Annotated in this window: 62 protein-coding genes and 1 tRNA gene (1 of these 63 cut by a window edge); 24 read left to right on the forward strand and 39 right to left on the reverse strand. The window is 61.1% G+C overall.

Annotated elements, in window-relative coordinates:
• Positions 1–182: 182 nt before the first annotated feature.
• The 12 genes from PAN31117_RS15145 to PAN31117_RS27815 all read right to left on the reverse strand — a co-directional run bounded on the left by PAN31117_RS15145 (position 183) and on the right by PAN31117_RS27815 (position 8,531).
• Positions 183–707 (reverse strand): glycoside hydrolase family 24 protein, encoded by a 525-nt coding sequence (locus PAN31117_RS15145; RefSeq protein WP_150738906.1) that lies wholly within the window; start codon positions 705–707, stop codon positions 183–185.
• A gap of 148 nt (positions 708–855) precedes the next feature.
• The gene (locus PAN31117_RS15150) at positions 856–1,293 is read right to left on the reverse strand and encodes a Mor transcription activator family protein (RefSeq protein WP_150738907.1); all 438 of its coding nucleotides are present in this window, start codon (positions 1,291–1,293) and stop codon (positions 856–858) included.
• Complete coding sequence (locus PAN31117_RS15155; protein ID WP_246185670.1) at positions 1,274–1,705, reverse strand: gp16 family protein; 432 nt, start codon at positions 1,703–1,705, stop codon at positions 1,274–1,276. The genes PAN31117_RS15150 and PAN31117_RS15155 overlap by 20 nt, the downstream gene beginning before the upstream one ends.
• A 70-nt stretch (positions 1,706–1,775) precedes the next feature.
• Positions 1,776–2,246: a hypothetical protein gene (locus PAN31117_RS15160; protein ID WP_150738908.1), complete on the reverse strand. Its 471-nt coding sequence runs from the start codon at positions 2,244–2,246 to the stop codon at positions 1,776–1,778.
• A gap of 16 nt (positions 2,247–2,262) precedes the next feature.
• Entirely contained in the window at positions 2,263–2,877 is a 615-nt protein-coding gene (locus PAN31117_RS15165) for a DUF3164 family protein (RefSeq protein WP_150738909.1), read from the reverse strand.
• Between the two features lie 25 nt (positions 2,878–2,902).
• On the reverse strand, positions 2,903–3,499 hold the full coding sequence (locus PAN31117_RS15170) for a hypothetical protein (RefSeq protein ID WP_150738910.1): 597 nt from the start codon (positions 3,497–3,499) through the stop codon (positions 2,903–2,905).
• Positions 3,496–3,918, reverse strand: a complete 423-nt coding sequence (locus tag PAN31117_RS15175; RefSeq protein WP_150738911.1) for a hypothetical protein — start codon at positions 3,916–3,918, stop codon at positions 3,496–3,498. Before PAN31117_RS15175 ends, PAN31117_RS15170 begins: the two co-directional genes overlap by 4 nt.
• A gap of 57 nt (positions 3,919–3,975) precedes the next feature.
• On the reverse strand, positions 3,976–4,284 hold the full coding sequence (locus PAN31117_RS15180) for an HI_1482 family protein (RefSeq protein ID WP_150738912.1): 309 nt from the start codon (positions 4,282–4,284) through the stop codon (positions 3,976–3,978).
• 355 nt (positions 4,285–4,639) lie between these two features.
• Positions 4,640–5,269 carry a hypothetical protein gene (locus PAN31117_RS15185; RefSeq protein WP_150738913.1) on the reverse strand — a complete coding sequence of 210 codons (630 nt, stop codon included), beginning with the start codon at positions 5,267–5,269 and terminating at the stop codon, positions 4,640–4,642.
• A 28-nt stretch (positions 5,270–5,297) separates the two neighbouring features.
• On the reverse strand, positions 5,298–6,050 hold the full coding sequence (locus PAN31117_RS15190; protein ID WP_150738914.1) for an AAA family ATPase: 753 nt from the start codon (positions 6,048–6,050) through the stop codon (positions 5,298–5,300).
• Between the two features lie 28 nt (positions 6,051–6,078).
• On the reverse strand, positions 6,079–8,220 hold the full coding sequence (locus PAN31117_RS15195; RefSeq protein WP_150738915.1) for a Mu transposase C-terminal domain-containing protein: 2,142 nt from the start codon (positions 8,218–8,220) through the stop codon (positions 6,079–6,081).
• A complete protein-coding gene (locus tag PAN31117_RS27815; protein WP_150738916.1) occupies positions 8,217–8,531 on the reverse strand; it encodes a helix-turn-helix domain-containing protein in 315 nt (104 codons plus the stop codon). The genes PAN31117_RS15195 and PAN31117_RS27815 overlap by 4 nt, the downstream gene beginning before the upstream one ends.
• A gap of 251 nt (positions 8,532–8,782) precedes the next feature.
• Here PAN31117_RS27815 and PAN31117_RS15205 point away from each other — a divergent pair, with 251 nt between their 5' ends.
• Together PAN31117_RS15205 and PAN31117_RS15210 are read left to right on the forward strand one after the other, a co-directional pair.
• The gene (locus PAN31117_RS15205) at positions 8,783–9,187 is read left to right on the forward strand and encodes a DNA-binding protein (RefSeq protein WP_150738917.1); all 405 of its coding nucleotides are present in this window, start codon (positions 8,783–8,785) and stop codon (positions 9,185–9,187) included.
• A 34-nt stretch (positions 9,188–9,221) separates the two neighbouring features.
• The gene (locus PAN31117_RS15210; protein ID WP_150738918.1) at positions 9,222–9,623 is read left to right on the forward strand and encodes a hypothetical protein; all 402 of its coding nucleotides are present in this window, start codon (positions 9,222–9,224) and stop codon (positions 9,621–9,623) included.
• A 764-nt stretch (positions 9,624–10,387) separates the two neighbouring features.
• Here PAN31117_RS15210 and PAN31117_RS15215 read toward each other — a convergent pair.
• Entirely contained in the window at positions 10,388–11,962 is a 1,575-nt protein-coding gene (locus PAN31117_RS15215) for a hypothetical protein (protein WP_150738919.1), read from the reverse strand.
• A 257-nt stretch (positions 11,963–12,219) separates the two neighbouring features.
• Positions 12,220–13,134 carry a helix-turn-helix domain-containing protein gene (locus PAN31117_RS15220; RefSeq protein WP_046293556.1) on the reverse strand — a complete coding sequence of 305 codons (915 nt, stop codon included), beginning with the start codon at positions 13,132–13,134 and terminating at the stop codon, positions 12,220–12,222.
• A gap of 390 nt (positions 13,135–13,524) precedes the next feature.
• Here PAN31117_RS15220 and PAN31117_RS15225 point away from each other — a divergent pair, with 390 nt between their 5' ends.
• From PAN31117_RS15225 to PAN31117_RS15250, 6 genes are all read left to right on the forward strand, one after another.
• Complete coding sequence (locus PAN31117_RS15225) at positions 13,525–14,622, forward strand: porin (protein ID WP_370855761.1); 1,098 nt, start codon at positions 13,525–13,527, stop codon at positions 14,620–14,622.
• Positions 14,623–14,762: 140 nt separating this feature from the next.
• A complete protein-coding gene (locus PAN31117_RS15230) occupies positions 14,763–15,086 on the forward strand; it encodes a hypothetical protein (RefSeq protein ID WP_150738920.1) in 324 nt (107 codons plus the stop codon).
• A 103-nt stretch (positions 15,087–15,189) separates the two neighbouring features.
• Positions 15,190–16,458, forward strand: coding sequence for an MFS transporter (locus PAN31117_RS15235; protein ID WP_150738921.1), 1,269 nt, complete (start codon positions 15,190–15,192; stop codon positions 16,456–16,458).
• A 53-nt stretch (positions 16,459–16,511) separates the two neighbouring features.
• Positions 16,512–17,459: a dihydroorotate dehydrogenase electron transfer subunit gene (locus PAN31117_RS15240; RefSeq protein ID WP_150738922.1), complete on the forward strand. Its 948-nt coding sequence runs from the start codon at positions 16,512–16,514 to the stop codon at positions 17,457–17,459.
• The gene (locus tag PAN31117_RS15245; RefSeq protein ID WP_150738923.1) at positions 17,452–18,402 is read left to right on the forward strand and encodes a dihydroorotate dehydrogenase; all 951 of its coding nucleotides are present in this window, start codon (positions 17,452–17,454) and stop codon (positions 18,400–18,402) included. The genes PAN31117_RS15240 and PAN31117_RS15245 overlap by 8 nt, the downstream gene beginning before the upstream one ends.
• 76 nt (positions 18,403–18,478) lie before the next feature.
• Complete coding sequence (locus PAN31117_RS15250; protein WP_150738924.1) at positions 18,479–19,732, forward strand: hydantoinase/carbamoylase family amidase; 1,254 nt, start codon at positions 18,479–18,481, stop codon at positions 19,730–19,732.
• A 75-nt stretch (positions 19,733–19,807) separates the two neighbouring features.
• On the opposite strand, the gene PAN31117_RS15255 is transcribed toward PAN31117_RS15250, so the two are convergent.
• From PAN31117_RS15255 to PAN31117_RS27160, 10 genes are all read right to left on the reverse strand, one after another.
• Complete coding sequence (locus PAN31117_RS15255) at positions 19,808–21,268, reverse strand: M20 family metallopeptidase (RefSeq protein ID WP_150738925.1); 1,461 nt, start codon at positions 21,266–21,268, stop codon at positions 19,808–19,810.
• Between the two features lie 189 nt (positions 21,269–21,457).
• Positions 21,458–21,814, reverse strand: coding sequence for a hypothetical protein (locus PAN31117_RS15260; RefSeq protein WP_150738926.1), 357 nt, complete (start codon positions 21,812–21,814; stop codon positions 21,458–21,460).
• The gene (locus tag PAN31117_RS27150) at positions 21,814–21,981 is read right to left on the reverse strand and encodes a hypothetical protein (protein WP_157112269.1); all 168 of its coding nucleotides are present in this window, start codon (positions 21,979–21,981) and stop codon (positions 21,814–21,816) included. Before PAN31117_RS27150 ends, PAN31117_RS15260 begins: the two co-directional genes overlap by 1 nt.
• A 1,267-nt stretch (positions 21,982–23,248) precedes the next feature.
• A complete protein-coding gene (locus PAN31117_RS15265) occupies positions 23,249–23,530 on the reverse strand; it encodes a hypothetical protein (RefSeq protein WP_174990971.1) in 282 nt (93 codons plus the stop codon).
• Positions 23,531–23,624: 94 nt separating this feature from the next.
• Positions 23,625–24,569 carry a DNA/RNA non-specific endonuclease gene (locus tag PAN31117_RS15270; RefSeq protein ID WP_246189104.1) on the reverse strand — a complete coding sequence of 315 codons (945 nt, stop codon included), beginning with the start codon at positions 24,567–24,569 and terminating at the stop codon, positions 23,625–23,627.
• A 51-nt stretch (positions 24,570–24,620) separates the two neighbouring features.
• Positions 24,621–24,779: a hypothetical protein gene (locus tag PAN31117_RS27155; RefSeq protein ID WP_174990972.1), complete on the reverse strand. Its 159-nt coding sequence runs from the start codon at positions 24,777–24,779 to the stop codon at positions 24,621–24,623.
• A 116-nt stretch (positions 24,780–24,895) separates the two neighbouring features.
• Positions 24,896–25,540, reverse strand: a complete 645-nt coding sequence (locus tag PAN31117_RS15275; RefSeq protein ID WP_150738927.1) for an FMN-binding negative transcriptional regulator — start codon at positions 25,538–25,540, stop codon at positions 24,896–24,898.
• A gap of 178 nt (positions 25,541–25,718) precedes the next feature.
• Positions 25,719–26,246 carry a DUF2501 domain-containing protein gene (locus tag PAN31117_RS15280; RefSeq protein WP_246189105.1) on the reverse strand — a complete coding sequence of 176 codons (528 nt, stop codon included), beginning with the start codon at positions 26,244–26,246 and terminating at the stop codon, positions 25,719–25,721.
• 88 nt (positions 26,247–26,334) lie between these two features.
• Positions 26,335–27,957 (reverse strand): restriction endonuclease, encoded by a 1,623-nt coding sequence (locus tag PAN31117_RS15285; RefSeq protein ID WP_174990973.1) that lies wholly within the window; start codon positions 27,955–27,957, stop codon positions 26,335–26,337.
• 236 nt (positions 27,958–28,193) lie between these two features.
• On the reverse strand, positions 28,194–28,370 hold the full coding sequence (locus tag PAN31117_RS27160; protein WP_174990974.1) for a hypothetical protein: 177 nt from the start codon (positions 28,368–28,370) through the stop codon (positions 28,194–28,196).
• A gap of 80 nt (positions 28,371–28,450) precedes the next feature.
• On the opposite strand from PAN31117_RS27160, the gene PAN31117_RS15290 reads away from it, so the two are divergent.
• The 5 genes from PAN31117_RS15290 (at position 28,451) to PAN31117_RS15310 (ending at position 32,151) form a co-directional block, all read left to right on the forward strand.
• On the forward strand, positions 28,451–29,131 hold the full coding sequence (locus PAN31117_RS15290) for a phosphatase PAP2 family protein (protein WP_150738929.1): 681 nt from the start codon (positions 28,451–28,453) through the stop codon (positions 29,129–29,131).
• 110 nt (positions 29,132–29,241) lie between these two features.
• On the forward strand, positions 29,242–30,003 hold the full coding sequence (locus PAN31117_RS15295) for a sulfite exporter TauE/SafE family protein (RefSeq protein WP_150738930.1): 762 nt from the start codon (positions 29,242–29,244) through the stop codon (positions 30,001–30,003).
• A gap of 141 nt (positions 30,004–30,144) precedes the next feature.
• On the forward strand, positions 30,145–30,807 hold the full coding sequence (locus tag PAN31117_RS15300; RefSeq protein ID WP_150738931.1) for a phosphoribosyltransferase: 663 nt from the start codon (positions 30,145–30,147) through the stop codon (positions 30,805–30,807).
• 221 nt (positions 30,808–31,028) lie between these two features.
• The gene (locus PAN31117_RS15305; protein WP_150738932.1) at positions 31,029–31,559 is read left to right on the forward strand and encodes a glycine cleavage system transcriptional repressor; all 531 of its coding nucleotides are present in this window, start codon (positions 31,029–31,031) and stop codon (positions 31,557–31,559) included.
• Positions 31,528–32,151, forward strand: a complete 624-nt coding sequence (locus PAN31117_RS15310) for an SRPBCC family protein (protein WP_150738933.1) — start codon at positions 31,528–31,530, stop codon at positions 32,149–32,151. Before PAN31117_RS15305 ends, PAN31117_RS15310 begins: the two co-directional genes overlap by 32 nt.
• A gap of 28 nt (positions 32,152–32,179) precedes the next feature.
• Here PAN31117_RS15310 and PAN31117_RS15315 read toward each other — a convergent pair whose 3' ends face one another.
• The gene (locus PAN31117_RS15315; protein ID WP_150738934.1) at positions 32,180–32,938 is read right to left on the reverse strand and encodes an IclR family transcriptional regulator; all 759 of its coding nucleotides are present in this window, start codon (positions 32,936–32,938) and stop codon (positions 32,180–32,182) included.
• 344 nt (positions 32,939–33,282) lie between these two features.
• Positions 33,283–34,209, reverse strand: coding sequence for an NAD(P)-dependent oxidoreductase (locus PAN31117_RS15320; RefSeq protein ID WP_281349183.1), 927 nt, complete (start codon positions 34,207–34,209; stop codon positions 33,283–33,285).
• 300 nt (positions 34,210–34,509) lie between these two features.
• On the opposite strand from PAN31117_RS15320, the gene ybgC reads away from it, so the two are divergent.
• The 9 genes from ybgC (at position 34,510) to PAN31117_RS15365 (ending at position 41,495) form a co-directional block, all read left to right on the forward strand.
• The gene (gene ybgC, locus PAN31117_RS15325) at positions 34,510–34,992 is read left to right on the forward strand and encodes a tol-pal system-associated acyl-CoA thioesterase (protein ID WP_150738935.1); all 483 of its coding nucleotides are present in this window, start codon (positions 34,510–34,512) and stop codon (positions 34,990–34,992) included.
• Positions 34,993–35,030: 38 nt separating this feature from the next.
• Positions 35,031–35,705, forward strand: a complete 675-nt coding sequence (gene tolQ / locus PAN31117_RS15330; protein ID WP_039399508.1) for a protein TolQ — start codon at positions 35,031–35,033, stop codon at positions 35,703–35,705.
• A 21-nt stretch (positions 35,706–35,726) separates the two neighbouring features.
• The gene (gene tolR / locus PAN31117_RS15335) at positions 35,727–36,161 is read left to right on the forward strand and encodes a protein TolR (protein WP_046291400.1); all 435 of its coding nucleotides are present in this window, start codon (positions 35,727–35,729) and stop codon (positions 36,159–36,161) included.
• Positions 36,158–37,195 (forward strand): cell envelope integrity protein TolA, encoded by a 1,038-nt coding sequence (gene tolA, locus PAN31117_RS15340; RefSeq protein ID WP_150738936.1) that lies wholly within the window; start codon positions 36,158–36,160, stop codon positions 37,193–37,195. Before tolR ends, tolA begins: the two co-directional genes overlap by 4 nt.
• A gap of 101 nt (positions 37,196–37,296) precedes the next feature.
• Positions 37,297–38,589 carry a Tol-Pal system beta propeller repeat protein TolB gene (gene tolB, locus PAN31117_RS15345; RefSeq protein ID WP_039399511.1) on the forward strand — a complete coding sequence of 431 codons (1,293 nt, stop codon included), beginning with the start codon at positions 37,297–37,299 and terminating at the stop codon, positions 38,587–38,589.
• 30 nt (positions 38,590–38,619) lie between these two features.
• Positions 38,620–39,120 carry an OmpA family protein gene (locus tag PAN31117_RS15350; RefSeq protein WP_039399513.1) on the forward strand — a complete coding sequence of 167 codons (501 nt, stop codon included), beginning with the start codon at positions 38,620–38,622 and terminating at the stop codon, positions 39,118–39,120.
• A 10-nt stretch (positions 39,121–39,130) separates the two neighbouring features.
• Positions 39,131–39,874: a tol-pal system protein YbgF gene (gene ybgF / locus PAN31117_RS15355; protein WP_246184598.1), complete on the forward strand. Its 744-nt coding sequence runs from the start codon at positions 39,131–39,133 to the stop codon at positions 39,872–39,874.
• A gap of 323 nt (positions 39,875–40,197) precedes the next feature.
• Positions 40,198–41,313 carry a YeeE/YedE family protein gene (locus PAN31117_RS15360; RefSeq protein WP_150738937.1) on the forward strand — a complete coding sequence of 372 codons (1,116 nt, stop codon included), beginning with the start codon at positions 40,198–40,200 and terminating at the stop codon, positions 41,311–41,313.
• A gap of 106 nt (positions 41,314–41,419) precedes the next feature.
• Positions 41,420–41,495: transfer RNA gene (locus PAN31117_RS15365), tRNA-Lys, on the forward strand.
• Positions 41,496–41,579: 84 nt separating this feature from the next.
• Here the strand turns inward: PAN31117_RS15365 and PAN31117_RS15370 are convergent.
• Positions 41,580–42,206, reverse strand: a complete 627-nt coding sequence (locus PAN31117_RS15370) for an SOS response-associated peptidase (RefSeq protein ID WP_150738938.1) — start codon at positions 42,204–42,206, stop codon at positions 41,580–41,582.
• A gap of 55 nt (positions 42,207–42,261) precedes the next feature.
• Between PAN31117_RS15370 and PAN31117_RS15375 the strand changes: the two genes are divergently transcribed.
• Together PAN31117_RS15375 and PAN31117_RS15380 are read left to right on the forward strand one after the other, a co-directional pair.
• Positions 42,262–43,200, forward strand: coding sequence for an FRG domain-containing protein (locus PAN31117_RS15375; RefSeq protein ID WP_150738939.1), 939 nt, complete (start codon positions 42,262–42,264; stop codon positions 43,198–43,200).
• Between the two features lie 78 nt (positions 43,201–43,278).
• The gene (locus tag PAN31117_RS15380) at positions 43,279–43,578 is read left to right on the forward strand and encodes a hypothetical protein (RefSeq protein WP_150738940.1); all 300 of its coding nucleotides are present in this window, start codon (positions 43,279–43,281) and stop codon (positions 43,576–43,578) included.
• Between the two features lie 185 nt (positions 43,579–43,763).
• Here the strand turns inward: PAN31117_RS15380 and PAN31117_RS15385 are convergent, their stop codons facing one another.
• The 12 genes from PAN31117_RS15385 to PAN31117_RS15440 all read right to left on the reverse strand — a co-directional run.
• A complete protein-coding gene (locus PAN31117_RS15385; protein WP_246189106.1) occupies positions 43,764–44,096 on the reverse strand; it encodes a hypothetical protein in 333 nt (110 codons plus the stop codon).
• Positions 44,097–44,131: 35 nt separating this feature from the next.
• A complete protein-coding gene (locus PAN31117_RS15390; RefSeq protein WP_150738942.1) occupies positions 44,132–44,608 on the reverse strand; it encodes a glycoside hydrolase family 24 protein in 477 nt (158 codons plus the stop codon).
• Positions 44,595–44,876, reverse strand: coding sequence for a holin (locus PAN31117_RS15395; RefSeq protein ID WP_246189107.1), 282 nt, complete (start codon positions 44,874–44,876; stop codon positions 44,595–44,597). The genes PAN31117_RS15390 and PAN31117_RS15395 overlap by 14 nt, the downstream gene beginning before the upstream one ends.
• Positions 44,873–45,214 carry a holin gene (locus tag PAN31117_RS15400; RefSeq protein ID WP_150574533.1) on the reverse strand — a complete coding sequence of 114 codons (342 nt, stop codon included), beginning with the start codon at positions 45,212–45,214 and terminating at the stop codon, positions 44,873–44,875. Before PAN31117_RS15400 ends, PAN31117_RS15395 begins: the two co-directional genes overlap by 4 nt.
• Positions 45,215–45,405: 191 nt before the next feature.
• The gene (locus tag PAN31117_RS15405) at positions 45,406–46,158 is read right to left on the reverse strand and encodes a hypothetical protein (RefSeq protein WP_150738943.1); all 753 of its coding nucleotides are present in this window, start codon (positions 46,156–46,158) and stop codon (positions 45,406–45,408) included.
• A 272-nt stretch (positions 46,159–46,430) separates the two neighbouring features.
• Positions 46,431–49,586, reverse strand: coding sequence for a TipJ family phage tail tip protein (locus PAN31117_RS15410; protein ID WP_150738944.1), 3,156 nt, complete (start codon positions 49,584–49,586; stop codon positions 46,431–46,433).
• 58 nt (positions 49,587–49,644) lie between these two features.
• Positions 49,645–50,238, reverse strand: coding sequence for a tail assembly protein (locus PAN31117_RS15415; protein ID WP_370855762.1), 594 nt, complete (start codon positions 50,236–50,238; stop codon positions 49,645–49,647).
• 535 nt (positions 50,239–50,773) lie between these two features.
• The gene (locus PAN31117_RS15420) at positions 50,774–51,487 is read right to left on the reverse strand and encodes a C40 family peptidase (RefSeq protein WP_150738946.1); all 714 of its coding nucleotides are present in this window, start codon (positions 51,485–51,487) and stop codon (positions 50,774–50,776) included.
• Positions 51,487–52,191 (reverse strand): phage minor tail protein L, encoded by a 705-nt coding sequence (locus PAN31117_RS15425; protein ID WP_150738947.1) that lies wholly within the window; start codon positions 52,189–52,191, stop codon positions 51,487–51,489. Before PAN31117_RS15425 ends, PAN31117_RS15420 begins: the two co-directional genes overlap by 1 nt.
• Positions 52,188–52,388, reverse strand: coding sequence for a hypothetical protein (locus PAN31117_RS15430; RefSeq protein WP_150738948.1), 201 nt, complete (start codon positions 52,386–52,388; stop codon positions 52,188–52,190). Before PAN31117_RS15430 ends, PAN31117_RS15425 begins: the two co-directional genes overlap by 4 nt.
• A 1,028-nt stretch (positions 52,389–53,416) precedes the next feature.
• Positions 53,417–53,755, reverse strand: a complete 339-nt coding sequence (locus tag PAN31117_RS15435) for a phage tail protein (RefSeq protein WP_150739120.1) — start codon at positions 53,753–53,755, stop codon at positions 53,417–53,419.
• On the reverse strand, positions 53,755–55,291 hold the 3' portion of the coding sequence (locus tag PAN31117_RS15440) for a phage tail tape measure protein (protein WP_150738949.1). 581 nt of this gene lie beyond the right edge of the window; 1,537 of the gene's 2,118 nt are visible here — the last part of the coding sequence; its start codon lies beyond the right edge, outside the window; it ends in the stop codon at positions 53,755–53,757. Before PAN31117_RS15440 ends, PAN31117_RS15435 begins: the two co-directional genes overlap by 1 nt.

Consider the following 55,291-nt stretch of genomic DNA (forward strand, 5'->3'; position numbering starts at 1 on the left):
GCGGAATAGCCACCAACGCAGCCGAGGTAGATCAGCCACGTGTAGATCGTGAGTTGATGGGTAAAGCCCTGGTAGAGAAAGACGGCCGTCGCAGCGGCTGATGCGATGCTCGGCCATAGTTGCAGGTGGCTCAATCGGCCGTTCGCGTCGGTGATCAGTTCGCGCAGGTTCATTGCCGCCCCTCAGCCGACCGCGATCTGACCGCCGCACGCCTTGTAGATCTCGGCAAGTGACGCGAGGCTGTTCTGGTGCTGGCCGTAGCTATTTCCCGGCAACGACGCCCATATATTCGAGCAGGCGGCAATCGCCATTGCGAATTGCCCGTGCTGGATCATCTCCAGCGCACCCTGCTCCCGGATCTGCTGAAGCGCGATCATGTCCTGCGATAGCGGGCTGAAGTCGGGAAGGTCCAGTTCCTTGGCGTAAGGCGCGAACCAGCGATGCAGCAATTGATAGCGGCCAGCGGCCGTCGAATCCAGCTCGTGATTGAGCACGTTCGGATGCGTGTCATACGAAGGGAAGGTGAGGAGCGACGGAGCGAACTCGCCGCCGCAGCTCTTGCGCATGGGGCCGTGCGAGCCGACCAGGACGTTGTAGCCATCGTCGCTATTGGCGAGCGTCCATGCGTCGATCTCGCTGCGAGCTACGGTATCGAGCAGCGCGATAACGTTCGCGCCGCCCGCCACCTCCGGTGAAATTCGTGCCATCGAGTTACTCCTGTCCGTGTCATGTAGTGACATGCAACATCACGAAGTAACTTTACGTTTGTGGTAGCGCTTGTGCGGGCTGGCGGATGTCACCACCAATGAAAAAGCCCCGCACAGTGGCGGGGCCGAAAGGTATTACAGGAGAGAGTCAGAACAACGTGCCCTGATCGTCAATCGGTACGTCGTCTGTCATTTTCAAGATACGCCACACGTGACGGTCGGCGATATGGTATTTCTTCGCCAGTTTCGCCACGCTCCCACGTGAGCCGTATTCCCGCGCCAGTTTGTCAAACTCACTACGAATGGCACGACCACGCAACTCACGCATCGCCCGCTCGCACTTCGGCACATACAGATTGTTCCCGCCGAAGTACTTTGAGATGTTGGTCGCGGCGCGATACCCTACGATCTCCGATAACGCTTCGAAACTTGCCTCGCCGTCCCGCCGCGTTGTCAGATAAACCGGCACCGGGAAGGTGGTGCCGCCCAGTTGCTCCACGAGACGCGTCGCCTTGGAAATGCCAATCACCCGAACCAACAATTGAGCCACCTCGGGAAGAAGGTGTTCAACGTCGCCGAAGTTCATTGCGCCTCCTATCCGCATCCTTCTGCAACGCGGCGATAAGCATGGTCAGTTCTTCGCCCTGGCAAAACTCGATGGCGTCCACCTTGCAGATGCGCTTTACCATCCCTTTCGTGATGTAGCTCCAAGATCGTCCGGCGTCCGCGAGCAGAGCTTCAATCTTTCGCAACTTCGGCTCGTAGATTGTGGCGACCTTGGGGCGACGGCCGAGCGACTCTTTTGGCACAAAGCCGGAGCGTTTCATGTGACGCAGCACTCGCTCGGCCGTCGCCGGAGTCAAGTCCTTGGCTGACCTGACTCCCGCCGCCTCAAAAAGCATTGCACGGTACGTGTCGTCGTCCATGCCGAGTTTCTGCCGGGCAACATGGATCAGGGTCAGCAACTTGCCCGATATCACTTTTTCCTCCAGAACCAACGGAGCAAGTCACGGCGGCAAATCCAGCCGAACGAGACCAGCCCGAAGATGATCACGTACATGTCGGCCGTCATGGCGTCACCTCCGAAGCAGGAGGTGCGCCGCCTCCAAGATTCACGCTAACCGTCGTGCGCTGACTTGGCGTGACCACCTGGACGCTTTCGCAGACCTTGCAAAGGTGATTGATTGCGGAGCGTCCATTCGGCCAGTCGGGCATGAAGTACGTCACCGTGTCGCTGTAGAACGGATCCTTCTTCACGTAGCGCTTGCCGCAAGCCTTCTCCGCTGCGCGCCGGGTCTTCGCCGAACAGACCTTGCGGACTGACCTGCGCAGGAATTTCTGCTCCGGCAACGGCGTTTCGTTCCATGCCCACCGGTACGAATACTCGCCGTTCACATAGGTGATGACGCGATAGACCAGGCGCTTCCACGGCCGCACTGAAAGCGTGACCTTGAAGCCGTCGCACATCAGGTCGACACGCCCATACGGCAAGGCCAGCTCTTCCTCCAGCTCGGCCCGCTGCTCTTTGCTCAAACTCATGGCAATCTCCGATGGGTTAGATAGCAGCGATGTCCAGGCTGATCGCCTTGTACTCTTTCGTGGACTCGTCGCGCTCGTAGATCCGGACATACGGCTTTGTGCCCGTCACACGAATGCTATCGACAATGGCGCGCATCGCTGTAGCCCACTTGGGGTCGTCAATGTTCAGACGCCGCAACCCGAGGACGCGGCCGGTATTCACGTTGCCTTCTTTGTCGACTTGGAATGCCTCGTTGATGATTGCCTTGACCTTGCCATCGCTATCCTTCGTCCATTCGCGCAAGCACTCGTCAATGAGTTCCTTGGCCGCTTGCAACTGCTCGCCGAACTGGATGCGTTCCGCGATTTGACGAACGACCTTGTATCGTCCATCGAACGTCATCAGCGTGACGTTTCCCTTGGCTCCTCCGGACTTCACGCCGTACTGCTCGAAGCTCGCTGCTACAAACGCCTCGATATCAGTAAAGGCGCGCAGCTTGTATTCCATCAGTTCCGCCTGCACGCGCAGCGCTTCTTTCACCAAAGCGCGCACCGTTTGGTCGCGCAATTCGTCAATTGGCTTGACCATCCCCTTGGGGATAAGCCGACCGTGCGCGTCACACGCAAATCCATCGGGAATTTCTTGTTCCATTTGATATCTCCTGAATTCGGATCGTTTAGTGGCGCGGGCTGCTACGGACGTATGTCTCGACAAAGTTCGCGACAGCTTCGAGCACACCAGCCTGGTCACCCTCAAGGTGAGCCGTGACGAACGGCCACACGCCGTTGCCAAGGCTCTTCAGCGAGGCTTCAAGCCGCTCGGAGCGCAATGCCTGCTCGATGCCAGCCCGGTGGGCGTCGTCAAGCTTGAGTTGCAGCACTGCCACGTCGCCAAGTTGCCAAGGGTCTTCGAAACCGGACTTGTATTCCGGCATCGGCTCGCCGGAAGTCTTGGCGCGGGCCGATTTCTCCCAATGCTCGATGTGGCAAAAGTCCGAGAAGTCATTCATTTCCTCGAACGCCTCACGCAGCTCAGGCAAGGCGTTTAGTTGATGCTGAAGCAGTGCCGCCACCCCGCGAAAGTCCCCGCGCAGATGTTGCCGATAGACATGGTTGGCGAACAACGTCAGCAACTGATATTTGCCGTACACCGTGGACAGTTGAGTCGAATGCGCGAGCAGCTCACCGTTGACGCGGCTCAACTCAGCGCGTAGCTCGTCTGCGCTACGGAGCGAAATGGGATTGACGATGGTCGGGCGTTGCTGTGCGTTCATTGCGCTGCTCCAGTGATGAGGTCGATGTTGATGGCGTCGAGGAAACCAACGAGCGACGCGCGCTCGCCGGATGTCAGGAAGATCTCCTTGTTCTTCTTCGTGATACACAAGCGCCCGTCCGTGTAGAAACCGCACGAGAAGTCACCGTCGTCAGACGTTGACTGCGCGACGGCCTTCCGCGGGCGACCACGCGCTGGCGCGCCAACCGGCAGGAACTCGCGGATGAGGGACTGGGACGGGTGATAGAAAACAACCGATCCACGCCCCTGGGGGTCTTTGATCACCTTGCCGTTGGTGATCGACGGGAGAAGCAGGTCACTGATATCTTCAATGCTCAAATTGCATCCGTCCGCTACCTGAGCAGCCGACGATCCGGGGTGCTCTACGATGTATTTCAGGATGGTTTCCGTGTGCGTCATTTCGTAGTCCTAATAAAATGTTGCGTATTTCCGCTGAAAAAATGTGATTGACTCTGGTTAGGCGATCTCCTCCCTTTCAGTCCAGATGACGCGAACGTCATTCAGGCGAAACTGGCCCTTTCGGGTTCGGACGCCATCGACAACGGACTCGACGTAATACACGGCCGTGCCGTCCATGACCTTTGCGATGCACTCGCTGGTCGGCTCCAGTTGCACGGTTGGCGGCATGTGCTTCGAATGCTCAAAACCTAGGGGAACCAAGCCCTTCGCCTCCAGCTCACCGATGGTGCGCAGAATGAGCGCGGGACTGGACGTAAGGCTCGCAACCGCTTCGCCAGGGAGGTTGGCGGGAAATTGTGTGTTCATCGTCTACTCCTTTGCACCTGCGGTTTGCCTTGAGCGATTAGAGGCTCCTTTTGCGGGGCAATTGACACAGACCCGACACGCTCGCCACTGCGGCATCTCAAACGGCTTGTTCATCGGCATTCGTCGCATCGCGATTTCGTGGCAGTCATCCAGCGACAATACCTTTCCCGTATGCGGACACTCGACAGCGCACAGGCTTGTCAAGACTCGCGCCTGCATCCTGTCCGTCTTGCCCGGGTACTTGCCGCTAAGTAGTAGACTCACTGACGTCCGCGACACCTTCAGTCGCTTCGCGATCTCCGTGGCCGACTCCTTTTCGACGGCGGCGCGAAGCCGCTCCAACCAATTCGGAATCTCAGCAAACATCACTTCCAGCCTCCTTGCTCCAGACAACGCGCTTCAGATTCTGGTCGTAGACGCTGCGTCGCTTCTGCACCATCGGTGGAAGTGGCCCGGTGTATTTCCCAGGCATGAGGCGATACCTTGCCGCCTTCGCGCCTGCCGCCCGGATGCCGCGCCGCGCATCGACCTCTATCCTCACGTATCCGGCCAGCACAAGAAATCTGACGAAATTCTGCGCGGTCATGGCGGCGATTTGGACGTCCTCTGTCGAGGCAGCCAGGGCCAACTCCGCCACGGAGAAACTTCCCAGAATTCGCATGGTTCGCCACAGGTTCTCGCAGTACGTCGGCGGAAGGACGTTGCCGCGCAGGTCGATACGGGGAGCCTCGATGCCTGCATCCTTCTTTAGGCGGTACCGCCCTGCATTCGTCACGCGTGCGCGCTGGCCGGTGACTTCGATATAGCCTGCCGTCTGCAATGACCGAAGGTACTTGCGGGTCGTCTCCGTCGACACGCGGCTGCACGTTGCAACTGCTCGTGCTGTGAATTCGGCTCGGTTCTCTCGTATCGCCTCCCAGATCCGTTGACGTTGAACGTTGCCTCCGACGGCATCACCTTCCGCTTCAATAGGCTTCATAGCCATGTTTTTCCTCCTAGAACAGTTGACGCGCTCACACTCGACGCTTCGGTGCTTCGCCGGTGTAGAACTCCCTGTCGCCCCACGATGCCAGGGTCATCGTTTCGGCCCCAAGCTGGAGCCCGCTCTCCTGGATGTTCTCCAGATTCGTACAGATCCGGCGGACGGAACCGTGGGCCACGTCAACCAACCGCCGGAGCAAGTCCTCCCCAACAGCAACCTTGGGGCAGTAAATTCTTGCGAGCTTCCGCGCGTCCTCAATGGATCCGGGTTGTGCGGGCACCCACGCCAGCACCCGGCCGTGCATGCGCTCCCATCGCTTGAGCTTGCTGGGCAGGCCTTCCTCGCCAATCATCAGAATCGGCATTTGGCTGCTTTCATAGATGTCTCGCACCAGCTCGACAAGATTGCGACTCACCATGTGGTCGAACTCATCAACGATCAGCGGGCGTCCGCTCGCTGCCAGCTCCTCCGACACGACGTCGACCATGTCGGGCACCGTCAGCCTTCCCTCATGCTGGATGCCCATCTCGTGCATTACAGATTTTAGGAAGTGAGTTTTCGTAGTGGATGACTTCGCCGCCACGTATCTGGCGCGCCGCTTGTTCGCCACATAGGCAGCCGCAAAGCTCTTTCCGAAACCCGAAGGGCCGTACAGGCACACAAGCGCCGGAAGACTATCGCTACGGGTCAGTGCACGCTCGAGCGCCATGTCGCACAGTGCGATGTTCTGCGTTTGCGCAATGCGGTTGACTGTCGGTTTGTCGGTCGTTGCAATTTCTGTCATGATTCACCTGTGTTTAGTTGGGTAGTTCTTAGAGGCTGGCGAGTTGCCCCTCGCCAGCCTCGTCATCGTGGCGCTTCTGCACCGCAAATTCTTTGCTCTGCTGATATCTCTCGTAAAAGCGGGCATCCTCCTCGGTAAGTACGACACCGTCTCTGCGTTGGTTTCTCAGATCGATCCAGCGCGCATATCTCTGCTCTGGCGTGTTCCATTGCTCTTGGGCCGTCTCGTCAGGCACGCTATCCACCAACACCTGCACCGCCGGTTTGATCGGAACGATTTCCGCATCAACGATGTGCGCATCCAGATCCCCGCGACTTATCCGCCCCAAACCCGGAATGTTCAGCACGTCGCCTGATTCCGCAGTCAAAGCGCGACGTCCCACGTATTCGGCTTCCACCTCCTCTCGTTTCTGATCCAATCGCTTGATACGAGCGTCCCGGCGCTTCTCGCGAGCCTGTTCGATGACAGACATCGGGAAATATGGAGCCTCGTTGGCACCAGCGTCGGCTGAGCAGATGTAGCGACCATCTGTGTGGTGAATCCACACTCGGTGAGCGTCATGCACGTCGTAAGCCACGTGCACCAGGTCTCCGTTGAATTCGGTGAGTGCCTGGCTGAAGTAGCGATTATTGAAGAGCACAACCTCACCGCGCTGCACCACGCGCTCGATGCGCGGGCGGAAGACTCGATTCACTTCATCCGCCCCCAATTGCATCGGCTCCCACCCCTTGTCGCGGAATCCTGCGAGAACGTCCGCTGGCGACATGTGCCTGCGGCGGCCGCTCTCGGGGTCAGTGAATTTCGGCAGTGATCGGTGTGGGCGCTTGTTGTACTCATCGACTTGGTCGGCACAGAACAAGACGAAATTGTCCCAACCAATGAGAGGCATGACTCCCCCCTTTCGCACCGCAGCACGCGTAATCTTGAAATGCGCCAGCCGGTGCTCACGATCTACGCTCGACCCAACATAGCTGTGCAGTAACTTGGCAGCCTCGACCCAAATTGAGCGATGCGAGCGTTCGATTACGCCCTTCGCCTGGGAGTTATAGGGAAGCGAATGCTTCACCTGGAACCCAAGCAAACCTTGAAGCCCGGTGCCTTCTTTCTTCAGCAGATGGTTGTTGTATCCAGATCCGTTGTCGACGTAGAAGATGCTGGGAAGTCCATGACGCACAGCGGCGTCACTAATCGCTTCCAATACGACAAGGCTGGATTCGGACAGGCCAATCGAGAAGCCCACGATCATGCGCGTTGCGATGTCAATGATCGCCGTGATCTCCGGGCGGAACGGACGACCGTGCAATGGATGCTGAACTTCCGCATCAAAAGTGTGACCGTCCGCGCTCCATACGTCATTTGGCAACAAATCAGCGAAGGTGCGACGCACGAACGGGCGCAGGTTCTTCAGCTCTCGTGGCCCCATCCGACCAATCTCGCGAGAGACCTTGCCGAGTTTCCCGAGGAATCGGCGTACTTGGTGGATCGTGGGCAACTCCCAATCGCAGCCCGCGTGGTATGCCTGGGCAAAATTGCGGTATGCCATTTCGACCGAAGGTTTCTGCGGAAGCTGATAGAACTCGCAAAAGGGCTTGGCCCATACCGGCGGATCGTAGTCGACTTCATTGAACTTCGGCACTAGATCGCCAGCCTTGCCCTGCGCCAGCCAGCGCTTGAGCGTACGAACACTGGGGAGGCCGTTCCCCTTGCGACCACGGCTATCACGGGCGGCCCGGAGCATCATGACGACGTGATCATCGAGCGCCCCTGAAGCCGCCTGATCCAGAAGAGTCTCCATGGCAGACTGCCGCGACATGCCACACTGCAACATCAAGCGATCAAGCGTGGTCAGGATTCCCTTACGGGCATCTGCCGTCAGGCGTTGCGCATCGGTCTCGATAAGATCCGACCGCTTCCCCTCTCTGGATCGTGGATCGACGGGAACCAGGACGACACTTGCCAACTGATTGGCGGCACGCTGGCGAATCTGAGACATTAGCGCGGCCGGAGGAACGTATTCCTTACGTGTCCCGCCGATGCCCGTCGATGCTCGAACGGGCCAGCCCTCCCGATCCGCTTTGGCTGCAATCCCCACCTTTGTAGAAGGAAGACCATCCAACCCCATTGAGACGAGCTCGGCGCATGAGTAATGCGACTTCACAGCGCCGGTCATTTCCGATCACCCCCGTTCGCTTTGCACTTTTTTCGACTAAATCGTGCGGCACCGATATACTTATGAGCGTAACGCGGCCTAATTCGCTGCCCCTCCGGGGTCCAGCGATCAGGCCACAAGACGTAAAGCGGTACTTGGATGAATGCGCTGATGGCCTTCTCCCCTGAGGCAACAGGTCGCACGCAAGCATTTCGGACGTTTGAAGGTGGTATTCCGAACATCTTGGCGAGTTTTGTCATATTGATCCCCTTCTTGCGGATCGCAGCCTTGATGTCCTCTTTGTGCCATCCGTCATCGTGGCAAGTACCCATAACTGCTCCAAAAATTGGACTGGCGAAAGCGCCGTTTTTTTGGGATCAACAAATCCCAAACGTCATTTCTAACGAATCGTAAGTGCAAAGAAGTGCAAAGTCAACCTCATTTTCTACTTTGCACTTAACAGCACAAACGCTCGCGGAGAAATTGACAAGCAACTACATGATTTAATTATAAAAATGGCGAATTCAACCTTATCCCCGGAGTGCAAAGTCAAACTTAGCGCTTCGCAAAAGGCAAGTGCAAGGTGAAACGTCTTCTGTCAGCACGCGAAATCGTAGCCATGAAATTGCCGGACTTGCCGACGACAAAAATCGGCATAGCCGCGCGGGCGGAGCGCGAGGGGTGGTATTCAGAGGAGAAGACGGGTTTGGGCGGCACGCGACGCGTCTTTCGAGTGCCGGAACAGTATTTCCAAGGCACTAGCGCAGAACCTGGGCACGAAAGAGACCAGGGGCGCACAGAACCGGCGCGAGTTGACCTTGATGCGCTGCGCATCGCGACGACGGCGCTCGAGCAATGGCTTGCCGATCGAGGCCAGACTTTGGCTCCCGGCAAAAAGGCGGAAATCATCGCCGTCCTCTACGACTATGTCGCCAGAGGTGCCGAGCAAGGTGATATGTCCCGGATGCTAAAGGCCTTGGCCGCCTGATCGGCAAGCAAGACAAGGCCCAATAGGACACCGAGTGTACGGACAAGCCCTCCTATCGGCAGCCGAAATCGCAGCAATGCGATTGAAGGGTTTGCCTACAACCAAGGGAAAGATCATCGAGCGTGCGGCCTTGGAAGGCTGGTATTTCGAGACAAGAAAAGGACGCGGCGGCACCAGGAGGGTGTATAGACTTCCGACAAAGTACATACCAGATGTCGGCGGTGCCAAATTGAACTCACTCGAAGCCCCGCCACGTAGCGGAAAGGTGGACTTGGAATTGCTCAGCCAAGCCACCAGGGCGCTTGCCGAGCACTCGGCAGGTGGTCGAATGTCCCCGACTAGAACAGCCGAGATCATCGCAGTTTTATACGACTACTTAAATAAGGGTGCGAATTCAAAAGAAGTCGAGAGAATGCTAAAGGCTCTAGCCGTCTGATGCATGTAATGCTGGGCGCATTGAACTTGCAGGGCAGCCAGCATTGCACGATGACGAGGCCATGGTGGAGCGCCTCAAACGACTGCTGGACGACGCTAGTGCACAAGGGGAGCATGAGCGTCAGAACGCCATGACAACCGGCAAGATTCGGCCCTCTTCAGACTTCCCGCCGGCGGCCAATGATCCGCAAGCACGTCCCCCGTCACGCAGCGTTTGGACGCGAATCCGAACATTCGGTGACAAGAACAGCGCAAATCTACTCAAGATTGCGCTGTTTTCTCTTGCGTTTTCGCATTCTGTGCTCGACGTACAAATATCCCCAGGAACCACATGGGCATTGGCGTTCACGTCCCTCGCGCTCCCGCATGCTCGGCGACATCACAGTTATCGGCGCAGCGATTAGGGTGGTTTGAGCGGCAGCTCGTTACGAGCCATATTTGACGATTCCTCGCTGAATATCTCAATCGCCCCTCATCCCTGTGACAAAAACTCCGCAAAAATTACTCATTTGGCATCAGTTTCTCGCAAATCGCTTTCGCGAAGTTTTGGCATCGAGAAATCGCATGACGCCACGCCCAGCGTGGGTTTCCGCCTGATCGGCCACGGCTCTCCCACAGTGACAAAACGAGCACCTCCCCACAGGAATTCGCATTCGATCAGAGGGAATTCATGAGGCCCCAAATTCGGTGAATGCGATGCGCGCACGCAAAAAAAACGCCACCGGAAACCGATGGCGGGTTGTACTTTGACGACCGTGGGGTGACTTATTCCTGATCGGGCGGCGGCGTCATAGGCAGCGGAGGCGGCGTGTCCGACGGGTTCACACCGGGGGGCAGCACACGATATGTCTTCGGACGCGCCCCCGCTCGCAATGCCATTTGCTCAGGCGTTTCGTTCATCCAGTCCACCGTGGGACCGGCCGGACGACGGACCGGCCGCGACATCGCACGCCCCACCTCCCCCGAAAGACGCCGCACCGGTTGATGTTCGCGCTGGGCCTTGCGATATCGGTCGCCCTGCTCGGCCAGCCGCTCGACCGACTGGCTCCGTTCGAAGATGACGCTCAGACGCCCCGCACGCCCCGGATGGGCACCGATGAACTGCTCGACAAACTGTTCGCGGTGTGAGGTCGCCTGGGCCTTCGGTCGGACGGACTTCGTGACGGGGGCTGCCAGGGCCGTCTGTGTGTTCACTTCGTCTGGTGTGCCGTCTAAGGCATCTGCAATCGAGCCGGCCAGCGCAGGCGAGATTGTCGCCCCCCCGGACACGCCTTGCGATCCATCGACTTCATCGAACTGCGCGTCGTCATGCGCCGACTCGGACGGCGCGCCGCTCATCCGGCCGCCATCCGTATGCTTAAGGTCGTCGCGCAACTCGCGCGCGGCGTGCTTCCAGTAATCGATCTCCAGCGCACGCGCGCCAAGCCACGACACCGTCATGTCTTGAGGCGCGCTTTTTGCATCGGCCAACACCGCGGAATACTCGTACAAGCCGAGTCCTTTTGCGCGAATATCGTTCAACGTCACCGTCCGGTCGGCCGGATAGCCGAGCAGCAACGCGAGCCGCGCCGCATCGTTGCGCGCACGGATCTGATTCTTCTGAAAGCGCGATTTCGACGTCGCTGGTTTGAGCACCACTTTGCCACCGCGAATCTTCAATCGAAGCGGGACGTCGGCACCGCCTCGGGACATTTCGCGTTGCGCTTCACGCGCCATGTCGTTAAGCGCGATCAGCAGATTTCGCTCCACCGTCAGCTCGGTGAATTTCCGGTCGTGGATGTTGACGGTGAGCGCGAGCATGGTGTCGCGCATCCTCGCCATGTCGGCAAGGTGTTGCAGCCCCATCGCCTTTGCCGGGCCGTTCGGCTGGCACCCCGTTGCATTGGCCATTCGGTCAAGTTCGTCGTTCACATGCTCGATCTCGACCAACTGATCGACCACCGGCGTCGAATCGAAGGTACGCACGAACGCCCTGTTTTCCGGTCGAACGCCGTAGCGCACCTGCTGCATGGCTTCGGTTCGTTTGTCTTCGAATGAGATATCGCGCTCGATGCAGCACTGAAAAAGTGTGTGCCATTTTTCGATGCGCGTTTTCATGGATTCGGCGACGAGCGGCTGGGCCATCAGATCGTCGGCCCTCGCTCGCTCGCTTGCCCGATACGCTTGCCAGCGGCCGAACGATACACCGCCGTTGTCTTCAACCGTTCTGGTGCGCTGCGGATAGGTCTGCCATGCCTTGCTGAGCGGACCCGTGGACGCCGGTGGCGCAGCCCCGAGCCGCGCGAAGTCCGAACCGAAGCTGTGACCGCATTCACTCGACAGCGGTCGACCTGACAGCAATACGGGCTCGGACGATACCGACGACCCTCGCTGCGAATAATCCCCGAAAGGTGTGCCCATTATTCATCTCCCGTTATTAAGGTGATTAAGGTGAGTAAGGCCGGATGACCTTCGGGCACAGAGACTAGATGGGATTACCGCGAGCCGATTTCGATTCTGTGGGATGGCTTCGCTTTGTGGCACCTATTGAGAGTGTGCCGGTACGCGACTTCCGTCGTGGTCGACGCATCATGCGTGATCAGCGCATGATGCGACCGTCAGAATCGCGCGAGCAACTGGCCGAGCAATGCGGCCCCTTCCTTGCCCTTCGCAGAATCGGCCCACAGACGGTCGATCATGGCGCGATACATGCCCACGCCATCGGGCGACGTGGTGATGGTGGCGATGCCGGTGCGCAGATTCGGCAACTCGCCGAGACGGAACGGCGACACCGCAACGTATGCCTCGCCCTGCGCTTCGAAGATCTGGAAGGTCTCGTTGGGCATATTGTCGCTGACGATGCCGATCTGCACGCCCGCCGTATCGGCTTCGAGGAATTCGACGATACGCGCCACTTCGCGTCGCGCGGCCATCTTGCGCTCCAGTTGCACGCCCGGCGGCAACCCCAGTCGCCCGACCAGCCCGTGATGCAGGAACTGCTCGATCTGGCGCAGGCCGATCAGACTGGTCACGGCCAGACGCTGACGCGAGAAGCTCGACTTACGCTCCTGCAAGATGCCCAGCACGCGATCGATCGTGTTTTCCCAATGACGGTCGACGAGCGTCGGCGGAATGCTCTCGTCGAGCATGTGACGCAGCCAGACGTCGTAGTCGTCGGACGTCAGCAGAAACGAAATCGGATCGAAGTGCGCGACGATGCGCTCGGAACGGCTTTCCAGTTGACGCATGCGCTCGAAGTAGCTCACGGCCGAGTCGTGGTACTCGACTTCCACCCCGAGCAGGTTGGCAAGCGACACACCGAGCAACGCCGCGAGCCGCTCCAGCGTATCGATCTTGACGATCTCGCCGCGCTCCAGCTTGTAGATGGCGGCGCGCGAGATATCGAGTTGCTCGGCGACATCCTCACTGCGTAATTCCGCTGCCAGCCGATAGGCACGCAAGCGTTCGCCGATGGCGCGGAAATTGAAGCGCGCGCCTCGTGGCGCCCGGGATGTCGTTGCAGCTCGAGTCAAATCGCCCCCTGTTGGATACCTCGTGGAACCGCCTTCGTGCGAGACATTGCGCACATCGCGAGACGCCGCAGATCGCGTCGTGCCCGCGTGGCAGTGCCGGGATTATACCGGTCGCCTCGCCCGGCTGACGGACCGTGCATCGGCCGTCCAGACGAAGGCCAGCACTGAGCAAACCGCCCCCTTGCCGTAACGCCTACGCCACACATCGATGGGCCGAATATTTTTCCGATTGTCTAATTTTTTAGATTTACGCACGATTCGAGACGCGGCGCCCCCATGCCGTGAGAATACCGTCACTCGCAGACGACCTGACAGCTTTCGGGGGATGACCCAACGCACGGGCGGTGATAGCCTGCGCGCCGTCCAGAAATTTATACAAACAAAGAGGGAATGATGAAGACCTGGCAAAAGGTGTTTGGGACGACTCGGGCAGCGCGCAAGGCTAGCGCCGTCGCGTTGGGTTCTGTTGCATTGGGTGCCGCGGCACTCACAAGCACGGCACATGCACAGTCGAGCGTGAGCTTCTACGGCCTGGCCGACGCCTACGTCGGCTCGGTGAAGAACCCCGGCGGCAATGCGGCCGCTGTGCAGCAAGGCGGCGGCATGACCACGTCGTACTGGGGCTTGTCGGGCACGGAAGACCTCGGCGGCGGCAATAGCGCGCTCTTCGTGCTGGAGAGCTACTTCCAGCCGAACAACGGCACGTACGGCCGTTTCGCGGGCGACAGCTTCTTCTCGCGCAATGCCTACGTCGGGTTGTCCAACACGCGACTGGGCACCTTCCGTATCGGGCGCATCACCACGCCGATGTACCTTGCGACGATCCAGTTCAACCCGTTCAACAACTCGTACACCTTCTCGCCGATGATCTTCCACACCTACAAGGGTCTGGGAACGCAAGGCGTGGTGGGTGACTCGGCCTGGAACAACGCGGTGGCCTACACCACGCCGTCCTACGCGGGGTTGGCAGGCACGCTGCTCTATGCCACTGGCAATAGCGCCACGGACCACAGCGCGAAGAAGTGGGCTGCAGCGCTCACGTACGCCAACGGCCCGTTCGCCGCCGCCTTGAACTATCAGTACGTGAATTTCAGCGCCACGCCGGGCGACTTCGGCGCGCAACTGCCGGGCGTGACCGGGCTGACGAATCAGAACACCGTGCAGGTCGGCCTCTCGTACGATCTGGCCGTGGTGAAGTTCTTCGCGCAGTACATGCTCGTCGCGAGTCAGGCCGCCAGCGGCAACTTCCATGCGAACACGGGGCAGCTCGGCGCATCGGTGCCGCTCGGTCTGGGCAGCGTGCTGGCGTCGGTAGCCTACACCGGCTCGAACGGGTCAGGCGACAACCAGCGCCGCACCACGTGGGCACTCGGCTACGACTACCCGCTGTCCAAGCGGACCGACGTCTACGTGGCGTACAAGTACGACCACATGAGCGATATGTCGACGGGCCAGACGTACGGCGCAGGCATGCGCGTACGCTTCTAAAGCGTCGCCGCGGCACCGTCGAGCCCCCGATCGTCAGTGCCGCGCCCTCTCCCGCGCCTCAGGGTTAGCCCCGATTATTTTCGTCTTGCCTGGCCTGTGATGTTCGATTAGTCTAAATATTTAGACAGATGGAGAGCACGATGGATCTGCAACTCGCATGCGCCTGGTTACAGCGCGACACGGTCGGTCTGTCCGACATCGAAGATTTCGCGGCACGGTGCCTGAATGCGTCGCGCACTGCCACGCGCGAATCCGCCGCGATGCTGTTGCTTGCGCAGGCCGCCCAGGCTTTTGTAGAAAGGCAGTCCGGCATTGCTACCAACGGCGAAACGTTCCACGCCTTTCTGACCCGCAGTAAAACGTACGCGACGATGTTGCGCGACGCTGCCGGCACTTCCGACGCCAGCTTTCTCGCTTCGCTCAATCAGTTCGCGGCCCAGTTGACGACCGAGGTCTACGCGTGACGTCACGCGTTTTTTTCACCTGATCGTCTAAAAATATAGACAAATTGACGAATGCGACGGCGTAATCGATCGCCACGGCATTCGCCTCCCACGGGAACCGATCATGGAAGCCAACCTGAATTCATCGCGTAGACAACACGCGGGCGCCTCGCCCAACGCCGGTGACGACACCGTCACCCCTTACGCATGGAAGGCGCTGGCGGGCTCTGCCATCGGCTATGCGATGGACGGCTTCGACCTGCTGATTCTCGGCTTCATGCTGCCGGCGATCACGATCGGTCTGCACCTCACGGCGGGGCAAGCCGGTGCGCTCGTCACGTGGACGCTGATCGGCGCTGTGGGTGGCGGCATTCTGTTCGGCGCGTTATCGGATCGTTACGGCCGCGTGCGCATGCTGACGTGGACGATTCTCTTGTTCGCGGTCTTCACCGGTCTGTGTGCGCTGGCGCAAGGATTCTGGGATCTGCTGGTCTATCGCACGATTGCAGGTATCGGCCTCGGCGGCGAGTTCGGCATCGGCATGGCGCTCGCGGCGGAGGCATGGCCAGCGTCCAAACGCGCGCGCGTGTCGTCTTATGTCGCACTCGGCTGGCAGACGGGCGTGCTTGCTGCCGCGTTGCTCACGCCGCTGTTGCTGATGTACATCGGCTGGCGCGGCATGTTCCTCGTGGGAGTGCTGCCTGCGCTCGTCGCATGGGTGTTGCGCAACAAACTGCACGAGCCGGAAGTGTTCGTGCGCCGCACGGACAAGACGCCAAAGCACGGCAGCTCGAATGCGTTTCGTCTGCTCGTGAAGGATGCCCGTACCACGCGCGTGAGCCTCGGCATCGTCATTCTGTGTTCGGTTCAGAACTTCGGTTACTACGGCATCATGATCTGGCTGCCGACGTTCCTCTCGCAGAAGCTCGGTTTCTCGCTGACGAAGTCCGGCCTTTGGACCGCCGCGACGGTCATCGGCATGATGTTCGGCGTGTGGGCCTTCGGGCAACTGGCCGACCGCATCGGCCGCCGTCCCACGTTCCTGCTGTATCAGGCGGGCGCAGTCGTCATGGTGATCGTCTATTCGCAACTGACCGATCCGGGCGTGATGCTCTTCGCCGGTGCGTTCATGGGCATGTTCGTCAACGGGATGGTCGGCGGCTACGGCACGCTGATGTCCGAGGCGTATCCCACGGCAGCACGCGCGACTGCGCAGAACGTGCTGTGGAACATCGGACGCGCCATCGGCGGTCTCGGCCCGCTCGTGGTCGGTGCGCTCGCCGCACGCTACTCCTTCCAGATCGCCATCGCGCTGCTCGCGAGCCTCTACGTGCTCGACATGATCGCCACACGCTTCCTGATTCCCGAACTCAAAGGCACCGAACTCGAATAACGCACGCGTCGTACTCGGCAAGCCCTCGCCCCCACTATCCGGAGCCCCCATCCATGTCCGTCGTCTCTCTGACGCCCAACAACGTCACGCGCCCACTGGCGCTCGTGCCTTCGCCGACGTGCGATTCACGTGAAGCGCAGCCGGACACCGCCGCCTGCAGTTCGCACGCCGGGCATATCGTCGCCACACATCACTGCCGGGTGCTCACGCATCACGCCGTCAACGCGCGTTATCGCTATCTGCGATTGCAGGCCGATGCGCCCGTCGCGCTCTCCACGCGCCCCGGGCAGTTCTATCAACTGAAGTGTCCGGTGACGGAAAACGAAGCGCCGTTCCTGCTGCGCCCGATGAGCGTCTACGGCACCGGCCCCGAGCCGGACACCATCGAGTTTCTCTACAACGTGACGGGCGTCGGTACCCGCGCACTCGCCACGCTGACCGAGGGCGCATCGCTCGACATCGTCGGCCCGCTCGGCAATACGTTCACACTGGACACGCAATGGCAGCGCGTGATGGTCGTCGCGCGTGGCGTCGGTCTGGCGACGATGGCCCCGCTGGTGCAACGCGCCGCTGCGGCCGGTCTGCGACTGACGGTCGTCATGTCGGCGCGCAGCGAAGCCGATCTGATGCGCGACGAGTTTCTGCGTTCGCCCGAAGCCCGTGCGCTGGCTGACGTGCATTGCGTGTTCGACAGCGACGGCTCGTCGGCAGTCGCGGCGCTTGAGCCCCGCATCCGCGCCCTGCTCGCCGCAGCCCCCCACGACGCGGTGTACACCTGCGGCTCGCATCGTCTGCTGATGCTGCTTCAGCGTGTGCTGGCAGCGCACCCGGAGATCACCGGCGAAGTCGCGATGGAGCAACGCATGGCCTGCGGCATGGGCGTCTGCCTGTCGTGTGTGCGCCTGTTCGATTGCGACGGCGACAAGCAATTCCTGCGCGTGTGCCGTGAAGGCCCCGTGTTTGCCATTCGCGACGTCGTCGGGGAGGTGGATTTTGGCTGATCTTTCCGTTCGCATCGGGTCGCTCACACTGCGCAATCCCGTGATGCCCGCGTCGGGCTGCTTCGCTATCGAGTATGCCGAGGCGCTCGATCTGAATCGTCTTGGCGCGCTCGTCGTCAAGAGCGTGTCGCCCAACGCGCGGGCAGGCAACCCGACGCCGCGCGTGGCTGAGACCGCCAGCGGCATGCTCAACTCCATCGGTATTCCGAGCAAGGGGCTCGACGCGTACCGTCGCGACGTGTTGCCCGCCTACACCCGCTTCGACACGCCGGTCGTGGTCTCGGTGTCGGCAGACACCGCCGAGTCGTTCGGCGAAGCGTGCGCGACGCTGTCGCTGCCGGAAGTCGCGGCCATCGAAGCCAACATTTCGTGCCCGAATCTCGAAGCGGACGGCATGGCCTTCGCGATGCAGGCCGAGAGCACGTACAAAGCCGTGAGCGCGATCCGACGCCGCACGTCGCACCCGCTGTGGGTGAAACTCACGCCGAACGCCGGTCAGATCGCATTGATCGCGCGCGCTGCGGAAGATGCCGGAGCCGACGCCATCGTCATGGGCAACACGGTCCTCGGCATGGCCATCGACGTGCGCACGCGCAAGCCGAAGCTCGGCAACGTGATGGGCGGTCTCTCCGGCCCGGCGATCAAACCACTCGCCGTGCGACTCGTGCATCAGTGCCACCGCGCGGTGCGCATCCCGATCATCGGCTGTGGCGGCATCGAGACGGCGGACGACGCCGTGGAATTCATGCTCGCCGGGGCGACGGCGGTGCAGGTCGGCACAGCCTCGTTCCGCGATCCGGCGGTCATGGGTCGCATCGTCGACGGACTATCCGCCCATTGCTGTGCGAATGACGTCGAGCGCATTGCAACGCTCACCGGTGCTGTCGCGCTCGACGCACAACTGTCCGACCGCTGGCTGCGCTTCGCACAACAGTCCGGCTGATTTATTCCGTAACTCCTAGGGTCTGCTCACAGACCCTAGCCCCCTCGCATTGCATCACGCGAAAAGAAGCACACCCATGGAACTGAACGCGCTGGCCCCGCTGGCCGAGCAACTTTTCACCGACCTGCGCCATCTCGGCAACGACGGCGTCGGCATCACCCGCGACAGCTATGGCGACGGCGAGAACGCCGCCGCAGCGTACCTGACGGAATGGGCTGGCCACCAAGGCCTTACCGTCACACGCGACCGCGCCGCCAATCTCGTCTTCGCGTTGCCGGAGGACGACGGCAACACCCCGGCCACATGGATAGGCTCACACCTCGACTCCGTCCCGCAAGGTGGCAACTACGACGGTCTTGCCGGTATCGTCGCCGGGCTGCTGTGCCTCGTCGAACAAACGCGCAGCCAGCGACACACTGCGACGCCGGTGCGCGTACTCGCACTGCGTGGCGAAGAAAGCGCGTGGTTCGGCCGCGCGTATATGGGATCGAGCGCGCTGTTCGGCAAGCTGACCGACGCCGATCTCGCCATGCCGCATCGCAGCCACGGTCGCTCGCTGGGCGAGTGCATGGCGCAGGCCGGTGCTGACGTCGATGCCATTCGCGAAGGCGAGATGCTCTTCGACGCGTCACGCGCGAAGGCATGGCTTGAGCTTCATATCGAACAAGGTCCGGTGATGATTGCGCGCAACATGCCGGTGGCCATCGTGCCTGGCATTCGCGGCAATGTGCGCCACAACCGCGTGACGTGTGTCGGCGAGGCCGGACACTCGGGCGCGGTGCCGCGCTGGCTGCGCCACGACGCGATGTTTGCCGTGGCCGACCTCATCACGCGTCTCGACGAACACTGGCGTGCATTGCTGGAGCGCGGTATCGACATGGTGGTGACGACCGGCATCGTCGGTACCGATCCCGCCGAGCACGCGATCTCGCGCATCCCGGGCAAGGTCGATTTCAGTCTGGAAGTGCGCAGCCAGAGTCTCGATACGCTCGACGTCTTCTATGAGCTGATGCGCACCGAATGCCGCGCCATCGAACGCGACCGGGGCGTGAAGTTTATCTTCGACCGACGGCTGGCGTCGGCACCGGCCGTCATGGACAAACACGTGTCCTCGCTGCTCGAAGACGCGTGCCGGGCGTTCGACCTGCCTCAGGAGCGTGTGCCGAGCGGCGCAGGACACGACGCCGCCATCTTCGCCAACGCAGGTATTCCGAGCGGCATGGTGTTCGTGCGCAATGCCAACGGCTCGCACAATCCGGCCGAAAGCATGGAACTCGACGACTTCATGCGCGGCGTGCAGGTGATGGAAGCGGCAACGCATCGGATCTGACGACGCGTCAAATCCATGCAAAACGGGCCGCTCGATGCGACCCGTTTTGCTTTGCGCGCGAGTTGTGCAGACGACTTACGGCGCCAGTGCAATCACCTCGGCCACGGCCGCCGTCAGCTTCTTCGCGTAAGGCACGTGCAGGAACTCGTTAGGTCCGTGCGCGTTGGACTTCGGTCCGAGCACGCCGCACACCATGAACTGCGCCGTCGGGAAACCGGCTTGCAACGTGTTCATCAGCGGAATCGTGCCGCCCTGTCCGATGTAGGCGACATCCGCACCGTAGTGGCGTTGCGACGCCGTGTTCAGCGCCGATGTGAGCCACGGTGCGACATCGGGCGCGTTCCAGCCGGAGGCCGCGCCCGCGTCGGACTTGAACGTCACCTTCGCGTTGTACGGCGGGTCGACTTCGAGCAGCGCCTTGAGCTCTTGCACAGCCTGCGCGGCATCGATGAGCGGCGGCAGGCGCAGCGACAACTTGAAGGCCGTGCGCGGACGCAGCACGTTACCGGCGTCGGCCAGCGCGGGCAGACCCGCCGCCCCCGTCACCGACAGCGACGGACGCCACGTCGAATTGAGCAGCGCCTCCTTCGGATCAGTCGTGGTCGGCAGCACGGACAGGCCGTCCTGACCGCAAGCCCACGGCATCTTCTTCCAGACGTCGTCGCCGAGAATGTGCGCGGTGGCTTCGGCTTCTTTCAGACGTTGCAGCGGAATCGGGCTATGGAAGCCCTTCGGCAACACATTGCCGCTGCCCGCATCTTCGAGCCGTTCGAACAACTGACGCATGATGCGGAAGCTCGACGGTGCAATCCCGCCGTAACCGCCCGAGTGGATGCCCTCGTCGAGTACCTGCACTTCGAGACTGCCGGAGATCAGGCCGCGCAGTGACGTCGTGAGCCACAGCTGGTCGTAGTTGCCTGCGCCGGAATCCAGACAGACGACGAGACTCACGCGGCCGAGGCGATCGCGCAGCGCGTCGACGTACGGCAGCAAATCGTAGCTGCCCGATTCTTCGCAGGTCTCGATGAGACCGACGCAACGCGGACGCTCCACGCCCTGCGCGTCGAGCGCGGCGAGTGCCGTCACGCTGGAATAGATGGCGTAGCCGTCGTCCGCACCGCCACGGCCGTAGAGCTTGCCGTCTTCGAACTTGGGCGTCCACGGCCCGAGGTCCTTGCGCCAGCCGTCGAACTCGGGCTGCTTGTCGAGGTGGCCGTAAAGCACGATGGTCTCGGTGCTGCCCGAGCGCGTGGCGGGCACTTCGAAGAAGATCACCGGCGTGCGGCCTTCCAAACGAATCACTTCGAGCTTGAGGCCCTTGACCGGCTGACGCTCCGCCCACTGAGCGGCGTCGCGCACCACGCGGTCAATGTAACCGTTGCGCGCCCAGTCGGCATCGAAGCCGGGGCTTTTGGCCGGTACTGCAATGTAGTCGGTAAGCGCATGCAGGATTTCGTCGTTCCACTTGCGCTCGACGAATTCACGCAATGCGGCCGTGTCGAGCGACGGCTGAGTCGGGGTGACGATGTCGTTCATCGGGGAGTCCTTGGGGATGTCGTGTGTCAGTGACGTGCCGCGCCACACCGCGTCAACCGGGCGGCCCGTCAGTGCAGCCAGATCCTGCGCCGTGGATTCGAGACGATCGGAAATCAGTCGGGCGCGCGCTGGCCGTATGGCGTCATGATAGCCATTCCAAAGCGCTTCGGGAGCCGAAGTTCACGCCATTCAATTGCCCGAGCCCGGCGGCCCGAACCGGAACACGATCTCGCCCGCTGCACCGCTCGCCTTCACGCACGTGACCGTTTGCACGCCTCTGCCCGCCACGTCGACCGAATGCTCGGTGTCGGTTGCGCTGCAACGCCAGAAATAAGTCACCTGACGCTCGCAGCGATTCGTGACTTCGTAGCGATAGTCAGTGACGTTGGCAGGCAGCGCGCGAATCGCGCCGCACGGCTGACCGCTGTTGTCGAGCGGCTCCGTAGGCGCTGAGGGTGTTTGCGCGTGCAACGTGCCACTCGCCGCGAAGGCGAGAAGCACCAGCAAGCCTGAGATCCCCGAGTGCCGCTTTCCGTGGGTCGACATCAGATCCATCGCCATGCAATGGCGATGGCGCCAATGGCGACACCAATGGAGATGACCACGCCGAACCATGCCAGCTGCGCACGCCGCGCACGGCGACGGCTGGATTCCGACGTGTCGTAGAAACGACCCAATCCGCCCGAATACAGCTTTTCCCAGCGAATTTCCATGGCGCACCTCACAAATCGATCAAACCGGCCCGCACTGCTTGTTCTTTTCTTCTTTATCGAAAGTTTTGAGGCGCAAGACAATTCGGATAAATCCGGGCACATTCCATAGCATGAAATACCTTGGAATCTTCCTAAAATTCCGACACTGCGCCGTCGCTTCAAGATCGCACTATTCTTTAGGAATTGCAATAGCGTGAACTCGCAGAATACGACGCCAAAGCCACGAGAGACCACGTCATCGACGATGGTTATCAACGTCCAAAGCGATCTTAGGTGCGCTTTATCGTGGCGCGCGAAATCGACTTAACAAGAAATTGACGGGGAATTGCGAACACTTCAGAGAATTGTGCCGGAACGGCTTTTACGCAGACACTGCGCGCTTGTAACAAAACGTTTCTATGAGGGGACAAGCGGCCGTTCGAATCGGGCGATTGAACGTGCGCGTCAAAACGCAGCGGTGAGCCGTAAAGCGTCCGCAACAATGACGCAGAGAACCTGAGGCCCGCCAGCCTGGATGGCTTAAGGCAACGTAGCGCGGCGATCCGCCGGAGGCGGTGCCGCGCACGAAAAGGAAGGGGAATGTGACTTTAGCGTCCCAGGAAGGCCGCCCCTACTGACAACAGCACGAATCCGCCGACACTACAGGCGATCGCGATTGCCAACAGGCGTTGAAAGAGTTGCTCGCGCTCACTAGCGCTGCGATGGGAACGGGGTGCATCGTGATGAATCGTTCCCCACCCACTCGAATACACTTTTTTCCAACGGATGTGCATAAGTTACCTCGCGTTGTTTAGTGCTCGTAGCCTTGCCGGTCATCGATTCTCGCTATCGGAATCGACGAGACGCAGGGCTAGTATGCGCTTTGTCTGCGAACGGTAAACCCCTCATCCGTGCTGCGTCGCCGCAAGCCAAACGGTTGATTCATATAGTTTTCGAGACGGGGAAGTGCGACACCGAATACCGTCACAATGACGTGATTCGATATTTTTGGCCGGACGTGTCAATGCGACAGAATGTCGCAGGTGCGACAAGTTGTCGCGCAACCCGCATGAACCGTGGAATCCACCGATTTGGTGACTGCGACACATGCACGCCTTTCGAAGGCCGCACTCGGGCAATCAGGGCTGCAACGACTCGCAGCCAGCTTGGGAAAAGGCATCGCGCACTGTGTTTCGTGCGGCGCAACATCGATTTTTTAAATAAACGACAAATCTGGGGTAAATCCGGGGGAAGCGATCTGCCCAGGGCGCGACTTCCCCCATTCCGCTCAAGATTCAAACGGGTTTTTGACTTGTTTCGCGCTCGTCCCGGCCGCCGTTTCGGCATGCGCGGGCAAGTCGGCGTCGGCAAGCTCGTTCACCACGGCATCCAGCACCGCTTTGAGCACACGCGCGTGACGCAACCCTTCGGCGTCGCGGCGCAACTCCAGATTGCCGAAGATCACCACGTGGTCCGTATGGTTTTCGACGTTCAACTCGCCGAGCGAGAGGGCATCGGCATCGTTGGCGAACGGCGAGAAGCGGTCATTGGCGGAAGACGATGACGTCATAAAGACTCCTGAATCGGGGGAAATCAGTCGTAAAGCCGGTTGGGGTCGGCGCACGGCAGCGTCCGGGGGGATATCCCCAATGCTGCCGGTGAGCTTAACGGATGATCGTACGCAAGAAGTCGAGCACCGTCTGCACTTCGCGGTACGTCGGCACGTCCTGCTCGCGTTTTCGCTTGCTGCCTCCGCCCGCCGCCTTAGGTTTGGGCAGCGACATCGCCGTGCTTTTGACGCTCGCGGGCATGCCCGGGAAGAAATCGATGCCGGCGAGCTTTTCGAGTTCGGCCACGCTCACGACCGAATAATCGCCCGTCGCCTCGTTCGCCACCAGATACGCGCCCGCCTGCTTGCGCTTCGGGTCGTAGACGACCTTGAAGAGCTGCGTGGGCACCATCACCCGGTCGCCCACCTGCGTGATCGTCTTGCCCTTGAAAAGCGGCCCGGTGATCACGAACAACTCGCCCCGGTCCTGCGCGAGCTTACGCACGCTCGACTCGATGCCCGCCCACAGGAAGCGATTGTTCTCGCTGTTCTGCGGCACCATGTTCGACAGCGAAAAGCTTTCGGACTGTGCCTGCGGATCCGGCATATCGGCGGAAGGCGCCATGTGCCCGCGGTCGTAGCCCGAGCGCACGTAATCGCGCAACTCGGCGCGTTCGCTCGCCGGCAGTTGCGACTCGGCGTGGAAGTTGTTCACGCGCGAGATCTGACGGGCGTCGCTCAGTCCGGCGCGCGTGAGATGTTCGGCGGACCAGAGCGGCGTGCGCGTCACGCCGGAATGCATCACGCCAAACGCACTGAAGCACACCTCACGTGCGGCACGCGTCATAGCGCTGTTGGTGATGTCGGGGGCCGTGCCCGACCAGTAGTGATCGCCGCAGGCGGATGCCGCAGCATTGGCCGCGTTCGGGAATGCCGCGACCACAGCGACAGCCCCGACGACGAGTACGGAAGAAAGGGAAAGAGAACTTGCCAACTGCCCGGCCATCGCGCGCAAGCGGCTTGCGCGCACTGCGGTGACCGTCCATCGAGACTGCTTCATCGCACTGCTTTGGGGAAGACGTAAGGGGGTGCGATTGTAGCGGATGAACGGCTATTCGGGGACGACGTTCCCCGCGCCGTAAGCGACGCACTGCAATGTCTGGGCGGGGCCGAGATTGTCACACTCGTCCGCCTGCGCGCTCGGCATCCAAGCCTGCTCAAGGAAGAGCAGGCAGAGCATCAACGCGAGCATGAGAAGCAGCGTCTTCATTGCGGCATCCGGGTTGGGTTGCCGCATTGTATGCGGGGATGTCCTCACAAAGCCCATCCCCGACGCACTGAATTGTTTCGTTTCGTTACCGAACCTGGCGGCGCGAGCGCCCCGGATCAGGCGCGAGGCACGTCGCCACGCTGTGCGACGAGCGCCGCCAACGATTCGCTGTCCGGTCCCAATGCACGCAAACCGTTCACCACGCCGACGCGGTCGGGCATCGCGCGGTTCTGCGACATTTTGAATTTGCCCTCGATGCGACGAATCGGAATCTCCACACCCACAATGGCGCGCAGCATGCCATCGATGAAGTCCTCCGGGGCATCCTCGACCGCCCACGGCGCGGGAAGGCGCAGCTCCTGCGAGTTCGTCAGGTCGCCGACCAGACGCCGCAGCCAGGCCGCGTCGTCGATCACGCGCGGCTTGCCCCACACGTGCACGGCAGCGTAGTTCCAAGTCGGCACGACCTTGCCGTGCTCAGCCTTGGCGGCGTACCACGACGGCGTGATGTACCCCTGCGGCCCCGTGAACGCGATCAGGCAATCGTCTACATCGCGCAACGCCGGTCCATGCGGATTGGCGCGTGCCAGATGCCCGCGCAGCGTCCCGAACTCACCTTCGTCGGCGTACATCAGAAACGGAATCGAATCGGCGATCAGCCCCTGCACGCCGGCGCTCACGAGCAACCCGAGCGGATGCGTACGAATGAGATCGTGCAGGACTTCGGGGCGATCTTCGGTAAAAGCGGCGGGCTGATACATCGATGACTCCGGACATGGCGGTGGGGTTGGAATGACGCTAAGCGTACGTCCGCGCGTGGCTCTGGGCCAAGACCCAATATCGATGATTTTTTTGATGCCATGCCTGGGTGCCGAAAAGCGACCTGACGGATGGCATTCGCCGCCCGTCAGGCATCCATTCCAACGACACGTGGAACGGTCAAAGGAACGACTTGGCCTGATCGAGCACCTTGTCGCACACCTTGCGGGTGAGTTGCTCCTTGAGGCCTCCGCCGTTCAGATCGACGGTCTTGCCGTCGGGCGACGACAGCAGTCCCTTCGCGCCGTCGAGATAGCCGGGGCTGGCGGCAGGCGAGCCGGACTGCGTGCCGATCTTGCCGAGCAGCTTGTCCTTCACGTCCGTCGCCGAATTCAGATTTGCGCCGCCCAGATAGTTGTTCTTGATGCAGAACTGGAGGACACCGGTCGCATTGCCGATGCTGCTCGACGTAAGCGACCCGCCCCCGCCCGACGCCAGGCCACCGAGGCTGCCCGCCAGACCGCCGCTATCGCCACCGCCCGAATTGCTGCCGCCAACGGCATTCTTCAGCAAATCGAGTTGCGCATGCGCCGCGATCGGCATACCTGCGGCTATCACCAGTGCGACGCTCGCTGCGCCGACACCGGCCCATCGTTTCAGGCCCGCTGTCGTTACGGGACTTGCCTTGCATTCCATGCGTCGGGACATACGATCCTCCGGGATGTGAATGACGTGGGGTCAGGTCGAGCCACTATAACAGGCCATCTCCCACGGTCTTTCACACGTCCCGCTCGCCTCAGAACAGCGCCGCAGTCGTATCCACGGTTTCCGGCACGACGACACTGGCGTCGACACCGGCATTTTCCTTGAGCAGGAAGACGAGATGATGTCCGGAGAGCAGCTCGATGCGACGGTCCCGCGCGAACTCCTCGACGCCGTCGTCGAACTCGCCGGTGGTGATCAGCATGCCGCGCGCAGCGCCGATCTGTTGCATCTCGGAGAGCATCGCGCGCGCCGCCGCCAGCTCCAGCCGCGCGCTGCGATCCATCTCGCGGAAGATGTGGACGACGACGTCGCCGCCGAAGATCGGATGCGGGTCCCATGCCCGGCACGTCAGCATGCCTTCCTGTTCGCCGGGCACCAGCGGCGGGCCTTCGAAACCATGCGAGCGCAACAGATGGAACATCACCTGCGTGAAGTCCTTGTCGCTGAGCGTCATCAGATTGAAGCGGCGGTCGACGGCCACATCGGCATCGGTGATGACTTGCGTCATATCGACACCTGCCACCGGCGTTACCGCTTGCAGCGCGTCGGGGCGTGCCGACACGCGCGCGCCGAGCGCCGCCAGATGAGTGGCGGCGTCGCCTTCGGTCAGCACGAGCGCCGCGAAATCGGCGCGGGCTGCATGCACGCTCGCGAGACAGATGCGCGCGTCGCCGTCATTCGCATACAGGTTGAGGACAACAGCCCCCACGTGTCGTAACGGATCGGCAGCGAACAGCTCATGCAGCGAACGCAACACGATCTGTTGCAGCGCACCGGCATAGGCCTGTGCGCGGATGGCGTCACCGGCGGGCACGCCTTGCACGGCGTCTTCCGCCACGTTGTAGTGATAGTCGAGCGCCGTTGGCACGGCAGCGTCGAGCGTCGGCACGTCGTACCCGATGGCCAGCAGCTTGAGATGCTCGACGTAATGTGCGGCGAGCGTTTGCTGGAACGCTTCCGGGTACGGACTGCGACTGAGCACGATGCGCGCGTACCCCGTCACGGCAGCAGCCTCGCCGCGCAGCAGCGCGCCTTCGAAATCGGCCACGGCCGCGTTGTGACGGGCGCTCTCGGCGCGTGCGGCTTCGGTCGCTTTTTGCTGCGCAATCTGAAGGATCATCGACCCCTGGGTCCGGCGAATCTTCGAGGCTTCGTATTCGCGTTCCGCGTGGACGAACTCGCTGCGCGCCTTGGCAACGGCCTGCTCATAGCGTCCGGATGCGCCCGGCATCGCCAGCGCCAGTCGCCCCGGTTTCTCCGGTGCGAACGTCTCCCACTCGGGCTTCGCCAGAATCTTCGGCAAATGTCGCGTATCGAGCACGGGGGGTGTATTGCGCGCGCGCAGATCGGCCGGAGGAATGCGCAGGTCTCGGGTGAGTCCGTCGGCAAGCAGACGCGCCAGTCGCGCCACTTCGAACTTCGCGCGTGCGCCCTGCGCGGCGGCTTCCGCCTGTCGCCATGCCAGCCGCAAGCGCTCGCTCGCGACCGGGTCGGCAGCCGGTGCTTCTTCCCAGGCGCGTTGCGCCTGATCCAGCGCGCGGACTTCCGCCAGCGAGCGTGTCTGCGATTGTGCGTGCTGCTGTTCGCGCGTGTGTGCTGCGCGCCAGAACTCGCGCGCCAGCCGATCGATGATGCTCTCGAATCCCCGATTCACTACTGCCCCCGCATGCAATTTTGATTTTGTTTTGACGAGCGAATTGACTGCCATACCTCAGACCGCGCTCAGACGATGGCCGAGACACGCCAGGACGGTCTGTCATTCTTGCGGCATCGTCGTGCGGGCAAGCCATTCGCCGCCGACAACATCCGACCATTACGTAGGGGACGATTGTAGGACGTTGCCCCGGTTCGCCGCAAAAAAATCTTTGATTCTCAAGAGATCGGAGCATGTCACGGTTGCAACGCCAGCGCACTGATCGTCATCAAACCGCCATCGCGGCCTCCCCCCGGCCGACAACCGTCGATGACGTACGTCGGCGGGTTCGCATACCGAACGCCGCTCAACGCCGCGTGAATACCCCGCTTTTGGGACGAGCCCGCCCCCGGGACACCAATGGCGACTACCATGGCGCGATCTCGCCGAACGTTGCTTGGTGCTACTTGCTCCCGACTTTCGGCGGTTGCCTCCTCTTCTCCGAAATCGCGTCATGACCGAACTCGCTCCGAACGCCGCCCCTGCCACTTCGATTCCCTGCCTGCGCACCGCGTGGTTCAGCGCAATGGCATGCCTGCTGCTCGCACTCGTCGCGATTCCCTGGATCGACCGCCCTGTTGTCGACTTCGCCCATGCGCACACGCAAGGCACTCGCTGGATTCAGCACATCGCAGAGTTGCCCTCGCCGCTGTTCGTGTTGGCGTGGCCGACGTTTCTGATCGTCGGCGCGGTGTTGTTCTTGCGGCGCAAGCTGCCGTCGTGGGCGGTCACATTGTGGCTCGCGGCGGGCGCCGTCGGGGTTGGCAGCCTGGCCAAGCAAGCGCTGAAATTCGTCTTTGGACGCACCTGGCCCGCTACGTGGATCCATGAGAATCCGTCGTATTTGCGCGACGGCGTTTTCGAATTCCGGTTCTTCGGCGGCAACAGCGCGGCCTTCGCATCGTTTCCCTCCGGTCACCTCACCGTGATTCTTGCGTTCACGACCGTGCTCGCCCTGCGCCATCGCGTGCTTCGCGTACCGTGCGCCATCGCCATTGCACTGACGGCCTTCGGGCAACTCGCCGCCGCGTATCACTGGACTAGCGACGCGCTCGCCGGGGCCGCACTCGGCATCGCCGTCGGCTCGCTCTTCGTCATGGCCTGGCAGCACTGGCAGGCCGGCCATCGCGCCTGAACGACGCGTACGACAGTCCGAACAGCGCATAGCGCAGCGCCTCCCGAATGCCACGATCCCGTGCATCTGCGTACGGGATCGCCGCATAATGTCGGCGGAAAACTAAAAACATGACCGCCGATCCACTGCTTCCCCTCCTTCCGCTCATCGCCGGCGCCTGTATCGGCGGCTTCGTCCAAGGCTTGTCCGGCTTTGCGTTCAGTCTGGTAGCGCTGTCGTTCTGGGCCTGGTCGCTGCCGCCCACGCTGGCCGGTCCGCTCGCCGCCTTCTGTTCGCTCGTCGGCCAGATCCTCGCATTGCGTACGGTGCGTCGGGCCGTGCCGCTGGCGCGTCTTGCGCCGTTCGTGTTGTGTGGGCTGGTGGGCGTGCCGGTTGGCGTGTGGATCCTGCGCTACCTCGATCCGGTGTGGTTTCGGGCGGGTATCGGCGCCATCCTCGTCGTCTATTGTTCGATCCTGTTGCTCGCGGCGCACTTGCCACGCATTGCGCACGGTGGTCGCGCGGCCGACGGCGTCGTCGGTTTCATCGGCGGTGTGATGGGTGGCATCGGGGGGCTCGTCGGCGTGGTGCCCACGCTCTGGTGCACGCTGCGCGGATGGGACAAAGACATGCAGCGCGCCGTCATGCAAATCTTCTTCATCGTCATGCACACGCTCACCATCACGCTGTACGTCGCGCATGGCGTGATCACCGCGCAGACACTGCACGTGTTCGCGATTGCCGTGCCGTCGATGATCCTGCCGACGCTCGCGGGCGCGTGGGCTTACAAGTTCCTCTCCGATCACATGTTCCGGCGCATGGTGCTGGCGCTGCTGGCCTGCTCCGGCGTGACGCTGCTCGTCGGCACAGTGCCGGAATTGCTGGCGCGTTAAAACGTCGCGCAGACGCGGTCGGTCACTGCGGGTGAAAGTCCACGTGCTCGGGAACGCGTCCGATGCATACGAGCATCAGGCCCCGGCGTTACGATGGGATGATTCCCGTCGCCTGCCGGGCTCGCCCCCCGCACCCACGCCATGTCTGCCGTAGCCTCGTTTCTCGATCGTGCCGCCGCAGGCAATGCGCTGGCCGAAGTGCTCGCCACGCACGCGTTGCTGTCCCGCTTCGCACCGCCCCTCGTGCTCGCCATCCCGCGTGGCGGTGTGCCGGTCGCCCTCCCGATCGCGCGCCAGTTGAACGGCACGCTCGACGTATTGCTCGCGCACAAGCTGCGAGCGCCCCATCAGGCCGAACTCGCGGTCGGCGCAGTCGACGAATTCGGCGGCATCTTTCTCGCCGACCATGCGCTCTCGCTCGGCGCAACCGGCACGTATCTCTCGCATGAGAGCGCCCGTCAGCGTGCGTTGATTCAGCAGCGGCGTCAGGCCTATACGCCGGGACGCGGCGCACCGCACGTGACGGGACGCCCCGTCGTCATCGTCGACGACGGCATTGCAACGGGCGCCACGATGACGGCCGCATTGCGAGCAATGCGACGACTGGGTGCGACGCCGCTCGTGGCGTGTGCGCCGGTCGGCGCACGCGACGCCATCGCGCGCCTGAGCCCGCTGGCTGACGCCGTCGTCTGTCTGGAAACGCCGCAGCCGTTCTATGCGGTCAGTGTGGCGTACAGCGATTTCATGCAGACGGACGACGCGACCGTCATAGCCTTACTCGCGACGGCGTCGGATCGCCCTTGATTTGCCGTTCTCCCCTGCCTACAAGCCACCGCCAGCCCCTCCTCTCAACGCCCCCTCACATCCGGCATTGCCCGCCGTAGCGGCGCACCCCGCGATTGCACTACACTTGAGCCTGCTGTGCGCAACGTATCGGTCGGCTCACCTTGCGTGACCGGTTCATCCCGAATCACGAACGCGCGGCATGCGCCGCCTCTTGCCCCTCTGTGTCGATGGAGCCTGTGATGACGACGTCCCTGATTCTTAACGTGATCGGTCCGGATCGCCCGGGTCTGGTCAATGCGATCGCCGATCGCGCCACCGCCGCCGGTGCCAACTGGCTGGAAAGCCGTCTCGCCAATCTTGCCGGCCAGTTCGCCGGCATCATCCATCTTCAGGTTCCCGACGAGCACACGGAAGCGCTCACCAAAGCGTTGCATGCACTAGAGACGCGCGGCCTGCAAATCTCCGTCACCCACGCGCAAAGCGCCGCCACCGATCCGGGTGCGCGGGCACTTCAGCTCGATCTGGTCGGACAGGACCATCCTGGCATCGTCAAGGAAATCTCGCACGTACTGTTCACGCGCGGCATCTCCATCGACGAACTCGCCACCGAGTGTGTCGAGGGCTCGATGTCCGGCGGCACACTGTTTCGTGCGACGGCGCGCCTGCACGTGCCTGCGAGCGTGAGTACCGACGCCCTGCGCGAGGTTCTGGAAAGCCTGGCCGACGACCTGATGGTCGATGTCGAACTCGATTCGCCACCTGGTGCGTGAGCGCGTGCCGATGAAGCGAGTCTTCCTGTTCCTGCTCGGGGCGGTGGCCATCGTCGCCCTGCTGTCTTTGTTGCCCCTGCCGTTCGAGCGCCAGACGCACGTCGTCACCGTGGTCACGCTGCGTGCCCCGCCGCAAGCCGTCTACAACTATGTGACGACGCCGGCGAACTGGCCGAAATGGCATCCTGCATCGCTCGCCGTGCAAGGCATGACCGACCATCCGCTGATGGTCGGGGAAGAAGTGGCAGAAGAATTCCGGCTCGCGGGACGTCACGGCATCCTTCACTGGAAGGTCGTGGAGGCGAAGCCGCCGTTCGAGTGGCGCATCGAAGGCGAGGTCAACCGGCGGCCGTCGGGTGCCGTGCGCTACACGCTGACGCCTGACGGCACGGGCACGCGCTTCAAGCGCGACTTCATGTATCGCACCCCGAATCTGCTGTTTCTGATCCTCGATCCGGTCTTTATTGGCCCGCGCATGCGCGCCGAGTCGGCGCAGGGGGCCAAGCAGCTTGAGCAGATGTTCGAGGCGCTCGCGCCGGGCGTGCCGTCACCGGCATCGGTGCCGCAGGCCGCCAGCAGCGCAGGGCAGTAAGCGACGCCCTGCCCCTCCACGCGGACGATTACTCGTTGAAGGTCGCCGCCATGGTCTCGGCGGCATTCTGAAGTTCGGGCAGGAATGTCATGAGCTTTTCGAGCGTGCAGTGTTGCGCGCTAGCCTGCACGGCGATGGCCGCACACGCGCGGTTGCGGTCGAGCATCACCGGCACCGCAACGGCGATCATGCCCGGCACGTGCTCTTCGTTGTTCGTGCCCACACGGCGCTTGCGCGTCTCGACGAGTTCCTGGCGCAAATCCTCCAGATCGGTGATCGTGTTCTCCGCACGGGGACGCAGCGGCAAGTGCGCGATCAGCTTCTCGCGTCGCGCTCTGGGCAGGAACGCGAGCAGCAGCTTGCCGCTGGCCGTGCAGTGCAGCGGCACGCGCGAGCCGGGCGAGAGCTTGAGCTGACGCGACCAGTCGGTCTCCACGCGATCGAGATAGACGAGGTCGTCGCCCGACAACATCGACAGATTGCAAGTCTCACCCAGCTTGTCGACCAGTTGCTGAAGCACGGCATGGCGCGCCGCCGCCGGCCCCAGGTGCATCAGGGCATTGATGGCCATGGCGCGCACACGCGACGACGGCTCGTAGTGTCGGCTGCCCGCTTCACGGGTCACGAGCCACGCGGCTTCGAGCTGTTTGAGGATGCGATGCACCGTCTGCTTGGGCAGACCGATCGCGGCGACGATCTCCGCGAGTGTCATCGGGGCGCCTGAGGCGCTGAGGATTTCGAGAATGCGAAATGCGCGGACGGCCGCGGCGTTCGACTGATTGCTCATGCCGGTTGGGTCTCGGGTTCGAGTTGTGTTCTAGATCGTTATCGCTCGCGGCGGCTCCCTCCAGTCCCACATCGACACGCCACCGCGCCAGCCCGCTCCCAAGCTTGCGCGTCGCCGTGCCGTCGTGCCGCGACGTCCCGTTTTCCGCATTCTAGTGCGAATCTTCTATTCAGACGATTGGAGATAAACCCGGAGAGATGCCTGATATTTCATACCAACGGCAAGAGACCGACGGACGGCGCTTCCGGGACAGACTGCGACCGGCGTCACAAATCGTCCCGACAATAGCCTGGTAACGCTGCTGCGCCGGACGCCCGAACCCGAACGCCCCGGCCCTCCGACAGTTACGCCTTGCCCGACAACACGCGCAGACGGTGGATCAGGCTGGACGTGTCCCAGCGCGAACCGCCCAGTGCCTGAACGTCGCCATAGAACTGGTCGATGAGCGCCGTGACCGGCAGCGAAACGCCATTGCGCTGCGCTTCGGCCAGACACAGCCCGAGGTCCTTGCGCATCCAGTCCACCGCAAAACCGTAATCGAACTTGCCGTCGATCATCGTCTGGCCGCGATTGTCCATCTGCCAGCTGGCAGCTGCGCCCTTGTTAATGACATCGAGCACGAGCGGCATGTCCAGCCCGGCGCGCTGGCCGAAGTTGATGGCCTCCGACAGCCCCTGCACCAGTCCGGCGATACAGATCTGGTTCACCATCTTGGCCAGTTGGCCCGCGCCCGCTTCGCCGATACGCGTGACGGCACGGCCGTAGGCGCCGAGCGTGGCGGACACCCGGTCGAACGCCGGAGCGTCGCCGCCGCACATGATCGTCAGCACGCCGTTCTTTGCACCGGCTTCGCCGCCGGAGACAGGGGCGTCGACGAAATGCAAGCCCTTCTCGCGCGCGACGGCGTACAGCTCGCGCGCCACATCTGCCGAGGCCGTGGTGTGGTCGACGAAGACGGCATCCGCCTTCATGCCCGCGAATGCGCCGTGCTCGCCGAGCACGATGCTGCGCAGGTCGTCATCGTTGCCCACGCAGGCGGCGACGATGTCGGCGTCGCGCACGGCCTCAGCAGGCGTGGCCGCTGCATTGCCGCCGTACTCCCTGGCCCATTGCTGCGCTTTGGCCGCCGTACGGTTATAGACCGTCACCGAGTGGCCGGCACGTTGCAGATGGCCAGCCATCGGGTATCCCATCACGCCAAGGCCGAGGAAAGCGACGCGAAGGGAGGTAGCGGCGGAGGCGGCGGGAGATTGCGTTGTGGGGGAAGTCAATTCAAAGGCCTCGCAGGTTGGTTCACTATGAGAGACCGGAGGGCACGCAGTGCAGGCGTGCGCACACGACGGTCTTGTCTGAAATACAGGGGGCTTGCGAGCCGTCATTATAGAGACGGCCACCGTCCGCACGCCAGCGCCATCCCCCGTCGCACGGGGCATCGCGACGATTTCGCCCCAGTTTGGTGCTCACCCGGACCGTCCGGACGCCATTCAATAATCGCTCGTAACAATCCGGGGGTCCGGCCTGTTTGAAAAATTGTGTTTCCGTGACTGGCGTTACCGCTCCGTTCCGATACAATGCGCGGCATGGCTGATTTTGATACCTGTTGGTCAATTCGCGTTTACTACGAGGACACGGACGCCGGAGGCGTCGTCTTCTACGCCAACTATCTGAAATTCTTCGAACGGGCCCGAACCGAGTGGCTCCGTTCGCTCGACATCGAGCAGCTTGAACTGGCCCGCAATACCGGAATGATCTTTATTGTGCGCGCCACGGCACTCGATTACCTGAGCCCTGCCCGGCTCGACGATCTCATCGTCATCAAAAGCCGCATCGAACGTATTGGCGGCGCCTCCGTCGACTTCCTTCAGGAAGCCTGGCGCGACGCCCCCGACGGCAGCAGCGAACTGTTGGCGCGCGGTAGCATCAAAATCGGCTGCGTGGCCGCAGACACGTTGCGCCCCGGCAAGATTCCCGCGCACGTGCGCCTCGCCATGCAATCGGCAGCCAGGACGGCTCAAGCCTTAGCGCATGCAGCTGCCCGATCGGCAGCCGCCTGAAGCCAGGACAATAATTCCGGTCAGTCAATAACCACACCATGCCCGATCAAGACCTTTCCATCATTTCGCTGGTCATGCATGCCAGCGTGCTCGCCCAGGCAGTCATGGGCCTGCTGCTGCTGCTCTCGCTGCTCTCGTGGACGCACATCTTTCGCAAGATCTTCGCGATCCGTCGCGCGCGCGCTCAGACCGAGCGCTTCGAGCGCGACTTCTGGTCCGGCGGCGATCTTCAGGCGCTGTATCAAAGCGCACTGAACAACCGTCACCAGACCGGTGCGCTGGAACGCATCTTCGAATCGGGCATGCGCGAATACATCAAGGCGAGCGAGAAAGGTCTGAACGATCCGCACGCCATTCTGGACGGTGCGCGCCGCGCCATGCGAGCTTGCTATCAACGTGAAATGGACTCGCTCGAAGCGAATCTGCCGTTCCTCGCGTCGGTCGGTTCGGTCAGCCCGTACATTGGTCTGTTCGGCACGGTGTGGGGTATCATGAACGCTTTCCGCGGCCTCTCGAACGTGCAACAGGCAACGCTCGCCAACGTGGCGCCGGGTATCGCGGAAGCGCTGGTGGCAACTGCCATCGGTCTGTTCGCCGCTATCCCTGCCGTGGTTGCCTATAACCGCTTCGCCACCGACATCGACCGGCTGTCGATCCGCTTCGAGAGTTTCGTCGAAGAATTCTCCAACATCCTGCAACGGCAGATTCACTAAGCATTCCGGGAGCGCCGAGACATGGCAGGTTCTATGCGCAACGCTCGCCGCGGCCGTCGCGCCATGGCGGACATCAACGTCGTACCGTACATCGACGTGATGTTGGTGCTGCTCGTCATCTTCATGGTGGCTGCCCCGCTGGTCGCGCCGTCGATCGTCAATTTGCCGAGCGTCGCGAACGCGAGCCCGCAGCAGCAGACGCCGCCGGTGGTCGTCAATATCGAAGCGGACAATCGCATGCTGGTGCGTTACAAGGATGGTGAAAACACCATCGAGCAACGCATGAGCGCGGGCGATCTGACCGGTTTCCTGCAAGGCCGTCAGGCGGCGAATCCGGATCAGCCGGTCGTCATCGCCGCCGACAAGTCGGTGCGGTATGAAATCGTCATGAACGTGATGTCCGATCTCAAGGCTCAAGGCGTGAAGCGCGTGGGCCTGCTCGTCAAGCAGAAATGAGTCGCACTGTAGCTCGCTCCGACCTTCCCATCGGTCCGCGCAAGGATGAGCGCGGCACGGGACGGGCATTCCTTCTTGCGCTGTTCATGCATGCGCTGCTGTTCGCCCTGCTCTTCTATGGCATGCGCTGGCAGAACAGCTCGCCCGCCGGTTCCGAAGCGGAATTGTGGACGCCGACCGAGGTGGCCGAACCCACGCCGCCCGTCGTGACGCCGCCGCCCACACCGGCCCCGCCGGCCGTGGCCACGCCGACGCCACCGGCCGAAGACGCCGACATCGCCCTCCAGCAAAAGAAACGCAAGCAGGAACAGCAAGCCGCCGAACAGGCACGTCTGCTCGAAGCGCAGCAGGAAAAAGCGCGTCAGGAAGCGCTCAAGCAGAAGCAACTTGCCGAGCAGCAGGCGGCGGCCGAACTCGCGCGCAAGAAGGCGGCAGAAGACGCGGCGCGTCAGCAGAAGCTGGCCGATCAGAAGAAAGCTGACGAACAGAAACGTCAGAAGGAAGAAGACGCCAAGAAGGCCGAACAACTCAAGCAGCAACAACTGGCGGACGCTCAGAAGAAGGCCGACGCCGAGAAGAAGGCTGCGGAAGACAAGGCTGCCAAGGCCAAGGCCGCGAAGGAAGCGGCGGCGCAGAAGGCCGCAGACGCGGCACGTTCCGAGCGTCTGGCCTCGTTGCGCGGCATGGCGGGTGGCACTCCGGGCGCGACCGGCAACGGTCTGGGCTCGCAGGCTGGCGGTACCGGCTCGGGCGCCGGCGGCACGGCATCGGCGGGTTACGCCGACCGGGTGCGCGCCAAGGTCAAGCCGAATATCGCTTATGGTGGCGACACCGAGGGCAATCCCACGGCGGTCGTGACGGTACGTCTGGCACCGGATGGCAGCGTACTGTCGATGCAACTGGCCAAGTCGAGCGGCAACCCCGCGTGGGACGCCGCAGTACAGGCCGCCATCACCAAATCCGATCCGTTGCCGCGCGACACGAACGGCAAAGCCCCCCCGACAGTCAACCTGCGCTTCAGTCCAAAAAACTGAGTGTGTTGTCAAACGGGAACGAAAACCGAGCGATGCGAGTCCATTTTCATTCGAATGTGGTAAAAATGGCCCTTGCAACGCGTAACTGACCAATCGAACGCATGCGAATCTCCAGTCAATATGCATGGCGTGCGCTGGTGGCCACCTGGCTCACCGCGGCTTGCACGATCGCCCATGCGCAGACACCGCTGACCGTCGACATTACGGGCGTCGGCTCCAACCGATACCCGATCGCCGTGTCGACTTTCAAGGGCACGGCGCCGACGGATATCGTCGCCGTCGTCAAGGCCGACCTGAGCAATAGCGGTCGCTTCAATCAAATCGATACGGGTGGTGCCACCGTTGGTGTGGACGATTCGGTCGATCTCGGCACGTGGCGCGCCAAAGGCGCAAACGCTTTCGTCTCCGGCACCATCACGCCGGCAGGCAACGGCAACTTCCAGGTCAGCTTCCGTCTTTACGATGCCGTGAACGGCCAGCCGCTCGGTGGTCTGGCGCTGACGTCGTCGCAAGCCAACCTGCGTCTGACCGCACACAAGATCGCCGACTATATCTACCAGAAGTTGCTGGGCGATCGCGGCGTGTTCGCCACGCGTCTGTCGTACGTGCTGCACAACGGCCCGAACTACCAGCTTCAGATTTCCGACTCTGACGGTCAGGACGCACGCGTCGCCCTGAACAGCCGCGAGCCGATCATCTCGCCGGCCTGGTCGCCGGACGGCACCAAGGTCGCTTACGTCTCCTTCGAGAAGCGCAAGCCGGTCGTGTACATCCACGATCTGCCGAGTGGCCGCCGTGCGGTGCTGGCCAACGAGCGCGGCAACAACTCGGCGCCTTCGTGGTCGCCGGACGGCAGCAAGCTGGCCGTGGCTCTCTCGCGCGACGGCAACACGCAGATCTATCAGGTCAACGCCAACGGCGGTGGCCTCAAACGTCTGTCGCGCAGCGGCGCGATCGACACCGAACCGCAGTATTCCCCGGACGGCAAATGGATTTACTTCACGAGCGATCGTGGAGGTGGTCCGCAAATCTACAAGATGCCGGCCGGCGGCGAGAGTGAAGGCGGCGCGCAGCGCGTGACCTTCAAGGGGAGTTACAACGTCAGCCCGCGAATCAGTCCCGACGGCAAGTTGCTCGCGTTCATCGCGCGTCAGGGTGGCGGATTCAAGCTGAGCGTGCAGGATATGAGCACTGGCGATGTTACGGCTCTGACCGACACCAGCCACGACGAGTCACCGAGTTTTGCCGCGAACGGCAAGTACATTCTTTATGCAACGCAGTCCGGGGGCCGGAAGGTTCTCGCGGCAGTCTCGGTGGACGGGCAAACCCGGCAGATTCTTCAGGTTCGAGGAGGGGAAGTTCGCGAACCCTCCTGGGGCCCTTTCATGCAATAACATCAACAGCAACATCAAACGGAGGCTCATATGAGTTCCCTGCTTCGTAATATCCTCGCCATCTCTTCGCTGGCCGCTCTGGCCGCTTGCTCGTCGGGCGTGAAGCTCGACGACCAGGCTAACGCCAACAAGGGTCAGACCACGACCGACGCACGCGCCGTCGCCCCGGTCGACGCATCGGCTGACGAACTGAACAACCCGAACGGCCCGCTCGCCAAGCGCAGCGTGTACTTCGGTTTCGATTCGTACAGCGTCGATTCGCAATACACCCCGCTGCTCCAGGCTCACTCGGCCTTCCTGTCGAAGTACTCGCAACGTCACGTGCTGCTGCAAGGCAACACCGACCCGCGCGGTACGAGCGAGTACAACCTGGCCCTGGGTCAGAAGCGTGCTGAAGCCGTCCTGAAGACCATGACGGCACTGGGCGCCAACGCCAGCCAGATGGAAGCCGTGTCGCTGGGCAAGGAAAAGGCTACGGGTACCGACGAAGCCACCTGGGCCCAAGACCGTCGCGTCGACCTGGCTTATTGATTGAATCGTCATGACGTCTCGTTTGCTTAAAAACATGATCTGCGCGGTGACGCTCGGCACTTCGGTGCTGAGCCCGCTCGCGCATGCCGGATTGTTCGACGACGACGAGGCGCGCAAAGCGATCCTCGATATCCGCAGCCGTCTGGATTCGGACAAGCAGCGGATCGAGGGGCTCACGCGCAACGTGCTGGATTTGAACAACCAGATCCAGCAGTTGCAACGTGATCTGGCCGATCAACGCGGCCAGAATGAAGATCTGAAGAACCAGCTTGCGAACCTGCAACAGAGTCAAAAGGATTTCTACAACGACCTCGATGGTCGTCTGAAGAAATTCGAACCGCAGCAGATGACCGTCGGCGGCGTGACCGGCACCGTCCAACCGGGCGAGAAGGAAGTTTTCGACGCCGCCCTGACGAAATTCCGCAACGGTGACTACAAGGGTGCGCAAACGGATTTCCGGACCTTCACGGCGAAGTATCCCGCCAGCCCGTATCAACCCGAAGCTCAGTTCTGGCTTGGCAATGCGCAGTACGCCAACAAGGATCTGAAGGGTTCGACTGCGACGCTGCAAGGGATCGTGACGAAGTACCCGACGAGCCCGAAGGCTGCCGAGGCCATGTTGGCAATTGCCAGCAACCAGGCGGAATCCGGGCAGACTGCGGCAGCGAAGAAAACGTTGCAGGATCTGGTGGCCAAGTACCCGGACACCGAATCGGCAGCGGAGGCCAAGAAGCGCTCGGCCAAGCTGAAGTAAGAAGCCCCCTGAGAGGTTGAGCGAACCAACCTTCCTTGTGAGGTCACTCGTCAAACGAACGACGCCGCCCCCTGGGCGGCGTTGTCGTTTCCGGCGTACGCAGCATGACCTCAAGTAGAATACGGACTTTCCAAACGTTCGAGGCGCGGCGTCTCAGGGGATGCGTGTGGACCATCAGTGTCCCGCACGTCATGGCGACCGTACCCGCGACGTGATCGCGCACAGGTTGCGCATCGCGTCTGATAACAACACTGCCAGCCGCGCCCCGTGGCTCGCGTCAACGTATCGAACGGCCAGCCCGGCCGCTATCGTCTTCTCGCCTCATGACCGACGTCGATCTGAACGCCCTCTCCCACACTGTCGTGTGGCTCACCTTTGGCCTGGCCTTCGTGTTTGGCGCTGTGCTCCAACGCACGCACTTCTGCACGATGGGCGCACTCTCCGACATCGTGAACATCGGTGACTGGAATCGCATGCGTATGTGGTGGCTTGCCATCGGCGTCGCGACCATCGGCACAGGCGTGCTCGCCTCGCAGGGCATCGTCGATCCGGTCAAAGCCATTTACACGACGCCACGCTTCACCTGGCTCTCGTATCTCGTGGGCGGCTGGTTCTTCGGCTTCGGCATGGTGCTAGCGTCAGGATGTGGCAGCAAGACGCTCGTGCGCATCGGCGGCGGCAATCTGAAATCGCTGCTCGTCTTCATGATGATCGGCGTGTCGGCATACATGACGCTCAAGGGCTTGTTCGCCGTCTTTCGCGTGGCCGCGCTCGATAGCGTACAGACGACGTTTGCGACGTCACAGGATCTGCCCACGCTGCTTGGCGGCGTGTTCGGCGGCGACGTGCACCGCGCACAACTCGTGCTTGGTCTGGTGATCGGCGGTGCATTCGTGATCGCCGCCGTTGTCCGGCGCGAATTCTGGACGTTCGACAATCTGCTCGGCGGGCTCGTGGTGGGCGCGATTATCGTGGCGCTCTGGTACGTCTCGGGCAAGATCGGTTACGTCGCCGAGAATCCGAATACGCTCGAAGAGAGTTTCGTCGCGACAAACTCCGGCAAGATGGAAGCGCTGTCGTTCGTCTCGCCGCTGGCTTACACGCTGTATTGGCTGATGATGTGGAGCGACACGAGCAACGTCATCACGCTGGGGATTTCGAGCGTGTTGGGCGTGATCGCCGGTTCGTTCGTGTACGCCCTCATATCGCGCAACTTCCGCTGGGAAGGTTTCCACGGGACGGAAGATACGGCCAACCATATGGTCGGTGGCGCGTTGATGGGATTTGGTGGCGTTACGGCGCTGGGTTGCACGGTCGGACAGGGACTGTCGGGTGTGTCGACACTGGCGGTCGGCTCGTTCGTCGCCATCGCGGCGATTCTGGTGGGCGGCTTCTGTGCGTTCAAGTATCAGATGTGGCGCATTGAGCGCAGTGTTTGAGCGTAATTCGCGCGCAACTACGAGAAACAGCCCCGAAATGGACACATCCGCGTCACAGAAGTCTTGACACTATAACGACCTCGACGCTATAATCTTTTTCTTCGTTGGGTCGTTAGCTCAGCTGGTAGAGCAGCGGACTTTTAATCCGTTGGTCGCAGGTTCGAATCCCGCACGGCCTACCAAACGAATTCAAGGGGTTGCGAGAAATCGCAGCCCCTTTTTGTTTTGCGGTGTGTGGACTTTTCTGCCTTCGCCGCCACAGCGGGTTACTTGGGCGAAGCGCCCGCGACCATCGTCAAGGCATCAGGCAGCACCACGAACGACCGCGCCTCATCCATCGATCGAGAGCCGAGCCAGTCGTCATAATCGGCCGGCTTGATGATCACCACCGATCGCTTTTCGCTCCCCGGCTTATGGAAGCGCTTCATCAGCGGGTGATGGTCCGCGTTCAGCGTGAGCATCGTGAAAGAGAAACACGGGCCGCCCTCGCCGTCCCATTCCCGCCAGAGCCCCGCTATCGCGAACGGCTCACCATCGGCCATACCGATGGCCCAGCGCACAGCCTTCCCCGTCTCGTAATCCGGTTCGTAGAACACCTGCGTCGGAATCAGACAAAGCTGCTGCTTCTTCCATGCGCCGCTGAAACTACGCTTCTCGCCCACCGTTTCCGCACGCGCGTTCATCGTGTCGAACACCTTCACGCCTGGCGGGATTTTCTCGCGCGGCACCATCCCGAACGAAGCTACGTCTGAGCGCCGCCCGTCGCCGTCACGGCGAATGATCGGGGCGAAATAATCCTTGTAGACCTCCTCCCGCCACTCAGCCGACGGTGCGGCGACGCCGTACTTGTCATTGAACAACTGCCGGTCAGGTATCCGGTAGTTCGTGCACATGACGTCTCCTATGTTAATCGCTACGGGGCTATCATTCTGATTCCGAATTGACTACATGCAAAACACGGAAATGACCGCCCCCGAAATTACCAAGCAGCTTGTACAACGTGCAAGCACGACGATAGAAATGAAGATGGAAAATTGGAGGGAATTCGAAACCAAGCTATCGGAGCTTTCGTCAGTTTATGACGAGTTGGAGCGTAGTCTCAGCGGTCGGCATCTTCCACATTTGCTGTTTCGTGGCCAGTCAAACGCGCGATTTGAACTATCTACGACACTCGAACGGTATCCAGTAAAGATTATTCGTTTTTCCGATTATTACGACGCAATATTCGGCGCACGATATGAGATCGAATCGGCCAGTCATACAACATGGGAAATGCCTGCTCCTCACGAAATCAAAGACGCTCTCGAGTCCTCCATCCCGAGCGCGCCGCCCGCCTATGAATACATGTTGTACCTTCGGCATCACGGCTTCCCCTCGCCAATTTTGGATTGGAGTCGCTCACCATATATTGCGGCATTTTTTGCTTTCTCAGGCTGCGCACAGGATCAGACCGATGACGTTGCCATTTACGCCTACTTAGAATCCGTAGGTTCCGGAAAGGCCAGTTCGCCAATTGGCCCAACCATCGCAACTCTTGGTCCATATGCCAGAACCCATAGGCGGCATTATCTTCAGCAAGCTGAATACACAATGTGTCGTGCGTTCGTGGGCGACGACTGGCATTTTGCTCAACATGAGTCCGCAATGGGACAGGTGGAGGGGCAGGACATCTTGTTCAAGTTCGAGCTCCCGGCCTCGGAAAGGTCTGTGGCTTTGGGGACACTCGACAAATTCAACCTTAATGCGTGGTCGCTATACGGATCTGAGGAAGGCCTGATGGAGACTATGGCAATGCGTCAGTTCGAATTTTCAGAACGAGTACGGCGCACTGAACTTCGCCAGAAATATGAATCCGAACGAGCTCACCGTTGGAGAAAGAAGGCATAAATTCGTCAAGATAACTGTGTTTTTATACAGTATTTATGCTAGTTTACCTCCCTCACCAGCACCACGAGGGAGGCCGCCGTGCCGTTACATCCGCGCCGATCCGACCTGACGATTGATCAGTTGCGTAGCCTATGGCTCACCAACAAGGATCCAGGTGTGCGCCAGGCGCTTGAAGAATTGGTATTCCGGCGGGAGCAAGTTCTTCGCAAAGAGGCAGTGATTCGGAGGGTAGAGACGCTTTACGTCATCATCAATCAGGCATGGCGTGAGGAAGTCGGCGGCACGCTCATCGCACTTGAATGGCTGAAGTCAGCGCTCGGGGACAACCGTGAATCGACGGGAGACCTGCCGCACATGTATCGCCCCCCTGATAAATGATCGCGCTAATTATCTTTTCTATCGAAATGATAATTTCTACCTGCATTGGCAATATTTGAGTTTTATTCGCTATGCAGGTAGAACCTAGCGCTCAGCGACTGCCGTTGATCGACTGCAACAGTGCTTGGAGACGGTCCCGGCATTCTCCGCCTTGGCGTTGTAAATCCAGCCCGAACTGCCGGAGGTCAGCGAGCGTCGGGCCGGATGGCTCCTCCAACACCGGCGGGCATGGCTGTGCCATTGGCAATGGCAGCGTTGTCCCGGAAGATGCGCATCCAGTCATCGCCAGTGCGGCAGTCAACAATATCAGGCGTCGCATTCTTGGCGGCCTCCACAGTTTTCGTAATGGTCCGGTACTGGACTTCCTTCCTGTCTCGCGCTTCGAGGTACATGCCGTAGGCGGTATCGGCGTTCTCTTGCCATTCCTGCACGGCTTTGGCTTGCTCGGCCTTCTGGGCAGCGACGCCGGCGGAATGCCCTCGGACGTAACCGAAACCGGCAGAAATAACGACGGCCAAGAGGAGCCCACCCCAAACGCGAGGATCGAGCCACGTCACATTGCACCTCCGGCTTTCACGTACTGCTGAAGCAACGGCTCAAGCGCATGCTCGACCTGACCGTAACCAGCACCGGGCAGACTCGCCCAGATATTCCGGCACTTCGAAATTGCTGACTCGATCCTTCCCGCCTTGATGTCGGCCAGCGCGCCGCGCTCACGAATCTGCTGGATCGCAATCTTGTCCTGGCTGACCGGCGAGAAGTCTGGGAGCGCCAACTGCTGCTTGTACACGTCGAAGTAACGCGAGAGCAGTTGGTATCGGCCGGCCGCAGTCGACCACACGTTGAAGCGCTTGATCCACACCGATTTCCTCGGATGGTCGGCGTAACCGTTGAACAGTCCGCCGCCGACGATCACGTTGTAACCATCATCCGCCCCGGCAATGCGCGACGTGAATTCTGACCACGCCAGCATGTCGAGGAACGCGCACACGTTTTGGCCACCAGCTGTGACCACGTCAATGCGAGCCATGCCCCCTCCCCTTACTCATCCAGTACGCCTTCCGCGCCATCAGCCAAATCGAGACGATCGCAAGCCCAACAAGCATCAGAACTTCCGGTCCATCGATTGCATGCCGCATCCAGACGGGTTTGAAGAGGTTTCCGACAGACGCCAGGCCGATAGCGGAAAAGCCCGTCGTCCCCCAGAAACCCGTTTTGATCGCGTCACTCAGTGCCAGCCAGATGCATCCGGCCAGCACGATGACGTTCGCAATGAAGAACACCGACACCCAGATCATTTTTCGAGCCCTCCGAAGAGTCGCCGCTTGAGAGCCCCGATCAGGTCGGCATCGTTGATTTCCTTGAACACTTCTTTCGCAAGCGCGAGACCGAACAGCCCCATCAAGAAGCCAAACGCCTGCTGTGCGCCGGCGTCCGTGATCGCGAAATACATCACGAGCAGCGGACTGAGGTAGTAGGACATCGCCGCGCCGGCCGCGAACGACACCGCTTTTTGCTTTTTCGTCAGCCCTTCACCGATGAATCGGAGCGCAATCAGCGATCCGACAGCCCCCGGAAGCACCTTCACCACCACGGCCACTGCGGCCGCCACGGCACCCGATGTTGGTTCTGCCATTGGTTCGTCCCTTGAGCGCCCCCGCGCCCTCCCTGGAAATGAAAAAGCCGCCTTCGTGAGGCGGCTCGCGTAGCCGATCTATGACCGGAGGTGTCACATGAACTTCGATTTCTTCGCCTGTCTGGCCTTCGCAGCCGCAATTGCGGCAATTGGCCTCGTTGCTGCCGCGTGCGCCCTGTAGAGACGCCCCATCAATAGCCCGTGACATCAATGACCATGAACGTGGCACCCAGAGAGCCCGCAGCGTCATAGTCTCCTAAGCTGATGTCGGTCCCGAATCGCCCGAGGAAGTAGTCGAATACGGCGGTCGACCCAGACATCCGGCATCCGACAACACGATTCGCTATCGTCGCTGTAGATGCCCCCCGTCCGTCTCTATCCCAAAAGTCCTGTTGTTCGATTTGAGCGACGGCATAGGTCCGCGACGAGTCATACGCTCTTGAAGTTGCCCATGGCATGGGCCAACCGGGGCCGTCCATATACGGAGGTGGCAACACCGAAGGGTCCGGCGAATAAACCTGCACGAAGTCCGTCACGCGCGAATATTGCAGGCCGCTATCGAATGTCTTTTGACCAGCAGCGTTGAACAGCTGGAGAATTCCGTTTCCGCCTACGAGGTTGGCTGGGGCGAAGATGTAGTACGCGACGGAGGCAGGTGCGTTTGACGACAGGAAAAAGAACATCGTCCCGCCGGATCGCCACTGATACTTCATCGCGACGTTCCCGGTCGAACGAAATGCCATGAAGCACTCACCGGATCCCGGGTCAGGGCAACTCACCACTACACCGCAACCTTGCGTCATGCCCGCGCTGTAGTGGTCGAACTGGTTATTTGCCCCCAAAAACGAAGTGCTCGCAGTACCTTTCGTGACAATGGCGTAGCTTGAAAAATTGTCGTCGATCAGCACGGAACCGGAGTCATTAATTACCTCGATCAACGCCATCAATATTCACCGTAAAACACCGTTACAGTCGCCCCACTTGGGCTATATACCGAGTAGCTCACGACGTTTCCGCTAGTGCGCAATGACACTACAGTCCCGACAGCGCTGCCGCTCACATTTGAGAAGGCCCACACACGGCAGTTGGCGTTCGATACCGATACGGAGAACGACCCGCTGCCGGTCACGGCAACCTGCCCGATCTTTCTCGACAATCGTTTCGAAAGATCAAGCTGCAATGAGCCGTCGGGGTTATAGAGTTCAAATACCGGCATTCAAACCTGCATGCGGATGCGTAGCGTTCCGTTCGAGTCGTACCACTTCGAACTGTTGTTGGTTTCAACTCGCCGACCACTTCCGCCTACGCCGTTGTTCTCGTAAGATCCGGACTTGTCCAGGCGCCATCCCAACAGACCAGCGCTGTAGTTGTTCGACTGAATGTAATCGCCAATCATAGCGTTCGTGATCCAGCCGGTGCCGATGAATGCCTGGTTGATGAACGTCTGACCGCCTTGAATCACGAAAGGCGTGCTGGTCTGGCCGTTGATCAGATTCAGGAAAGCGAAACGGTCGGCGAGGAACAAGATTTGCGACTGCGTCGGCCCCGTCTCGTTGCTGACCCCAATGCCCATACCGGCCCCGTAATACACTCCGTCGACTGTGGCTCCCACCTTGATCTGGTACGAAGCCGAGACCTTACCGTCGAGCGTCGCCATCGCCTGAGCGGTCGTCTGCACGAGTGCCGTGTTTTCGCCGATCGTCGCCTGCAACGTGGTCACTTGTTGTGCAACCGCTCGATCGCCGTCCTGAATCAGCGACTGCACCGAAAGCACGCCGGCATAGATGTTGATCGACCCTGCGTAATCCTCGGTGCTGCCGGCAAACGGCGGCTGGATCGTTGCTATGGTCTCCAGCAAGTCCTGCGAAAGCTGGGTCTCGCCGATCTTGCCATTCAGATAATCGAGAATCTCGGTTGCATCTGCGCTGGATTGTCCCCTCACGCCGCCACCGGCCGGATACCACGCGCCGATGTTGCCGGACTTGTCGATCAGGCGCGCCCAGAAGTAGAACGTCGCGCCGGCCGCCAGGCCCATCATCGTGTGCGTGTTCTGCGGGAATGCGAAGTCAGCCAGTTTGATCGCCGTGAACAGATCATTCGTCAGGCTGTACCAGACCTCCGTGCGCTCGACGTCGAGCGGCCCCGTCGGGAATCCCCAGTTGATTTGAATGCCGAAGACGATGCCTGTGGCCATCAGGCTCGTGACGGTCGGCGGTGGCGACGTCTTGCCGTTCAGGACCGTTTCCACCGAGTAGGCGGGGATCGACGGCACCTCAAGGGCGTTGAGAGCCGTGACGCGCGCAACGTACTTGCCAGCGTACAGGTTCGGCACCTCAAGACTCTGCGAGCCCGTCCGGCCAGCCTTCACCCATTCGCCGTTGTCGCGCCGCCAATCGACGTCGTAAGCGATCGCCTTGTCAGCCGGTATCCACTTGATAACGCCGGTCGTCGACGCGATGCCCTGCGCGATGACAGAATACGAGTCCCACACAACATCTTTGGCGGGCGGCTGCACGGACGGAGGGATGACGCTGATCGGCCGCTGCTGCAATCGCGTGCCGCTGTCGATGGCCGCATATTTGTCCGGGTTGTGCTGGATCGCGTTCACATCCCATTGCAGGCCTTCGCCCTGCGCGATGCTCAGCACGCGGAACAGCTGAGTTTTCAACTGCGTGCTCTCTACAATCCAAACCGCTTGCGACTGCACGGCCTCCGTCCAGTTGGCCGTGACCGTAACGGCATTGCCAACCACCGATTGCACAGTGCGTGTCTGCCGGGTTCCGCTCGGCAAGATAACCGTCAGCGCGTCTCCCTGTGCGATCTGGTCGACCTTGTCGAGAACGACCGTCGTGCCCGCTGCCGACTTGACTCGTCCGCCGATGCGCCGCCCCGCGCGCGAACCGTCTGCAACGCTGATGACGCTACCCGGCGACACCATAGCTTCTTCGAGCCCAATGGAGAAAGACACAGACTCCGTCTCCAAGCGGCTGCTCAGGAGCGTCCAGTGGCCGACACGCTGCGCCTGCCCTTGGCTGGTGCAGCCGAACGCCGTCGTCTCTGTCTGCTGAACGCCATAACGCGCAATACCGTCCTGATCTTCGACGTACTCGACCTTCGCCTTGTAGAAGTCAGCCGGATCGTTCCACGTGACCAGAGCGACCGTCTTCCGGGCCTTCCAGCTCGTTCCCGTATAGGTAAACTCACCGACGACGTTCGCGTTCGCGAAGCTGTAGACAGGATCGCCGGGCATGTCGGCCACGGCCACGACGTTGCCGTTCGCCCAATAAGCCATGCCGCGAAATACCGTCGCAAGATCCTGCAACACCTTGTAGGCGTCAGCACGCACTTGCAGATAGCAGTTGCAGGTGAAGCGAGGCTCTTGGCCGCCGCTGCCATCGTCGACCAGCTCATCGCAGTATTGCGCGATCTGGTACAGCGACCACTTGTCGATCTGAGCGGCATTTACCCGATGACCTAGGCCATAGCGCGGATGCAACACTAGGTCGTAAAACACCCATGCCGGATTGTCCGTCCACGCCGTCTTGAAGGTGCCATCCCACGATCCAACGTAGGCGCGCGTCGCCGGATCGTAGTTCGACGGCACACGGATAATGCGCCCCTTCATGTCAAACGACCGAGTCGGGATGCTCTTGAACTGCTGCGCGTCTACCTGAATGCCTACAAGCGCCGTATTCGGGTAGCGAAGCTTCGCGTCGATGATCTCGGCGATGCTCTCGATGTTCGTCGTATCAGCGATCGTGCTGCTGTTCGCGTTCGGCGTGATTCGGCGCACTCGCACCGTCCAGCCAGAGGTCGACGCGGGCAGGTTGATGCGGTGGCTTCGCTCGTAAGTGGACGTCGTCTTTCCGTCGAACGCCGAAGACAAGACCTCTTGGAACGCGCCGCCTGCGGTAGACAGATCGATTGCGTACTCGACCCGGTAGCCGGTGATGTCGCCGTTGCTAGTGTTCGCCTGCGAGAGCGCCGGAACCGCCATCGTGATCCGGACGGCGGACAGCTGCGAGTTGCTGACCGCCCGAACCCACGGCGTCGTAGACGTCAGCGTGACACCTACCGACGTCTCACTTTCCACCGAAGGGAACCCTGGAATGTAGGCCTGGTCTTGCGTACCGGTCCGCACGTCAACGCTGACGTTCTGAAAGTTGGCTGTCCCGTCAGGATTGACGAGCGGCGTGCTGTCGAGAAAAACGCTCTGCATTCCATTGACCAGCCCCACAACGTCACCCTCGGACGCCGCATCAAGCACCTTCGCGTATGCGATCGAGTGCAGGCTATCGGGACTTTCAGTCGGGGTACGACTCTCGCCACCGCCCTTCCCACCCCCGCCGCCATAACCAATGATGTATTTCATGCGCCCCAGAAAAGCAAAAACCCCGCGCTCGGCGGGGTTACAGTGGATTCGATGCTGCTTATGCTTGGTCTTCGGCGTAGATGCCAGCCGAGATCACAGCGCCGCCGATAATCATTCGGCCATACAGAACAGGCACCGGGTTGCCCTGCGCCTGCGTGTTCACAGGGCCGTTGAAGTTGTAGTTCGCCCCGTTATCGGGACTGTCTTTCACGGAGAGGCCGACCTGTTGGGGAGAAAGAAGCTGCACAACCCCGCCGAGCGCCATGGAAGCCCCGAGCAGTCCCATCGTGGTGAAGGCTTTTGCAGAAAGGCCGAGGAACTGCGGCTGAAAGAATGAGAGTGCCAACAAAGCGCCGCCCAACAGAACCTGAAAGAGTCCTGCTCGTTTGGCTCCGGTCATGACCGGAGCGATGCGAATATCGTCGGCCCCAGGTGGAAGCGACAACTCATCTGCCGTCAGATTGCGCTTGCCCACAAAAACGGCGTATCCAATGCCGGCCGCTTTGCTTCCAGCCAATTCAGCCTCAAACCCCTTAATCTGACTCGACAGCGCTCGGATGGCTTCGCGAGCACTCCCAATGGCGAATCTATGCACGCGGCCAAACTTCGCACCCAGCTTTCCGTATAGGCGAACCGTTCTGATCTTCTCCACTAACACTCTCCCAAAACAAAAGGGCCCGCTATCAGCGGGCCCCAAGACGATGTCGCTTCTATCGTACGGACGTCGGCTCCAAAGATGGATCCTCTCCGGACCTGATTGAGATTCTGAAGTTCTTTTCTTCGGCCGCTGCTACAGTCGCGGCAATCTCGCGCATGTCTGGCGCCGACACACCGCAGAAAAGTCCGCCGCCAGCTATCGGACCTATGCCCAAGATATGTTCTTTCGGCTCAACGTAGAATCTTGCCGTTTGCCCAGGATCAATACGGGCCGCGACTTTGCCATCGATCAAGAACCCGATCGGACACCCCGCCCCATTTCTTCCTGCGTCACGAGTAACGACGATTGACGCCGACATCTTGTCGGTCTTGTTCTGATAGGCATATAACCACTCAGCCGGAACCTTTTCAGCGCTACTCGCTGGAATCTGCGTCGTTGAACATGCACTCATGAAGAGCGCAAGCGCCGCGACAGCGAACGAACGAGCGTGTTTCATTGGACCCCCAACAGTTGATTCTTGCCGGGAATCTTACCCTATCAGGGTTTTGTGCCTCAGAACACAGCGGGTGATCTCCCGCCAGTAGCCGCCATACACCTCGCGCGTCGACAGGCGTCCGTGCATATGGTGGAGCATCAGCCCCTTCCCGATGTACACGCCCGCGTGATTCGGCACGTCGGCGCGCCGCTGCATCAGGATCACGTCGCCGACATTCTCCGGCGCGTCCTGGTTCAGGTGCACGAAACCAGCTTTCGGGTAGCCATCCATGTAGAGGTTTTCCCCGTTCGCCCACCAGTCGTCACGGCGCTCGAAATCCGGCAGTTCGATTTTCATCTCTCGGGCGTAAAAATCCCGAACGAGCGACCAGCAATCCAACACGCCGTGCGCGAACGTGCGACCGACGAGCGGAGCCCGGTAGCCGCTCGGCTCGATCGTGCGGAAGTCGTCCGCTGGCCACGACAGGATGTGCCACGGAAGGCCAGTTGCTTCGCAGCTCACCATATCGGCCTCGCTGGGTGTCGCTGGGGCATCTGGATGCGAGTGCACGACCGCGATCACGTCGCCCGCGTCCTCGGCGGTTACGTAGTCCTGCGGGTCCATCACGAAATGTTCCGTGCCCTGCGCAAGGTTACGGCAGGGCACATAGCGCTCGCGCCCCTTCGCTACTATTACGAGGCCACAGGCTTCGCGCGGATGTTCTTGCGCCGCGTGTTCGCGAATCGCATTCAGGGTTCTGTCTTTCATCAGCTCGTGCGCACCAGGTCTGCGGCCGGAAATCCGCCATACGGCAGTTCGTTATTCTCACCAAAACGGCACTTGCAGGACGAGACGCGGCCACCGCATTTATCCAACGAAGGATCGGCCACCGGGTTGTCGTTCTTGTCGAAGTAGGCCGCGCCCGTGTAGCCGCAATACGGACCGCGATACCCACCGATCGTGAGCCACACGCAGACGTTCGCGACAATCTGACGGCGCGGAAGCTGCTCGCCATTGAAGTCGAGCGCGCTCGCCAGCTCAAAAGTGACCGATTCGTTCGTCTCTTCCGTCTTCTGATTGATGTACCAGAGCTCGGGGGGGAGCTGCTCATCCGGATCTGCGGTCGGGTTGCCTTCAGGAAAGTTGCGAGCGTCGAGGTATTGGCCGAGCGTGCGGAAGCGGGTCAGCTTCGCGCCAACCATGTCGTCAAGAAAGAGGCATAGCGCCGTTATCGAGCCGTCGATGTTGCCCACGGAAAGCGTGGGCGTCGGCTGCTGGCTGTCTCCGCTTCGCGCAAACCCCTCAACCTCAATCGGCCAAGGCGAAAACTCGTTGCCCTGCCACCAGATCGGGCCGAACTGCGTATGCCCGTGAAATCGCAGTACGTCACCATGCTGCTCCGTCGCGTCGAGTTGAAAAAGCTCAACAAGCGCCCCCGGCTCCAGCGTCTGAATGTCGGCGGTGATACTCATTGCGCAGGAAGCAGCAGCGGAAGGTCGAGTGTCGGCGGGGCGACGAACACTCCGCTTTCGACGGTATAGCCAGGAGCAACCGCCGAACTTTCGGGAAGCTCGACGGCATCCTCAGGAATGTCCGCGCATCGCGTTTCACCATCCCAAATGACGACGTTCACTACGACGTCGTCGACGATGATTGCATAGCGGCTCATCACGAATACTCCAAAACAATAATGGCCCCTGGTGCGCCCATTCCTCCACTGAGCGCGCCGGAAGACGGGCCTTGGACATTCCCACCGCCTCCCCCGCCGTACCCCGTCCCAGCAACTCCGGCCCCTACGATGGTGCTGAGACCGCCACCGCCTAAATGAGAACAGCCCCCAGCACCCAAGTTGATGCCGCCGGTAACGATGACAGAAACAGGGGTGCTAGGTTGTCCCGCTACGTTGGCAATGTTTCCGCCGGATGCACCGCCGCCAGCAGCGGGGATCGCATATGAAGCGACGCCTCCAGGTGCCCCCACAACGCCACCCAAACCACCCAGTGCCGAAACCCCCGCGAAACTTGACGTCCCTCCAGCACCACCGGCTGCGCCCGTCCCTCCGGAACCGGCCGCACCCACAACGAACGATGCACCTGAGAATCCCGAGGTAAATCGATGTTCTGCGTAGCCGCCACCACCACCGCCGCTTCCGCTAGAGTTTTGGCCGGAACCAGTGGCTGGGCTACCGGCACCACCTCCGCCACCACCCTGAACTCGCACGACAATGCTCGTAGTGCCTGGTGTGGGTGTGTATGTACCACTCGATGTGAATGTCCGAATACCAATCAAGCGACCAGATATCGAGGCTGACGGGTCGACAATGTTTGTCCCGTCCGAATACACGCTCACCGTCTGGCCGGGTCGAATATCAACTGCGGTCGAGCCAGTCGAAGTCTTAAACGTGAGTGCATAGGCGCCGGTCGTGCTGTTTCTTACAAGGTAGCGTTGTGGGGGAGACGGCGGAACTGTGACGACTCTTGCCCCCGTCAGCACGCCAGACAAATCAATGACGCCGGCGAGGGCGTCAGCATCAGTCAAGGCAATTGTCCCTGCGCCGCCGACGTCCTTGGTCAGCTTTCCCTGCTCTCTCAAATACAGCTCGTCAAAGTTCGCGTTTGTCTTCGTGAACCCAGAGCGGGTTGTATCGCCGTCGGTGCCACCCGGGGGCGTCCCAAGATTGATAGTTTGCTTCGTCATTTATGGAGCGAACGTTTGCTGGAGCGTTGCGCTGATCGTGAAGACTTGGTTGCCCTCACCGGATATGGAGAACGTCTCGCAGTAGAAGAGGCCCTGCACGCCAAGGGGCGGCGTCCAGTAGAATGACTTGTAGCCCTGATGCCGGTCCAAGAAGTCCCTGAGCGGCTGGATTTTTTCCTTCGTGTTCGTGCTATTTACGGTCCATGACGCAACCGATGTGTTCAGCCCATCACCCACGCGCTGCTCATACCCGTCACCAAACTGCGCCTTACGAGTGCGAAAGTTCGTGGTTCCCGATGATCCAACCTTGACGCAGAAATCGAACGTTTCAATTGCCATCAGCCGCCCCCAGTGCGAGCGCGCCACAGAAGACCTCCCTGCCGCTGCTGTCGCGAAATCTCGTCGACAACGGCAGATCGGATCGCCTGAGAAAGCTGCCGCCCCGTTCGATCGGAGTCCCCGCCAGATTGCGAAGCGGCATTTCCTGAGTTATCCACGTTCGTGACAACGCTTACCGATACGCCACCGGCGCTCGGCACCGACGGGAGGATCGTTCCTGAGGTGCTTGGCACGAACAGTTCAGCTTGCTTCTCACCGACGATGTACGGCTTTCCCGCCGTCACGGGGCCGCCGGAAGCACGCATGCTGACCTGCGAGATAAGGTCATCGAGACCGGCTTGCGTCTGCGGCCCGTAGACGCCGCCGACCGTTGTGCCAGTGGCATCACCATATGCGCCGAGAATTCCCGTGAACGCTGCTCCAAGCAAGCCACCTCCGATACCTCCGCCGGATAGGCCACCGAAGAGCGCCTGTGAGAGATTCGCGGCGGCTGCGTTTGCGACGGCACGCCGCAGGAAATCGAGGAAGCCTTTCAACATGCCGTCGAGACCATCCTTGAACGGATCAAACAGGAACTCGGCGAACGAAGACTGGATGTTCTGCGCGGCACTTTTGGCGAACTCATCTAGTTCGCTCTGTGCCTCCTTGGACTTGTCAGTCAGCTCGTCGAACTTCTTCTGTACCTGAGTGACTGCACGCTCATACGTCTGAGCGTCGATGAAGCCGCCTTGCAGCAGGACATTCAGCTCCTGGTAATCCTTCTGCATGCGCTCGAACGGCGACAGTGTGTCCTCGTAGACTTTCTTGCCTTTGGAGATCAACTCCTGCCGCTGGCGCTCCTGCTCGACGCCGTCCTTCGCAAGGTCAACTAGCGTGGCCGCCGTTAGGATCTGATCCTTTTGCGCCTGCGTGACGGTGCCGAGCCGTCCGGACTGGATCATCGCCAAGGCTTCCTCAGCGCTCGTCAGGGTCTGCACCGTAATGACCTGCTTTTGCAGGCTTTCGATGTAGCGATCAGCCTCGCTCTTCTTGTCCTTCGCTTCCTTCGGCGTCTTCTCCCGACCGCTCGTATAATCGAGAACTGGCTTGGTGCCATTGACCTTGCGGTCAACTTGGTCAGCCCCTCCACCGGCAGCGAGCGCGAGCGTTTGCTGACGCGCCTTGAGATATGACTGCTGCTTCTCTAGGAGGGTGATTTGAGCGCTGACCGAGCGAAAATCCCCAAACAGGAATTCGTTGACCTTGTTCCGGGTGCCCTTGGACGGGTCGAGCGCGTCGCGTTGCTCACGCAGTGTGTCGAGCTGAGCCCCGATCTCCCGCAAGCGCTTGCCGGGATCATCATTTTCGGCACCGTCCGACAATAGCCAGCCAGTCAAAGACGTCTTCCGAATATTCTGAAGAGTATCGAAGAGGCTGTTGAGCGTCGGCAGCACGTCGCTCACGACCTCCTGCGCGAGCGTCTTCAGTTGCCCCGTCAGCTTGCTAACATTGTCCTGTAACGCTGCTGCCTGCGCTGCGGACTCCTTCGTCGCACCG

The organism is Pandoraea anapnoica (genome assembly GCF_902459765.1).
Lineage (GTDB): Bacteria > Pseudomonadota > Gammaproteobacteria > Burkholderiales > Burkholderiaceae > Pandoraea > Pandoraea anapnoica.

Bases quoted from the DNA above. Each gene is read 5' to 3' on its own strand.
- ybgF (WP_246184598.1), top strand. From the start codon at position 39,131: ATGACGTCTCGTTTGCTTAAAAACATGATCTGCGCGGTGACGCTCGGC.
- PAN31117_RS15310 (WP_150738933.1), top strand. From the start codon at position 31,528: ATGTCGAACTCGATTCGCCACCTGGTGCGTGAGCGCGTGCCGATGAAG.
- PAN31117_RS15375 (WP_150738939.1), top strand. From the start codon at position 42,262: ATGCAAAACACGGAAATGACCGCCCCCGAAATTACCAAGCAGCTTGTA.
- PAN31117_RS15390 (WP_150738942.1), bottom strand. From the start codon at position 44,608: ATGGCTCGCATTGACGTGGTCACAGCTGGTGGCCAAAACGTGTGCGCG.
- PAN31117_RS15160 (WP_150738908.1), bottom strand. From the start codon at position 2,246: ATGAGTTTGAGCAAAGAGCAGCGGGCCGAGCTGGAGGAAGAGCTGGCC.
- tolR (WP_046291400.1), top strand. From the start codon at position 35,727: ATGGCAGGTTCTATGCGCAACGCTCGCCGCGGCCGTCGCGCCATGGCG.
- PAN31117_RS15400 (WP_150574533.1), bottom strand. From the start codon at position 45,214: ATGGCAGAACCAACATCGGGTGCCGTGGCGGCCGCAGTGGCCGTGGTG.
- PAN31117_RS15300 (WP_150738931.1), top strand. From the start codon at position 30,145: ATGTCTGCCGTAGCCTCGTTTCTCGATCGTGCCGCCGCAGGCAATGCG.
- PAN31117_RS15150 (WP_150738907.1), bottom strand. From the start codon at position 1,293: ATGAACTTCGGCGACGTTGAACACCTTCTTCCCGAGGTGGCTCAATTG.
- PAN31117_RS15360 (WP_150738937.1), top strand. From the start codon at position 40,198: ATGACCGACGTCGATCTGAACGCCCTCTCCCACACTGTCGTGTGGCTC.
- PAN31117_RS15180 (WP_150738912.1), bottom strand. From the start codon at position 4,284: ATGAACACACAATTTCCCGCCAACCTCCCTGGCGAAGCGGTTGCGAGC.
- PAN31117_RS15305 (WP_150738932.1), top strand. From the start codon at position 31,029: ATGACGACGTCCCTGATTCTTAACGTGATCGGTCCGGATCGCCCGGGT.
- PAN31117_RS15425 (WP_150738947.1), bottom strand. From the start codon at position 52,191: ATGAGTATCACCGCCGACATTCAGACGCTGGAGCCGGGGGCGCTTGTT.
- PAN31117_RS15370 (WP_150738938.1), bottom strand. From the start codon at position 42,206: ATGTGCACGAACTACCGGATACCTGACCGGCAGTTGTTCAATGACAAG.
- PAN31117_RS15280 (WP_246189105.1), bottom strand. From the start codon at position 26,246: ATGTCCCGACGCATGGAATGCAAGGCAAGTCCCGTAACGACAGCGGGC.
- tolB (WP_039399511.1), top strand. From the start codon at position 37,297: ATGCGAATCTCCAGTCAATATGCATGGCGTGCGCTGGTGGCCACCTGG.
- PAN31117_RS15190 (WP_150738914.1), bottom strand. From the start codon at position 6,050: ATGACAGAAATTGCAACGACCGACAAACCGACAGTCAACCGCATTGCG.
- PAN31117_RS15350 (WP_039399513.1), top strand. From the start codon at position 38,620: ATGAGTTCCCTGCTTCGTAATATCCTCGCCATCTCTTCGCTGGCCGCT.
- PAN31117_RS15270 (WP_246189104.1), bottom strand. From the start codon at position 24,569: ATGAAGCAGTCTCGATGGACGGTCACCGCAGTGCGCGCAAGCCGCTTG.
- ybgC (WP_150738935.1), top strand. From the start codon at position 34,510: ATGCGCGGCATGGCTGATTTTGATACCTGTTGGTCAATTCGCGTTTAC.
- PAN31117_RS15420 (WP_150738946.1), bottom strand. From the start codon at position 51,487: ATGAAAGACAGAACCCTGAATGCGATTCGCGAACACGCGGCGCAAGAA.
- PAN31117_RS15275 (WP_150738927.1), bottom strand. From the start codon at position 25,540: ATGTATCAGCCCGCCGCTTTTACCGAAGATCGCCCCGAAGTCCTGCAC.
- PAN31117_RS15170 (WP_150738910.1), bottom strand. From the start codon at position 3,499: ATGAACGCACAGCAACGCCCGACCATCGTCAATCCCATTTCGCTCCGT.
- PAN31117_RS15260 (WP_150738926.1), bottom strand. From the start codon at position 21,814: ATGTCGACCCACGGAAAGCGGCACTCGGGGATCTCAGGCTTGCTGGTG.
- PAN31117_RS15225 (WP_370855761.1), top strand. From the start codon at position 13,525: ATGATGAAGACCTGGCAAAAGGTGTTTGGGACGACTCGGGCAGCGCGC.
- PAN31117_RS27160 (WP_174990974.1), bottom strand. From the start codon at position 28,370: ATGGTAGTCGCCATTGGTGTCCCGGGGGCGGGCTCGTCCCAAAAGCGG.
- PAN31117_RS15240 (WP_150738922.1), top strand. From the start codon at position 16,512: ATGTCCGTCGTCTCTCTGACGCCCAACAACGTCACGCGCCCACTGGCG.
- PAN31117_RS15430 (WP_150738948.1), bottom strand. From the start codon at position 52,388: ATGAGCCGCTATGCAATCATCGTCGACGACGTCGTAGTGAACGTCGTC.
- PAN31117_RS15265 (WP_174990971.1), bottom strand. From the start codon at position 23,530: ATGACGTCATCGTCTTCCGCCAATGACCGCTTCTCGCCGTTCGCCAAC.
- PAN31117_RS27815 (WP_150738916.1), bottom strand. From the start codon at position 8,531: ATGGGTACTTGCCACGATGACGGATGGCACAAAGAGGACATCAAGGCT.
- PAN31117_RS15255 (WP_150738925.1), bottom strand. From the start codon at position 21,268: ATGAACGACATCGTCACCCCGACTCAGCCGTCGCTCGACACGGCCGCA.
- PAN31117_RS15175 (WP_150738911.1), bottom strand. From the start codon at position 3,918: ATGACGCACACGGAAACCATCCTGAAATACATCGTAGAGCACCCCGGA.
- PAN31117_RS15195 (WP_150738915.1), bottom strand. From the start codon at position 8,220: ATGACCGGCGCTGTGAAGTCGCATTACTCATGCGCCGAGCTCGTCTCA.
- tolA (WP_150738936.1), top strand. From the start codon at position 36,158: ATGAGTCGCACTGTAGCTCGCTCCGACCTTCCCATCGGTCCGCGCAAG.
- PAN31117_RS15145 (WP_150738906.1), bottom strand. From the start codon at position 707: ATGGCACGAATTTCACCGGAGGTGGCGGGCGGCGCGAACGTTATCGCG.
- PAN31117_RS15230 (WP_150738920.1), top strand. From the start codon at position 14,763: ATGGATCTGCAACTCGCATGCGCCTGGTTACAGCGCGACACGGTCGGT.
- PAN31117_RS15165 (WP_150738909.1), bottom strand. From the start codon at position 2,877: ATGGAACAAGAAATTCCCGATGGATTTGCGTGTGACGCGCACGGTCGG.
- tolQ (WP_039399508.1), top strand. From the start codon at position 35,031: ATGCCCGATCAAGACCTTTCCATCATTTCGCTGGTCATGCATGCCAGC.
- PAN31117_RS15395 (WP_246189107.1), bottom strand. From the start codon at position 44,876: ATGATCTGGGTGTCGGTGTTCTTCATTGCGAACGTCATCGTGCTGGCC.
- PAN31117_RS15435 (WP_150739120.1), bottom strand. From the start codon at position 53,755: ATGGCAATTGAAACGTTCGATTTCTGCGTCAAGGTTGGATCATCGGGA.
- PAN31117_RS15250 (WP_150738924.1), top strand. From the start codon at position 18,479: ATGGAACTGAACGCGCTGGCCCCGCTGGCCGAGCAACTTTTCACCGAC.
- PAN31117_RS15315 (WP_150738934.1), bottom strand. From the start codon at position 32,938: ATGAGCAATCAGTCGAACGCCGCGGCCGTCCGCGCATTTCGCATTCTC.
- PAN31117_RS15295 (WP_150738930.1), top strand. From the start codon at position 29,242: ATGACCGCCGATCCACTGCTTCCCCTCCTTCCGCTCATCGCCGGCGCC.
- PAN31117_RS15405 (WP_150738943.1), bottom strand. From the start codon at position 46,158: ATGGCGTTGATCGAGGTAATTAATGACTCCGGTTCCGTGCTGATCGAC.
- PAN31117_RS27150 (WP_157112269.1), bottom strand. From the start codon at position 21,981: ATGGAAATTCGCTGGGAAAAGCTGTATTCGGGCGGATTGGGTCGTTTC.
- PAN31117_RS15290 (WP_150738929.1), top strand. From the start codon at position 28,451: ATGACCGAACTCGCTCCGAACGCCGCCCCTGCCACTTCGATTCCCTGC.
- PAN31117_RS15185 (WP_150738913.1), bottom strand. From the start codon at position 5,269: ATGGCTATGAAGCCTATTGAAGCGGAAGGTGATGCCGTCGGAGGCAAC.
- PAN31117_RS15235 (WP_150738921.1), top strand. From the start codon at position 15,190: ATGGAAGCCAACCTGAATTCATCGCGTAGACAACACGCGGGCGCCTCG.
- PAN31117_RS27155 (WP_174990972.1), bottom strand. From the start codon at position 24,779: ATGAAGACGCTGCTTCTCATGCTCGCGTTGATGCTCTGCCTGCTCTTC.
- PAN31117_RS15410 (WP_150738944.1), bottom strand. From the start codon at position 49,586: ATGAAATACATCATTGGTTATGGCGGCGGGGGTGGGAAGGGCGGTGGC.